Origin of the sequence: Bacteroides salyersiae WAL 10018 = DSM 18765 = JCM 12988 (genome assembly GCF_000381365.1) — a bacterium.
Lineage (GTDB): Bacteria > Bacteroidota > Bacteroidia > Bacteroidales > Bacteroidaceae > Bacteroides > Bacteroides salyersiae.
Genome location: NZ_KB905466.1, coordinates 588,442 through 646,112 on the forward strand (window position 1 = coordinate 588,442; position 57,671 = coordinate 646,112).

The 57,671-nt window shown below is 41.4% G+C and carries 51 protein-coding genes (2 of these 51 only partly in view); 21 read left to right on the forward strand and 30 right to left on the reverse strand.

Translation table 11 applies throughout. The features are described from left to right. A protein-coding gene (corA, locus tag HMPREF1532_RS02345; protein WP_005924260.1) for a magnesium/cobalt transporter CorA crosses the window boundary here: on the forward strand, window positions 1-120 show its 3' end. Its footprint begins 933 nt before the window's first position; 120 of the gene's 1,053 nt are visible here — the last part of the coding sequence; the start codon falls outside the window, past its left edge; its stop codon occupies window positions 118-120. A 64-nt stretch (window positions 121-184) separates the two neighbouring features. Then, window positions 185-1,393 (forward strand): L-serine ammonia-lyase, encoded by a 1,209-nt coding sequence (locus HMPREF1532_RS02350; protein ID WP_005924263.1) that lies wholly within the window; start codon window positions 185-187, stop codon window positions 1,391-1,393. Window positions 1,394-1,509: 116 nt separating this feature from the next. On the opposite strand, the gene HMPREF1532_RS02355 is transcribed toward HMPREF1532_RS02350, so the two are convergent. The 5 genes from HMPREF1532_RS02355 to HMPREF1532_RS02375 form a co-directional block, all read right to left on the reverse strand. Further along, window positions 1,510-2,004 carry a PepSY-like domain-containing protein gene (locus HMPREF1532_RS02355; RefSeq protein WP_025819629.1) on the reverse strand — a complete coding sequence of 165 codons (495 nt, stop codon included), beginning with the start codon at window positions 2,002-2,004 and terminating at the stop codon, window positions 1,510-1,512. Window positions 2,005-2,042: 38 nt separating this feature from the next. After that, complete coding sequence (locus HMPREF1532_RS02360; RefSeq protein WP_005924269.1) at window positions 2,043-2,483, reverse strand: PepSY-like domain-containing protein; 441 nt, start codon at window positions 2,481-2,483, stop codon at window positions 2,043-2,045. A gap of 427 nt (window positions 2,484-2,910) precedes the next feature. Beyond that, the gene (locus HMPREF1532_RS02365) at window positions 2,911-3,456 is read right to left on the reverse strand and encodes a DUF4738 domain-containing protein (protein ID WP_005924272.1); all 546 of its coding nucleotides are present in this window, start codon (window positions 3,454-3,456) and stop codon (window positions 2,911-2,913) included. A gap of 79 nt (window positions 3,457-3,535) precedes the next feature. Then, the gene (locus HMPREF1532_RS02370; protein WP_005924275.1) at window positions 3,536-3,970 is read right to left on the reverse strand and encodes a DUF4890 domain-containing protein; all 435 of its coding nucleotides are present in this window, start codon (window positions 3,968-3,970) and stop codon (window positions 3,536-3,538) included. Window positions 3,971-4,221: 251 nt separating this feature from the next. Further along, window positions 4,222-6,552 carry a beta-galactosidase gene (locus tag HMPREF1532_RS02375; RefSeq protein ID WP_005924278.1) on the reverse strand — a complete coding sequence of 777 codons (2,331 nt, stop codon included), beginning with the start codon at window positions 6,550-6,552 and terminating at the stop codon, window positions 4,222-4,224. 189 nt (window positions 6,553-6,741) lie between these two features. Between HMPREF1532_RS02375 and HMPREF1532_RS02380 the strand changes: the two genes are divergently transcribed. Next, window positions 6,742-8,208, forward strand: coding sequence for a catalase (locus HMPREF1532_RS02380; protein WP_005924281.1), 1,467 nt, complete (start codon window positions 6,742-6,744; stop codon window positions 8,206-8,208). A gap of 97 nt (window positions 8,209-8,305) precedes the next feature. Here HMPREF1532_RS02380 and HMPREF1532_RS02385 read toward each other — a convergent pair whose 3' ends face one another. Together HMPREF1532_RS02385 and HMPREF1532_RS02390 are read right to left on the reverse strand one after the other, a co-directional pair. Beyond that, complete coding sequence (locus HMPREF1532_RS02385) at window positions 8,306-8,992, reverse strand: potassium channel family protein (protein WP_005924284.1); 687 nt, start codon at window positions 8,990-8,992, stop codon at window positions 8,306-8,308. A gap of 87 nt (window positions 8,993-9,079) precedes the next feature. Then, window positions 9,080-10,915, reverse strand: a complete 1,836-nt coding sequence (locus HMPREF1532_RS02390) for a TrkH family potassium uptake protein (protein WP_005924287.1) — start codon at window positions 10,913-10,915, stop codon at window positions 9,080-9,082. Window positions 10,916-11,179: 264 nt separating this feature from the next. Here HMPREF1532_RS02390 and HMPREF1532_RS02395 point away from each other — a divergent pair, with 264 nt between their 5' ends. Both HMPREF1532_RS02395 and nfo read left to right on the forward strand, forming a co-directional pair. Beyond that, window positions 11,180-12,547, forward strand: coding sequence for a TrpB-like pyridoxal phosphate-dependent enzyme (locus HMPREF1532_RS02395; protein WP_005924290.1), 1,368 nt, complete (start codon window positions 11,180-11,182; stop codon window positions 12,545-12,547). 423 nt (window positions 12,548-12,970) lie between these two features. Continuing rightward, window positions 12,971-13,813 carry a deoxyribonuclease IV gene (nfo, locus tag HMPREF1532_RS02405; protein WP_005924293.1) on the forward strand — a complete coding sequence of 281 codons (843 nt, stop codon included), beginning with the start codon at window positions 12,971-12,973 and terminating at the stop codon, window positions 13,811-13,813. 572 nt (window positions 13,814-14,385) lie between these two features. On the opposite strand, the gene HMPREF1532_RS02410 is transcribed toward nfo, so the two are convergent. From HMPREF1532_RS02410 to HMPREF1532_RS02445, 8 genes are all read right to left on the reverse strand, one after another. Next, window positions 14,386-15,069: a hypothetical protein gene (locus tag HMPREF1532_RS02410; RefSeq protein ID WP_005924296.1), complete on the reverse strand. Its 684-nt coding sequence runs from the start codon at window positions 15,067-15,069 to the stop codon at window positions 14,386-14,388. Between the two features lie 127 nt (window positions 15,070-15,196). Next, a complete protein-coding gene (locus tag HMPREF1532_RS02415) occupies window positions 15,197-16,771 on the reverse strand; it encodes a ClC family H(+)/Cl(-) exchange transporter (protein ID WP_005924299.1) in 1,575 nt (524 codons plus the stop codon). 57 nt (window positions 16,772-16,828) lie between these two features. Continuing rightward, window positions 16,829-17,005, reverse strand: a complete 177-nt coding sequence (locus HMPREF1532_RS02420; protein ID WP_005924302.1) for a DUF4250 domain-containing protein — start codon at window positions 17,003-17,005, stop codon at window positions 16,829-16,831. A 113-nt stretch (window positions 17,006-17,118) separates the two neighbouring features. Then, a complete protein-coding gene (locus HMPREF1532_RS02425) occupies window positions 17,119-17,514 on the reverse strand; it encodes a hypothetical protein (protein ID WP_005924305.1) in 396 nt (131 codons plus the stop codon). A 175-nt stretch (window positions 17,515-17,689) separates the two neighbouring features. After that, on the reverse strand, window positions 17,690-19,252 hold the full coding sequence (locus HMPREF1532_RS02430) for a carboxypeptidase-like regulatory domain-containing protein (RefSeq protein WP_007478273.1): 1,563 nt from the start codon (window positions 19,250-19,252) through the stop codon (window positions 17,690-17,692). Window positions 19,253-19,350: 98 nt separating this feature from the next. Continuing rightward, window positions 19,351-20,205, reverse strand: a complete 855-nt coding sequence (locus tag HMPREF1532_RS02435; RefSeq protein WP_005924311.1) for a FecR family protein — start codon at window positions 20,203-20,205, stop codon at window positions 19,351-19,353. Next, complete coding sequence (locus tag HMPREF1532_RS02440) at window positions 20,202-20,753, reverse strand: RNA polymerase sigma-70 factor (RefSeq protein WP_005924314.1); 552 nt, start codon at window positions 20,751-20,753, stop codon at window positions 20,202-20,204. Before HMPREF1532_RS02440 ends, HMPREF1532_RS02435 begins: the two co-directional genes overlap by 4 nt. A gap of 50 nt (window positions 20,754-20,803) precedes the next feature. Further along, on the reverse strand, window positions 20,804-22,066 hold the full coding sequence (locus tag HMPREF1532_RS02445) for a carboxypeptidase-like regulatory domain-containing protein (RefSeq protein WP_005924317.1): 1,263 nt from the start codon (window positions 22,064-22,066) through the stop codon (window positions 20,804-20,806). 292 nt (window positions 22,067-22,358) lie between these two features. On the opposite strand from HMPREF1532_RS02445, the gene HMPREF1532_RS02450 reads away from it, so the two are divergent. Beyond that, window positions 22,359-27,239, forward strand: a complete 4,881-nt coding sequence (locus tag HMPREF1532_RS02450) for a RecQ family ATP-dependent DNA helicase (RefSeq protein ID WP_005924320.1) — start codon at window positions 22,359-22,361, stop codon at window positions 27,237-27,239. 334 nt (window positions 27,240-27,573) lie between these two features. On the opposite strand, the gene dnaK is transcribed toward HMPREF1532_RS02450, so the two are convergent. Together dnaK and HMPREF1532_RS02460 are read right to left on the reverse strand one after the other, a co-directional pair. Further along, the gene (gene dnaK / locus HMPREF1532_RS02455; RefSeq protein WP_005924323.1) at window positions 27,574-29,493 is read right to left on the reverse strand and encodes a molecular chaperone DnaK; all 1,920 of its coding nucleotides are present in this window, start codon (window positions 29,491-29,493) and stop codon (window positions 27,574-27,576) included. 556 nt (window positions 29,494-30,049) lie between these two features. Then, on the reverse strand, window positions 30,050-30,841 hold the full coding sequence (locus HMPREF1532_RS02460; protein ID WP_005924326.1) for an META domain-containing protein: 792 nt from the start codon (window positions 30,839-30,841) through the stop codon (window positions 30,050-30,052). Window positions 30,842-30,965: 124 nt separating this feature from the next. Between HMPREF1532_RS02460 and HMPREF1532_RS02465 the strand changes: the two genes are divergently transcribed. The 8 genes from HMPREF1532_RS02465 to HMPREF1532_RS02500 all read left to right on the forward strand — a co-directional run bounded on the left by HMPREF1532_RS02465 (window position 30,966) and on the right by HMPREF1532_RS02500 (window position 37,962). Further along, on the forward strand, window positions 30,966-32,249 hold the full coding sequence (locus HMPREF1532_RS02465) for a hypothetical protein (protein WP_005924328.1): 1,284 nt from the start codon (window positions 30,966-30,968) through the stop codon (window positions 32,247-32,249). 95 nt (window positions 32,250-32,344) lie between these two features. Next, window positions 32,345-33,538, forward strand: a complete 1,194-nt coding sequence (locus HMPREF1532_RS02470; RefSeq protein ID WP_005924331.1) for a saccharopine dehydrogenase family protein — start codon at window positions 32,345-32,347, stop codon at window positions 33,536-33,538. Window positions 33,539-33,540: 2 nt separating this feature from the next. Next, window positions 33,541-34,566: a radical SAM protein gene (locus HMPREF1532_RS02475; RefSeq protein ID WP_005924333.1), complete on the forward strand. Its 1,026-nt coding sequence runs from the start codon at window positions 33,541-33,543 to the stop codon at window positions 34,564-34,566. A gap of 14 nt (window positions 34,567-34,580) precedes the next feature. After that, window positions 34,581-35,036 carry a thioredoxin-dependent thiol peroxidase gene (bcp, locus tag HMPREF1532_RS02480; RefSeq protein WP_005924336.1) on the forward strand — a complete coding sequence of 152 codons (456 nt, stop codon included), beginning with the start codon at window positions 34,581-34,583 and terminating at the stop codon, window positions 35,034-35,036. A 52-nt stretch (window positions 35,037-35,088) separates the two neighbouring features. Beyond that, the gene (gene recA, locus HMPREF1532_RS02485) at window positions 35,089-36,126 is read left to right on the forward strand and encodes a recombinase RecA (protein ID WP_005924339.1); all 1,038 of its coding nucleotides are present in this window, start codon (window positions 35,089-35,091) and stop codon (window positions 36,124-36,126) included. A gap of 160 nt (window positions 36,127-36,286) precedes the next feature. Next, window positions 36,287-36,802 (forward strand): RNA polymerase sigma factor, encoded by a 516-nt coding sequence (locus tag HMPREF1532_RS02490; RefSeq protein ID WP_005924341.1) that lies wholly within the window; start codon window positions 36,287-36,289, stop codon window positions 36,800-36,802. After that, on the forward strand, window positions 36,783-37,301 hold the full coding sequence (locus tag HMPREF1532_RS02495) for a hypothetical protein (protein WP_005924344.1): 519 nt from the start codon (window positions 36,783-36,785) through the stop codon (window positions 37,299-37,301). Before HMPREF1532_RS02490 ends, HMPREF1532_RS02495 begins: the two co-directional genes overlap by 20 nt. A 16-nt stretch (window positions 37,302-37,317) precedes the next feature. Next, complete coding sequence (locus HMPREF1532_RS02500; RefSeq protein WP_025819642.1) at window positions 37,318-37,962, forward strand: DUF4252 domain-containing protein; 645 nt, start codon at window positions 37,318-37,320, stop codon at window positions 37,960-37,962. A 257-nt stretch (window positions 37,963-38,219) separates the two neighbouring features. Here HMPREF1532_RS02500 and HMPREF1532_RS02505 read toward each other — a convergent pair whose 3' ends face one another. The 3 genes from HMPREF1532_RS02505 to HMPREF1532_RS02515 all read right to left on the reverse strand — a co-directional run bounded on the left by HMPREF1532_RS02505 (window position 38,220) and on the right by HMPREF1532_RS02515 (window position 40,819). Continuing rightward, window positions 38,220-39,212 (reverse strand): YeiH family protein, encoded by a 993-nt coding sequence (locus HMPREF1532_RS02505; RefSeq protein ID WP_005924350.1) that lies wholly within the window; start codon window positions 39,210-39,212, stop codon window positions 38,220-38,222. 79 nt (window positions 39,213-39,291) lie between these two features. Then, window positions 39,292-40,188 (reverse strand): LysR family transcriptional regulator, encoded by an 897-nt coding sequence (locus tag HMPREF1532_RS02510; protein ID WP_005924353.1) that lies wholly within the window; start codon window positions 40,186-40,188, stop codon window positions 39,292-39,294. A 52-nt stretch (window positions 40,189-40,240) separates the two neighbouring features. Beyond that, window positions 40,241-40,819 carry a DUF6621 family protein gene (locus tag HMPREF1532_RS02515; protein WP_005924356.1) on the reverse strand — a complete coding sequence of 193 codons (579 nt, stop codon included), beginning with the start codon at window positions 40,817-40,819 and terminating at the stop codon, window positions 40,241-40,243. Between the two features lie 324 nt (window positions 40,820-41,143). Here HMPREF1532_RS02515 and clpB point away from each other — a divergent pair, with 324 nt between their 5' ends. Further along, window positions 41,144-43,732: an ATP-dependent chaperone ClpB gene (gene clpB / locus HMPREF1532_RS02520; protein WP_005924359.1), complete on the forward strand. Its 2,589-nt coding sequence runs from the start codon at window positions 41,144-41,146 to the stop codon at window positions 43,730-43,732. A gap of 69 nt (window positions 43,733-43,801) precedes the next feature. On the opposite strand, the gene HMPREF1532_RS02525 is transcribed toward clpB, so the two are convergent. From HMPREF1532_RS02525 to nusB, 6 genes are all read right to left on the reverse strand, one after another. Then, window positions 43,802-44,041 carry a hypothetical protein gene (locus tag HMPREF1532_RS02525; RefSeq protein ID WP_005924362.1) on the reverse strand — a complete coding sequence of 80 codons (240 nt, stop codon included), beginning with the start codon at window positions 44,039-44,041 and terminating at the stop codon, window positions 43,802-43,804. A gap of 481 nt (window positions 44,042-44,522) precedes the next feature. Continuing rightward, complete coding sequence (locus tag HMPREF1532_RS02530; RefSeq protein WP_005924366.1) at window positions 44,523-44,945, reverse strand: DUF5606 family protein; 423 nt, start codon at window positions 44,943-44,945, stop codon at window positions 44,523-44,525. 106 nt (window positions 44,946-45,051) lie between these two features. Next, window positions 45,052-45,660 carry a dephospho-CoA kinase gene (coaE, locus tag HMPREF1532_RS02535; protein WP_005924369.1) on the reverse strand — a complete coding sequence of 203 codons (609 nt, stop codon included), beginning with the start codon at window positions 45,658-45,660 and terminating at the stop codon, window positions 45,052-45,054. After that, a complete protein-coding gene (locus tag HMPREF1532_RS02540; RefSeq protein ID WP_005924371.1) occupies window positions 45,650-46,666 on the reverse strand; it encodes a CdaR family protein in 1,017 nt (338 codons plus the stop codon). Before HMPREF1532_RS02540 ends, coaE begins: the two co-directional genes overlap by 11 nt. Before the next feature lie 20 nt (window positions 46,667-46,686). Continuing rightward, complete coding sequence (yajC, locus tag HMPREF1532_RS02545) at window positions 46,687-47,010, reverse strand: preprotein translocase subunit YajC (RefSeq protein ID WP_005924373.1); 324 nt, start codon at window positions 47,008-47,010, stop codon at window positions 46,687-46,689. Between the two features lie 43 nt (window positions 47,011-47,053). Continuing rightward, window positions 47,054-47,980: a transcription antitermination factor NusB gene (gene nusB, locus HMPREF1532_RS02550; RefSeq protein ID WP_025819647.1), complete on the reverse strand. Its 927-nt coding sequence runs from the start codon at window positions 47,978-47,980 to the stop codon at window positions 47,054-47,056. Window positions 47,981-48,148: 168 nt separating this feature from the next. Here nusB and HMPREF1532_RS02555 point away from each other — a divergent pair, with 168 nt between their 5' ends. The 5 genes from HMPREF1532_RS02555 (at window position 48,149) to HMPREF1532_RS02575 (ending at window position 51,702) form a co-directional block, all read left to right on the forward strand. Then, a complete protein-coding gene (locus HMPREF1532_RS02555; protein WP_005924377.1) occupies window positions 48,149-48,511 on the forward strand; it encodes a PUR family DNA/RNA-binding protein in 363 nt (120 codons plus the stop codon). A 136-nt stretch (window positions 48,512-48,647) separates the two neighbouring features. After that, a complete protein-coding gene (locus HMPREF1532_RS02560) occupies window positions 48,648-49,238 on the forward strand; it encodes a 50S ribosomal protein L25/general stress protein Ctc (protein WP_005924380.1) in 591 nt (196 codons plus the stop codon). Window positions 49,239-49,342: 104 nt separating this feature from the next. Then, window positions 49,343-49,906: an aminoacyl-tRNA hydrolase gene (gene pth / locus HMPREF1532_RS02565; protein ID WP_005924383.1), complete on the forward strand. Its 564-nt coding sequence runs from the start codon at window positions 49,343-49,345 to the stop codon at window positions 49,904-49,906. A gap of 38 nt (window positions 49,907-49,944) precedes the next feature. Then, window positions 49,945-50,364, forward strand: coding sequence for an RNA-binding S4 domain-containing protein (locus HMPREF1532_RS02570; protein WP_005924386.1), 420 nt, complete (start codon window positions 49,945-49,947; stop codon window positions 50,362-50,364). Between the two features lie 117 nt (window positions 50,365-50,481). Beyond that, the gene (locus HMPREF1532_RS02575) at window positions 50,482-51,702 is read left to right on the forward strand and encodes an IS256 family transposase (RefSeq protein ID WP_240043655.1); all 1,221 of its coding nucleotides are present in this window, start codon (window positions 50,482-50,484) and stop codon (window positions 51,700-51,702) included. A gap of 147 nt (window positions 51,703-51,849) precedes the next feature. Here the strand turns inward: HMPREF1532_RS02575 and HMPREF1532_RS02580 are convergent, their stop codons facing one another. The 4 genes from HMPREF1532_RS02580 to pepT form a co-directional block, all read right to left on the reverse strand. Next, entirely contained in the window at window positions 51,850-52,275 is a 426-nt protein-coding gene (locus HMPREF1532_RS02580; protein WP_005924392.1) for an HIT family protein, read from the reverse strand. Between the two features lie 70 nt (window positions 52,276-52,345). Beyond that, the gene (locus HMPREF1532_RS02585; RefSeq protein WP_005924395.1) at window positions 52,346-54,598 is read right to left on the reverse strand and encodes a monovalent cation:proton antiporter family protein; all 2,253 of its coding nucleotides are present in this window, start codon (window positions 54,596-54,598) and stop codon (window positions 52,346-52,348) included. A gap of 289 nt (window positions 54,599-54,887) precedes the next feature. Further along, entirely contained in the window at window positions 54,888-55,973 is a 1,086-nt protein-coding gene (gene gcvT / locus HMPREF1532_RS02590; protein WP_005924398.1) for a glycine cleavage system aminomethyltransferase GcvT, read from the reverse strand. A gap of 31 nt (window positions 55,974-56,004) precedes the next feature. Then, the gene (pepT, locus tag HMPREF1532_RS02595) at window positions 56,005-57,231 is read right to left on the reverse strand and encodes a peptidase T (RefSeq protein ID WP_005924400.1); all 1,227 of its coding nucleotides are present in this window, start codon (window positions 57,229-57,231) and stop codon (window positions 56,005-56,007) included. A gap of 362 nt (window positions 57,232-57,593) precedes the next feature. Here pepT and HMPREF1532_RS02600 point away from each other — a divergent pair, with 362 nt between their 5' ends. Continuing rightward, window positions 57,594-57,671 carry the 5' portion of a sensor histidine kinase gene (locus HMPREF1532_RS02600; RefSeq protein ID WP_025819218.1) on the forward strand. The gene runs 2,283 nt beyond the window's last position, so the window shows 78 of its 2,361 coding nt (coding positions 1-78); it begins with the start codon at window positions 57,594-57,596; its stop codon lies off the right edge, out of view.

Genomic DNA, 57,671 nt, shown 5'->3' on the forward strand with positions numbered 1-57,671 from the left:
ATGAATTTTAAGATGATGCCGGAACTGGACTGGAGATACGGATACTGTTTCGCTTGGGCATTAATGATCATTATAGGGATCATGGTCTATGCATTTTTCCGGAAAAAGAAATGGTATTAGAGGAGGGAGAGTTGAAAGTTGAGAGTTGAAAGTTTATTAGAAAGAATAACAAGAGTACAATAATATGAAGTCAATCAAAGAGTTATACCGTATTGGCACAGGTCCTTCCAGTAGTCATACGATGGGGCCGCGAAAAGCGGCTGAAATGTTTGTAACACGCCATCCGGATGCAGCAAAATTCAAAGTAACACTTTACGGGAGTCTGGCAGCTACAGGAAAAGGCCATATGACGGATGTCGCTATTATCGATACCCTCGAACCGACAGCACCGGTAGAAATTATATGGCAACCCAAAGTCTTTCTCCCTTTTCATCCGAACGGAATGACTTTTGCAGCTTTCGACACTGATGATAAGCTCATTGAAAACTGGACGGTATATAGTATCGGAGGAGGGGCATTAGCCGAAAACAGCGATACGCCTTCCATTGAAAGCCGTGATGTATACGGAATGAACAGCATGACGGAAATTTTAGAATGGTGCGAACGTAGTGGAAAAGGCTATTGGGAGTATGTAAAAGAGTGTGAGGACTCTGATATCTGGGATTACCTGAATGAGGTATGGAAAACAATGATAGACTCTATCCGTCGGGGATTGGAAGAAGAAGGGGTCCTGCCCGGTCCGTTAAACTTAAGAAGAAAGGCTTCCACTTATTATATACGTGCTACCGGATACAAACAATCGTTACAATCGCGCGGCCTTGTATTTGCATATGCATTGGCAGTCAGCGAAGAAAATGCATCCGGCGGAAAAATTGTAACTGCGCCCACTTGCGGCTCTTGTGGTGTAATGCCCGCAGTGCTCTATCATTTATACAAAAGTCGTGATTTTAGCGATATACGTATCTTACGCGCATTAGCCACAGCCGGCCTTGTAGGAAACATTGTAAAATTCAATGCTTCTATCTCCGGAGCAGAAGTAGGCTGTCAGGGAGAAGTAGGCGTAGCCTGTGCCATGGCATCAGCAGCAGCCAACCAATTATTCGGCGGTAGCCCTGCCCAGATAGAATATGCTGCCGAAATGGGCTTGGAGCATCACTTAGGAATGACCTGCGACCCCGTTTGCGGATTAGTGCAAATCCCTTGCATTGAGCGCAACGCCTATGCCGCCGCACGTGCACTGGATGCCAACCTCTACTCTTCATTCACAGATGGCATGCACCGCGTTTCTTTCGACAAGGTGGTACAAGTAATGAAGCAAACAGGACACGATCTCCCCTCCCTCTATAAAGAAACAAGTGAAGGAGGACTGGCAAAAGATTACGAATTTAGCTAAAAGAGGATTATAAAAAAAGGGGACAACGGGAATAAGAAGAATAAAGGGAAATGGGAGAAGTACTTTGCATCATGATAGCGCAATCACTTCTCCCATCTCAACTCTCCCCTCTCCCATTATTCCACGTCCGGCCAGTGTGTGTCATCCGCATCGGTAATATCCTTTTCAAGAAGGAGACCGCCATATGCGGAGTAATACAAAGCACGTTCCTGTGCACCTCTCTGAACTTCAAAGACAAATTCTTCCGACTTATGCGGAAAGGTTAGCTTAGTAAGGTTGTCAATCACCCAATCACCGTAACCACTCTCCTCGTAAGCCGTATTGACGGCTGCGGGTAGCTGTTCACGAAAAATCTCCATCTCCGTCATGATCCAATTGGCATTTGCATCAAACCACACATCCAGTTCCGACCCATTTACCCAACAATCAGCTACATAATAAACACCCTTCTGACTCCATTCTATATCCTGTACATCAGGATAAAGTTGCTTTAACGCTGTAATGATGTCCTGATTAGGTGGCATATAATCATCATCGTTGTCACAAGCACTGAAAGAAAACAGGATTATCGCCAACATTACGGCTCCTAAATAATATTTAAATTTCATCATCTCTAAAATTATATTGGTCAAGGTTCTATATCTTACAATCAATCATCCGCTTTACGGAACTTACCATTCTTATCAAACTTAAAAGTCAAATCGGTATTCAGTTCTACTTCATACCCTTTACGGTCCCGTTCGATCTTAGTAACGAACTCAGTAGTGAAATTATTCGTCTTCAAATAGTTACTGACGAAAGAGGGGATAATCGTTACCGGTACCTTTCCCTTTTTAGCATCCACTTCCTGCCAATTCCCTTTGCCATCAAAATCAATTTCGATACCATTGGTCAATAAAACTTCGTACTTCTTAGATAAAACCTCGCTGTCTATTTTAATATGGGCCACTTGGGGCTTGGTGAAATGCTGGTTAATGAAATTGCGTGCCGACAGTGGCAACTGGTTAATATCCTTAGTAATCACATCACCGGCAAATGCAAACTGAACGGCTACGATAGCCATCACAAGAACAGATAAAATTTTCTTCATAATCGTTATTTTTTAATGTTAATAATATAGTTTCCTATGTTTTTATAATGCAAATAACGATAGTGATTCTGGAAAGATTTAGGAATAACAGAGTGAGATCACATTTTTCAGTTTCTTTAACTATCAACAGAATGAAAACAGCATAGTGTCAATACATGTCGAATCAGCCTGCATATTCACAGATTCCGTCAAAAGAACCAACTTTTCATTTTGGGCAGTAAGTATTAAAACAACTATCGCCAGCAAAGAAAAAGAAAAAATTTAGATATTATTCATAAGATGTCAGTTCAGCATCCTCATTCCTCTTATAAATCATAACATTTATTGACTCCGCTAAAATACGAAAGGCAACCTGACGGTTGCCTTTCAATTGTTTTAAAAAGTATTACATTTGTGTAAATCCATTGTCACGAATGCATTAGAAAGCTTAAACACCCTCTTCATCATAAATTTCTTCCAATAACTCTTCCCGTGCCATCGTCATTTTACCATCAGCAGTAATCGTTATGGAAATAGGAACATACAAGTCCGTCTGCGGATAACACACACTGGCAGCATATACAATTCCTTGCGGGGTAGTCTTGTTGTATACCATTCCTTCCAAAATAGACTTTGCCAAAAAGTCCTCTCCTACTATTGAAACAAAATTTCTCTTTGTAAAAGTCATATTGAAGATTTGCTCATTGCCACGCGTTAAACGAAGCTGAATCTTATTATCAACAAACTGATTCCCCCTATCATCTTTTACCAACGGCAAATCCTCATCCGGAGTGCGTGATATAAAAGAGTGATAATCCTTACCTTTAAACTTGATATCAACATCCGCCTTCGATACCTGCATACGTTGTAAGCCACGTGCATCAACGCTATCCTGCATAATCAGCAATGATTTTTCTTCTGCTTTCTTATTTCCACCACAAGCGGTAATAACAATGAAAAAGCAATAGGCAAGCAGGTATATGAGTTTCTTCATAATTTATCCGTTCTTTAATTACAATGACAAAGGAACAAAAAGAGACGGAAATACACAAATGTTCGGAGTTGAAAGTTGATTACTTCCTCTCTCTCCGCCCCTCCTTCATCCGTTGTTCACGTTCGGACTGTTTCTTCGTATAAGAAGCATATTGCTCTTCCGTCATAATCTTTTGTAACTGTGCATTATACTCGTCATTGGCGTTTTTCATTTCCGCACGCATCTTTTCCCGCTCTTCCTTTGTCATCTGGGGAGCTTTTTTCCCGTCTTTCTTTCCATTTACATCCGGACGCATAGACATACGGGCATCCATTTTTTCACACCGTGCCAGATTCACCTCCAACAATTGTTTCTTCTGCGCATCATTCAAGGAATACTCTTTTACCATACGTTCCGTCATCTTTTCCGCCCGTTCTGCCGGAGTCATCTTTTTATGTTCTCCACGCTGACCTTGAGCCATAACCACCCCACCTATCATAAACAAGGCGATCATTAAAAATGCTATTCTTTTCATACTAACTTTTTCTTTTTGTTAAAACTACTAAATCTATTTTTCTGTTGCAACTTTATATATGACCCAATAAAAAACGGGAAGTTTAATTCAACTTCCCATTTTAATAATAAATAACCTTATAATCCTCTTAATCTATGCTTTAAGAGCATAATTAAATAATGTACCAATTGGCTGTGCTACCATTCCGCGCAGCTAATTGACACATTGGCACATTGGCATATTGGCATATTGGCAAATTATCTAATTATTTATCAATACTTAAAGTCTGTCGGCTTCACATAGATGCGATATTCCTTAATCATTCCCGGATACCCTTTTTCGGCACGGGGCAGATAACGGAAACCTGTGAGCGTTTGCTCTTTATCCAAATCGATAACCAGTTGATGAGGATAGGCCACATTATCCACTGTCATCCAGAAAGTAGATTCCTGAAGATCGAAAATTTTATCGGCCGTACGATTTCCACTGCGGGTTTCTTCACTGTCGGCATACCGGATTTTCCAATGCTCGCGGGAAACCGGTTTACCATCATCACCCAAGACATCGAACTCTGCAATAGCGGCTATATTATCCTCGGCCTGTGGAGAAAGAGCTTCCAGACAGAAATAACGTCCTTTCACCGGATTGGCAAAACGTACCTCCTGCCAGCCGTTACCCGGAATGAAAGCACCTTTATGAGCGGGAGTTTCGGCTGAAAGATTCAAATGTTCACCCTCTTTGCGGTGAGTTTCGGGAGCTTTTTCGCGCAGTACATCGAGAATTGGCTTCTTCAATCCCTTTACCATAGCTTTCTCAGGACCTTTCAAGTCGAGAACGATAATCTCATTCACTCCCTTTTTCAGCCAGCAACCCGGCATAAAGAGCGTCTGCTGCGGACCGATTTCCCAAAAACGCCCCATCGCATGGCCGTTCACCCACACCATACCTTTGCCCCAGGTACTCATATCGAGGAACGTATCATCCGTTTTCGAAAGTTTGAAAGTCGCTTTATAGTAAGCGGGCATCGCCTGCTTGCCACCCGAAACGTACTGCTTATTGCTCGCAAAAGCATAATCGACCGGCAGATTATACACCTGCCAATTCTTTACTATTTGCTTATTACCGTCCGTAGCCGCCAGCACCACACTCTCCGTGATACCTTTACGGTCGTGAATGGACTTATCGAAATTAACACGTCCCATAGCTTCTACCAGAATATCGAGCTGGGTACCCTTTTTCAAAGCAGGCAATGTAACGGTAAATTCTCCTTTCCGGCGATCCAGACGCGCCAACAGGGTATTGTTGGCAAAGACTTGCGCCCAATCGTGCACTTCGGTGATTTCGAGCACTGTTCCGGCTTTTACATCCTGTGGCAAAACAGTGCGGTAGAGGATACTTCCCCAACCCTGATCGAATTGTTCCATCGGCTGAATATCTATTGCCTGTTTTGCTACGGGCAGATTGCTGAATAAAGGAGCCACCTGCGTGAATTTGATCTCTGGAATTTCCATTACCGGCAGAGCTTCGGGAATAGTCGGCAAAGACTGTCCGGCAGGCAGATAACCCTTCAATAAATCACGAAGCAGGAAATATTTCTCAGTAGCCCATCCGGCTTCACTAATCGGGGCATCATAATCATAAGAGCTGCACATGGCAGAATAGGCAGGATTATTGGCTCCTCCCCAGTGTCCGAACGTGGTACCTCCATGAGTCATATACAGGCTGAACGAAATATTACGGTCGAGCATATCTTTCAATCCCTGCACCATATCCTTGGCCGGACGTGTTTCGTGTTTACGCCCCCAATGATCGAACCATCCGCTCCAAAACTCGCTGCACATCAACGGCGTTTCCGGACGCAGTTCCTTTAGTTTCTTAAATTGCTGGTCTATGTTGGCTCCTGTTCCGAAGTTGACCGTCCACAGCAAATCATCCAAAGCATTGTTGGTGAAATTACTGCTCCAATCGCACTGAAACAAAGGTACTTCCGTGAAACCGGCACCACGCACCATATCGCGAATGGCAGAAACGTAAGGCTTATCCGTGCCATACGAACCGTATTCATTCTCTACCTGCACCATGATAATATTACCGCCACGAGTAATCTGCAAAGGGACAAGCTGTTCACCCACCTTTTTCATAAAGATTCCCACGCGCTCCATATAATAAGGGTCGAGCGTACGCAAAGCAATGTCTTTTTTCTTCAACAACCACCACGGCAGTCCACCCATCTCCCACTCCGCACACACATAGGGGCCGGGACGCACTATGACATACATTCCATGTTTCTGTGCCAGACGACAGAAAGCAGCTATATCGTTCTGACCGGTAAAATCGAATTGTCCCTCTTCCTGTTCATGAATATTCCAAAATACATACAAGCAAATAGTATTCATCCCTAATGCTTTACACATTTTGATCCTATGCTCCCAATAAGGTTGTGGAATACGTGTATAATGCAGCTCGGCCGCTTTTACAATGAAAGGTTCTCCATTCAGTAAAAAAGTCTTTTTTCCGACTTCAAAAGTTTTAAATTGCTGAGCCTGTCCCGGAAGTGCCAGGCATGTACAAAACAGTAACAGATAAATAATTTTGTTCTTCATGTTTATTTCATTCTTTATTCTGCTACAAAATTAAAGCAATATGATAAAACCAAGGGTATAATTATAAGTCAAAAAAGATACAATTATCAGTCATTTTATCTTTTTCCCATAGAATTGTTTATAAAACAACCAACAAAATCTTCGTTCTCTTTGTTATATTAAAAGTAATCCATTAAAATATCTAAAATTATGGAAGAGAAAAAACTAACATCTGCCAACGGTCGTCCCATTGCCGACAACCAGAATTCACAGACAGCAGGCCCTCGTGGCCCGATCACCTTGCAAGATCCGTGGTTAATTGAAAAACTGGCTCATTTCGATCGGGAAGTAATCCCCGAAAGACGTATGCATGCCAAAGGTTCCGGTGCTTACGGAACATTTACCGTCACACATGACATTACAAAGTATACTCGTGCAGCCATTTTCAGTGAAGTCGGAAAAAAGACAGAATGTTTTGTACGTTTCTCTACCGTAGCCGGAGAACGCGGAGCGGCCGATGCAGAAAGAGATATCCGAGGTTTTGCCATGAAATTTTATACAGAAGAAGGAAATTGGGACCTGGTAGGAAACAACACCCCCGTATTCTTTCTTCGTGACCCGCTAAAATTTCCCGACCTAAACCATGCCATTAAACGCGATCCGAAAACAAATATGCGTAGCCCTAACAGTAATTGGGATTTCTGGACACTGCTTCCCGAAGCATTGCATCAAGTCACCATCACCATGAGCCCGCGCGGTATTCCTTATTCTTACCGTCATATGCACGGATTCGGCAGCCACACTTACAGTTTCTATAATGCAGAGAACAAACGCACCTGGGTAAAATTCCACCTTCGTACCTTGCAAGGTATTAAAAATCTGACAGATCAGGAAGCAGAGGCGATCGTAGCTAAAGACCGTGAATCTCACCAACGAGACCTTTTCGAAAGTATCGAGAAAGGTGATTTCCCGAAATGGCTGTTCCAAATCCAAATAATGACGGAGGAGGAAGCTGATAATTATCGTATCAATCCATTCGACTTGACAAAAGTATGGCCGCATAAAGACTTTCCTTTGCAAGACGTAGGTATACTCGAACTGAACCGCAATCCAGAGAACTACTTTGCCGAAGTGGAACAATCCGCATTCAACCCGATGAATATCGTAGAAGGAATAGGCTTCTCTCCGGACAAAATGTTACAAGGACGTCTCTTCTCCTATGGAGATGCCCAGCGTTATCGTCTCGGCGTGAATTCCGAACAGATACCGGTGAACAAACCACGCTGTCCGTTCCACGCTTACCATCGTGATGGATCGATGCGGGTAGATGGCAATTATGGCGCAACCAAAGGTTATGAACCCAATAGTTACGGTGAATGGAAAGATTCTCCGGAAAAGAAAGAACCGCCCTTGAAAGTTCACGGTGACATCTATAACTATAACGAACGGGAATATGACGATGATTACTACAGTCAACCGGGCGACCTTTTCCGATTGATGCCGGCAGACGAACAGCAATTACTCTTCGAAAACACGGCTCGTGCCATGGGTGATTCCGAACTATTCATCAAGCAACGCCATGTACGCAACTGCTATAAGGCCGATCCTGCTTATGGCACAGGTGTTGCCAAAGCATTAGGCATCAACTTGGAAGAAGCTTTGAAAGCCGACAGATAAAGTCAAAATTAAAGTGTATACTCTTGTCATACAAAAGTATACACTTTTGTATAGTAAAACTATATACTCTTACCATATAAGAGTATATAGTTTTAAATTATAAAGCTTTCCACAATTTCTGGAAGTCTTTGTATTTACCGTAACACACCAGTTCATCCCCTTCCTGTATCTTATCATTCTCCGGTAATTCATTTACAATCTTACTATCAGTCAACGATATACCAAGACAATTTTCTATTTTTTCCGCACGCTTCAAGCCTATGATCTTCAAATGAAACTCTTCGTTCAGCTTCAACTCATTCACAAAATAGCCGATAAATTTTTCCGGAACACGGAACTTGACGATATAATACTCTGCATCTATCCGGAAAACTTCCATGGAAGTACCAAAATCAAACAGACGAACCAAGCTACGGGCCGCATCTTCTTCCGGTGTCAGAATCTTATCCAAACTGAAAGCTTCCAGAACTGCTTTATGTACATTATCAATGGCGCGCGCATAGATATGCTGCACTTTTTTTTGCTTCAACAAAGCCACCACGCGGATAGAAGCACCAAAATTTTCACCAATCGCCACAATCACCACATCCACACTGTTCAATGGAAGTACACTCAATGACTGCTCGTCCGTAGCATCGATCACAAAAGCCGTAGCCACTTTATCCTTAATGCTGTCTACACGACTCTCACTAATATCCGCCCCTATCACTTCATGCCCCAAAGCAGAAAATTCTTCTGCCAACACATGCCCATAATTTCCTAAGCCAATAATAATGTATTTCATATCCTCCTATTTTTTCAATTAACCACTGCCTTCGTCTGCACATGACGTTTTTCCCATTATTGCGCAGCCAGTCGGCACATTGGCATATTAGTTAATTATTATATCATCACTCGGATAACGATATTTCGTATTCTTTTTCTGTTTCACAATTCCTAACATCAAGGTTATCAACCCTACACGCCCCACAAACATCAACAAAGCCACCAACAATTTGCTTTCATCGCGAAGCAGAGGAGTAGCGTTCAAACTCGAACCAACCGTGCTTAGCGCAGACACACACTCAAACGTAAGTGTCATGACCGACATTTTCGGTTCTAATATACTCAATACGAAAATAAACAAGAACAATACCCCGAGAGACATCACCACCGTTGCATTGGAACGCCGGATAGAATCGTGGGAAAGTTCGCGCCCGAACACCTCGACACGTTCCGTTCCGCGTAGAACAGCTATTAAATTGAGAACCACAACTGCAAAAGCGTTCACCTTGACACCGCCGGCAGTGGATTGAGCCGCACCGCCAATCCACATTAGAAATATATAAATCAATATAGTCTGCACACTCAAGCTCGTTAAGTCCACACTACTGAATCCTGCTGTTCGCGGACAAGTGGCATTGAAAAAAGCCTGTGTCCATTTGTCGGCTACGGACATTCCGGCAAAAGAACCGTTCCATTCGAAAGCAGCAACCGCCAATGTGCCCAATACTAACAATAATAAAGTCACAATCAGCACAATCTTCGTATTCAGGTTGTACAAATGTTGTTTTTTATGCCTGTCAAGCTTCAGAGTACGCACAAATTTCCAGAAACGACGTAAATGATAGAGTACTATATCTTTGAAATTCACCAGAATAGGAAATCCGATTCCTCCTAAAATAATCAATAAAGAAACTGAAATATAAAGAGAATTGTGCCCGGTCATCACCATCGGATTGCCTAAATTTCCGGGAAGCGTAGAAAAGCCCGCATTACAAAAAGCGGAAATGGAATGAAAAGCCGAGAATGCCAGTTCTTCCTCCAGACTCATCCCCAACGTGCCGTGTATACCCAGCCAGATAGATACCATTCCTGCACCTTCTATCACCATGGTAAAACCTAAAATATAAAGTAAAGTAGACAGTAAAGATCCCAGAGAATTGGAACTTACCATATCACGCACTACCAATTGATTATACAACGAGGTATTTCCCATGAAGAACATCGCAAAGAAACTGGTCAATGTCATGACTCCCAAACCTCCGACCTGAATCAAGAGAATAATGACCGTCAGCCCCATCGGCGTAAACGTTGCCGATACATCCACGGGCACTAAGCCTGTTACACATACGGCGCTTGTCGAAGTAAACAAGGCATCCACCCACGACAATACGACCCCTTCTACTGTGCAACGAGGCAATAACAACAATCCCGTACCAATCAGAATTATTACGAAGAAACTCACTGCAAGAATCAATGACGGATTGGTTCTCCGCCCCAGCAAACGTACCAGTCCGTTTGATAAATTAAGAAAAGAAAAAAGAAGCAAAAGAGGAATATGATAAAGTTTGCTACCCAAAAAATCCCATACATACAAAATGGCTCCCTCTTCATCGGGACGATGGAATATAACGGGAACTAACGTCAGATAAAGTAGCCAACTCAATATCCACGCCAACTTCCGGAAGTTTTTCTTTGTTCCTTTATATTCAAGAAAAATATGTAATGTAACATCTATCAGGAAGATGATCCATACCGCTTTATACAAAATTTTCAGATGCGAAATATCGGTTGCAGAAAGAGGAAAACCATGTTCATAAACCACACCCACAATCAAAAGTAAAGAAGCCATGTAAGTAAGAACCGCCATCATCCTAAGCAAAATACGTACATAGGGTTGTAGTAGTTTATTTTGATACAGTAGTATTTTATGATAAATCTTCATAATCAATAATGTGTTAATGTGCCAACATACCCATATACCAACCGGCTATACAAAATAATGTACCCATGCATTCACTTTCCAATTCGTGCACAATTAAGTTATCCCATGGAATCCGGGTCATTAACAGATTGCCGCATTGACACATTATTTCAGTTGCAAACTTAAACAAAATAACAATTAATTCTATTCTTTGTTGCGTATTTAATCACCGTATTAAAAATTATGTTTATTTTTGGCAACTAAAATATCAAAAACCACAATATTATGAGTAATAAAACTAAAAGGTATATACTACCCGAAGATGAAATTCCACGCTATTGGTACAACATTCAGGCTGACATGGTAACCAAACCGATGCCTCCCTTACATCCCGGTACCAAACAACCTCTGAAAGCCGAAGATCTTTACCCGATATTTGCAGAAGAACTCTGCCGCCAGGAATTAAACCAAACAGATAAATGGATCGAGATTCCCGAGGAAGTGCGCGAAATGTACAAATATTATCGCAGTACCCCTTTGGTGCGCGCTTACGGACTGGAGAAAGCACTGGGTACTCCGGCACATATTTATTTCAAGAACGAAAGTGTAAGCCCGATGGGATCACACAAACTGAACTCTGCCATTCCGCAAGCTTATTATTGCAAAAAAGAGGGTGTAACAAACGTTACAACAGAAACCGGAGCCGGACAATGGGGGGCGTCACTGGCATATGCCGCTAAACTTTTCGGACTGGAAGCGGCCGTATATCAAGTAAAGATCAGCTATGAGCAAAAGCCATACCGCCGCAGTATTATGCAGACATTCGGCGCACAGGTTACCCCTTCCCCCTCCATGTCTACCCGCGCAGGAAAAGATATACTGACTGCCCATCCGAATTATCAAGGTTCATTAGGTACCGCCATTTCCGAAGCGATCGAGCTGGCACAAACAACTCCGAACTGCAAGTATACCCTCGGTTCGGTGCTCAGTCATGTGGCTTTACATCAAACCGTCATCGGACTGGAAGCTGAAAAGCAGATGGAGATGGCCGGAGAATACCCCAACATGGTGATTGCCTGTTTTGGAGGCGGTTCCAACTTCGGCGGAATTTCTTTCCCCTTTATACGTCACAACATCCTTGAAGGAAAAAAGACACGTTTTATCGCAGCAGAGCCGGCTTCTTGTCCGAAACTGACACGCGGAAAATTCCAATACGACTTTGGAGATGAAGCAGGGTATACCCCCTTATTGCCCATGTTCACTTTAGGCCACAATTTTGCTCCGGCAAATATTCATGCAGGCGGCCTTCGCTATCATGGTGCAGGTGTCATCGTTTCTCAGTTGTTGAAAGACGGACTAATGGAAGCGGTAGATATCAAGCAGCTCGAATCCTTCGAAGCCGGTTGCCTTTTCGCACAGGCCGAAGGTATCATTCCCGCTCCCGAATCCTGCCATGCCATTGCCGCCACCATCCGTGAAGCCAATAAATGTAAGGAGGCCGGAGAAGAGAAAGTGATCTTATTCAATCTTTCCGGTCACGGCCTCATCGATATGGCATCGTATGATAAATACCTGGCAGGAGACTTGATGAACTACTCGCTCAGTGACGAGGATATTCAAAAGAATCTGGATGAAATAGGTAATCTGGCGTAAAGTTTTCAATTATCACTCTGTTTATAATCCCCTCTCTTGCCATCGACAAAGCGAGAAAGGGGATTCATATTTTCACATGAATATCCGTACACCCCAGTGGAGTACCTGTATCTTTCCCACATATCACAGGTTTCAAATTCCTTGCCGATCCGTGGCATAACCAAAATTTCTTCTTGGTCTGCATGAAAGAAACATTTATGGGTTACTCCTTGTTGTATCAACGGGAATTTATCTATCTTTGTAAACCAAACCAAGTGCTTGAAAAAGCTATGATAAACCCCATTAAAGAAGGAACGGATCAATGAAAAAGGATACCTTATCCCATACATCGCCGATGGAAGGACACTCGTTAAAGTCGGAGTCAACTTCTCACAAAAAGAACGTAATATAGAACATTGGATTATAGAATAAAAAAGAAACTTCATGAAATATATCGGAGCACATGTCAGTGCATCGGGTGGTGTAGAAAGCGCTCCCGTCAATGCACACAAAATAGGCGCAAATGCCTTTGCACTTTTCACTAAGAACCAACGCCAATGGGTAAGTAAGCCATTGACGGAAGAGAGTATACGACTTTTTAAAGAGAACTGCGCCAAGTATGATTTCCAACCGGAATACATCCTTCCGCACGACAGTTACCTGATCAACCTCGGACATCCGGAACCGGAGGGATTGGAGAAAAGCCGCGCTGCCTTTTTGGACGAAATGCAGCGTTGCGAACAGTTAGGACTGAAATTGTTAAATTTCCATCCCGGCAGTCATCTGAACAAAATTTCTGTAGAAGATTGCCTTAGCCTCATCGCGGAAAGTATCAACATCACTTTAGAAAAAACGAAAGAGGTGACGGCAGTCATCGAGAACACCGCCGGGCAAGGCAGTAACCTCGGTAATGAGTTCTGGCATTTAAAGTACATCATCGACCGTGTGGAAGATAAAACCCGCGTAGGGGTCTGCTTGGATACCTGCCATACTTTTACCGCCGGCTATGACCTGTTGGAAGATTATGAAAGGGTTTTCAATGAGTTTGAAGAGGTGGTCGGCTTTCAATATCTTCGCGCCATGCACCTCAATGACTCGAAGAAAGCATTGGGTAGCCGCGTGGACCGCCACGACAGCATCGGAAAAGGTTTTATCGGATTCCCTTTCTTTGAGAAATTGATGCGTGACCCACGTTTCGACAATATGCCGCTTATACTTGAGACGATAGACGAAACACTATGGCCGCAGGAAATCGCATGGTTAAGAAAGCAGTCGGAATCCAAATAGAGTTTCATTCGGCAAATGTACAATTGCAAAAGGAATAACTCGAAAACCCAATGCGATGTAACCGGCAGTGGAATGAAATGCAATTGATAGTAGAAACGCAATCGGATTAAGAAAAAGACGTAGCAGATTCTCGCAAAAGACTTCCGTCTTTCCCTAAAAGATGTAGCAAGTTAAGAAAAAGAATGTAGCATCTTTTTTTAAAATCTGCTACATCTTTTCTTTTATAGTTTAAAATTCCCTTTATAACAGTCGGTATCCAACATATTCTTCCCGTCTTCACCACCTTCACCTTTTTTGCTCAATCCCTTTATTCATCGGGCAGACAAGGTGAAACCCCGCTAAAAAGGAACGACGCGGCATGTCAACAACCGTAAGCAGGATGCTTACTTCCTCCGAGCACTATCCATACAGTGTGAATGCACCGTTCTTAGAAGAACTTTGCACGGTGCACAAAAGACCGAGTGCCCCTTCACCCTGTATATCCGATGAATAAGGGGATTGAGCAAAAAAGGTGAAGGCGGTGAAAGGGGTAAATTCTCAGTGGTATTTTAATAAAAAACACACTATTCCATCTATTTACGTGCAGCCACAGCCAAGAATATACCAAGCACTACCCCTAACAGAGCAGCAAACAACACACGAGCATCACCGGGCAATAAAAACGTAATCGTATGGGCAGGAAACCAGAAAAAAGGAATGGTTTTCTTAAACACGAATCCCCATTGCACTTTCCAATTCAACCCCTGCAATATTTTTCCCATAGGGATGGGAGTAAAGAAACCTTTCAACGTCCCTCCGGTAGCCAGAATATGGGTATCGGTAACCTTGTGCAACGTCATAAATACCGGCCCGAAAATAGTATTCATAGTCACAGAAATGGCCAATGCAAGTAATACCTTATCCAATGAAAAAGGACCGGACATAATACCGGAAGCATCCTGCACTCCCAAATAGGAAGCAAATGCAGGAACTCCCGCCGAGAAAACCACAAAAGCCATGTTTATCCCCAACCCAAGCAAGCCCCAGACAAAGGCACGCGGCAGAATGCCAAAACCGGAACGATGATAAACACCGGTGCTGATACGCAGACCGATAACTTCGCCCAAAGTGGAGAGAATGGCAAACTTGATAAAACTCATCACCATGCCGTGGGAGGCATTGAACTGCTTATAAGCATCATATACTGCATCACTCAAGAAAAAAGGGAGGAAACAGACAAGCACGCAGAGAAAGAAAAGAGAATCGTGTTTTTTCATCTCAGTAGGTGTTATTTTTAAGTATGGCTGCAAATATAGACAAAAGAAATAGAAAACAAAGAATTATTAGTAAAAAGCATCGAAATAGCCTATAACTATTACAGTTTTGCTCACCATTCAAGCCTTTTCAATAAATATTTGCCATACTAACCAATGGTTCGTATAACTTTTCAATATCCTGTGCATCCATTTCTATCTGCACCTGATCACCCGGAATCAACCGTATTCCATCCGGTTTCAGATCCTTTCGGTCACGGTGTACATTGATGATGATACAGCGTTCGGGTAACCGTAATTCATCAACCTCTTTACCATCCAGATAGGAACCGGTCATGATTTCAACGGAAAGAGTATAGCGTTTCTGCTTCTGAAAATCCGGAGTATGAATCATATCATCGTAAAGAGTGACGTTGAAAGGCTGTATCTGAAGCAATTCCGTAAAATAGTAAGTCAATCCGCCCACCACCACAGAGGGATAAAACACTTCGAAATGCCCGGTGATTTCAGTGATTAAGACAATAGCCGTCAATGGCGTCCGGATAACAGCCACCAAAAAAGCGGACATACAAATCAGCATCACATAACTCACATTCTCCTGTGCGATGAAACCTCTCTGCACCAATATCAAAGCGATCACTTGCCCGAACAATCCTCCGGTAACCAAAGTAGGAATGAAATTTCCTCCCGGCAATCCGGAAGAAACGGAAAGCGCTGTAAACACAAAATGAAGCATCATCATAGCTACCACCCACATTATTTGGATGCTGCCATTACCGGAAGCCTGTTCCAGCAAAAACTGCTCTCCTCCCCCCGTCAGATTTACCTGTACCAGCGAGATAGAGTAAGCTACTACCAGCAAATAGAGCATCTTCATATATGCCGGATGCTTTACACCGGTATAAACTTGCTTAAAATACAAGGTCACTTCAGAATAGAACTTCCCAAAAAGAGAAATCACCACCGCCAGCAATAAAAACAGTTTCAATTGGGAAAGAAAAGGGAGCAACGGCTCAATGGCATCTATCAGATGGTAGGGATTGACAGGAAACAGCCAACTGGCCACCCCTCCTGCCACAACACCCGCAAGCAATGTAGTGATGGCAGTTTTTGGCGCATCAAAACGCTCAATAGACTCGATAACCAATAATGATGAGGCCAACGGAGCTGCAAAAGCGGCTGCCAGCCCGGCTCCTGCCCCGGCAGCAAGAAGCTGTTTACGCTCTCCCGAAAGTACCCTTGTCCATTTGGAAACAAGACACCCCACATAAGAACCGATCTGCACCGATGGTCCTTCACGCCCCAAGGACAAACCGGCTGTAAGTGCAAGTACACCGCCCGCAAATTTGGAGACCATCTCGATGAAAGGATGTTTATAGGAAATACGGCCGTTAATCACTCCGCGTGTCTGCGGAATACCTCCCCCGGTAATAAGCGGCATTTTGCCGACCAGCCAAGCGACAAAAATAAGAATACCCCACAATGCCAAAAACAACGGAATATGCCAATACCAACGAGGGTGAGCATCGAAAAAAGTACGCCGGGTATCAAAAAAGAACTGTAACAGATAATGATAGGGTACGGCAACAAGTCCCGTCAGTAATCCCACAAAGATACTGACGAAATACAATCTGGCATCAATCAGTTTTAATTTCCAAACATGCCATCCTCTGACTCCTTTCAAGCTTTTCCAACGTGCGAACATACCCCGATATATGTTTTGGGGGTATAACAACCAAACAGCCGGAGATGTTTGTGAGGATTACCAAAACTTATTATGTTCGGGGCTGTATTCAAAACCGACAGCTTTCAGCCGGCCGATAATATCGTCTTTATCAATGTGCAGATCATCACACAGTTCATCCAATGAAGAATAATGATCACGAAGTTTCATATTGACAACGCTGAACAGCATCATCGGGTCTTTAGGTAATTCCATATCAAAACGCTATTTTACAATCGGGCACAAAGATACAGTTTTTCAGAATAAATGGATATGTATACCATGAAGTTTTAACAGCGCATTTCTCACTGCCATCCGCAGCACTCTGCTTATCCGTTCATCTCTAACAAATGAATCAATGCCACACGCTGAATGGAAAAGGTGTTCCCCGCTTTCTGAACATATTTCAACAACTCCATCCCCTCCTGCCGGAGCTTGGATTTCTGTAAAAGATGATCGGCATCCGTTTCATCGGACATTTTCAACAAAGTCATGGCAGCCAGCTCTATCTTCCCCATTCTATCAGGATCGCCTTCGTATTGCTCAATCAGTTCCTGCATATCCATACCTATCAGTTGTTCCGCAGGAAAGCCCAATATCTGTCCGGTCAGACAATCATACTCCACCCACTCCTGCTGACGGATTTTCTTTTTATTCAGTATCGCATTGGCTATCAGCGAAATAATCTCCTGAATCATACGTAACAGATAATCTTGTTTAATCATAACTTATTGTTTTCAAAAGTATTGCGTCCGGATTATAGCTCCCCGAATCTCCTCCGTTCTTTCCATGTCACCTCAAAATATATAAACCGAAAATACTGGAAAAGATGACTACAAAACTAATGAATATTTTCGGAATATCTCTGATAATAAGATGAGTTATGATTCTCCTACAAGCTCATCTGGATTCTTCCGGATGATCGATTTGCTCGATCTTTAATGCCACTTTTTCGATAATCCTGCTCAGTTCCTCTTCCAATGGAATAACATTGAAATCTTCCCAAAAACGTTCATCGTATTTGAAATTCATGTCCGAAAAAACCGCATGAGTAGGTATCCGCTCGGTACGGGAAAAACGAACGACATGCTCTGTATCCACTCTGCAAGTCACCATCTCAAACCAAGTATGCAGTGTAGGGTTACTGAATAATACACGCTTCTTCTTCATTTTGAAATACAGATCGCCGCGAATATGATGGATATAATACGTTCCGTTCCATGGCTTATAAGAGATGGTATATACTACCTTCTGGGTAGTCAAGTTTACATTCTGCGCTTGCCGGACAACAAAAATCCGCGTAGCCCTCTTTATATATCGAGGTTGTACTTCAATACGGGCCTTCAGCAATGCACCATTTTCCGAATCGATATACAACTCGCCACAATAGAGCGGTTCTTTGACTCCCGGCTTTTGCCCGAAGCAGACTACATTGACACAACGATCGTCCAAAAACGTAATACCGCCGGAAGTATATACATATGGGTTATCCTCCGAATCGACCGACAGAAAATCGGGTAAATCCTTCATCACATCAAGTTGCAGGCAAGCCTGGATACCTGCCCGTATTTTAGCTATCAAACTGTCGGTATTTTCCCGGTTATTCATCCGGTTCATCTTCAACAATTTCACTTGGTCCGGCATCTCGGAGTCCAGCAAAGAACTTTTATATACTTTGAAAACTGCTTCCGTCAAGCTTTGAAATTTACCTTTCAATTGAACTCCTTCCCGATAGAACGTTGTCAGATAGACAGGATTCAACGAATAATTTTCTTTCCGGCACTCGATCATTTCCCGTAACAGCTTTCCGGGTTCTACCAACCGAATCAGAAGTTCCTGTAAAGGAACAACCTTCGGTTCCAGACTTAGTATGTTATCACGGTCAACCAAAACAGCCGCTTCAACATCCTGTGCTACATATCCCAGATGAGAAAAGGAAAGAGTGCAATGTCTTAAAGAATCCGGCAGATGAAGCCGGAACCCGCCATCTTTATTCGTAACATTTCCCATTGAAGTTCCCTGAATAGCGACAGATGCATTTACGATAGACTCTCCCGTCTCTTTGTCTCGCAATCTACCGGAAACCGTAAAATAGGCTGGATAAGACAGTCCGGTTTCTTTCTCTATTTCAGTTCTTCTGCCATCGGCATGTAAAATAAGGATATGCTGCCCTATCACCTTAAGTTCCAACGTTTTATTGCCTATTATCCCGTAAATGGCCTGTCGAACCGTACACTCTTTACTCTTTATCCTTACCACGGCATCATTGTTCACAATTTTACTATCGTAAACAAAAAGGTATCCGGAACATTCCGAAACCTTGCCTAATAAAGCATATACCGTACCTTTCATCTTAGGCAACCTGATGAGGCGATCAAGCACATCGTCTCCGTCTGCTCTCAGCGTACCGGCAGCAATGAGAAACAATCCCAAGAAGAACATAAAGAGACGGCAGTATTTCATAATTCTATATTTAAGAAACCGTTATTTGCCTATTATTTAGAGAGATCATCATCCAGCCTTATTAAAGATATTATTATCCGAAATGATTTAAAGAATTCTCATTCGGACAGTATCAATTTGCCGTCCTCGCGCGAACACTTCAAGCCCAATGCATAGCAGATCAATTCAGCAACCACTTCAGGAGAACTGTCCGAAAATTCAATAGTCAGTCTCCGTCGGTTTAAAGCTGGAGAGCCGACCTGTAACCGTAATGCGGAATTTTCATCATTCACCACCCGCAAAATATCTTCCAGACATTCATCCTTAAAACGTATATTTCTTGTATAACGTCCGGACTCGCCAGACTCCCGGGTATCACTCAGTTGCAACCGCTCTTCCTGCAATGTAACTGTCTTCCCGGCATCTACCAGTACACTGTGTCCTCCCTGCTTCATCGAAACCCTTACCCTGCCCCGTCGTACAGACAGGCAGAAAAGACCTTTTTCGTTACTGCGGACATTAAAAGCCGTACCCAACACTTCGATCCGCACTTTCTCTGTTTCGATCAGGAAAGTCTGTTCATGTTTTCTGGTCACATCAAAAAAAGCTTCTCCACGGAGATTTACTTCCCGCTTATCCGCAGCAAAGTGTTCGGGATATTTCAGAGTACTTTGTTGTCCTAAATAGACAATAGAACCGTCTTCAAGAGTTGTAACCAAAGTAGATGCTTCGCGATTTTCCTGTATCACCAAATTCAAGCCGGTATGCCTGTTTCCCGGTGCAATCCACAGAACCGATGCCAAGCAGACAGCTCCTATAAACACAGCCGCAGCCACCCTTCCCCATTTCAAGAAAAGCCTACGATGTATCGTCTCTTCTCCGGTGGCCGGAAGCAGATTATCTTGGTTCAAGCGGCTATATAAACGTTTCCACGCTACATCCGTCCTTGTACTATTTTTGTTCACTTCAATCATTTCGCTAAAATATAATCATCGATTTCTTTTCGTAAAGTACAGAGTGCTTTCGTCATCTCCGCCTCCACTGTCTTCACTGAAAGGGAGAGAGCCAGGGCAATCTCGGCATACTTTTTACCTTCCATACGATGCATCTCAAATATACGAAGCCGGCGTCCGGGGAGTTTGTCAAGCGTATGCCGAATCAGTGCCTGCAATTCTTCATACTCCAAATCCCGTTGGGGATCCGTTCCCTGCCCGAAAGTATCGGTAGCCAGTACATATTCGCGATGCCGCTCTTCAACTTCTTTATGGCGGCAATACTGAAGCGCTTCATTGCACGCTGCTTTGTACAGATAACTTTTAATTGACCGGAATATCTGTAATTTTTCCCGATCCTTCCAAAATAGATAGAATAGTTCTCCTACTATCTCCTCTGCCGTCTCCATTTCACCCGTAATGCCTGCTGCATACCAGCAAAGAGGAGAATAATAACGTCTGAAAACATTCTCAAACGCTTTTATATCACCCTCTTTTATCTTAGCCAGTATGAACAGTTCATTCAGCATATACCGGAATTATTGTGTTGGTATCAAATATAAGAAAAACTATCTGAAATCTAATGAGATTGCTTCTTCAATTTATCTACGGCATGTTCTAAAGACTCGGTAGGTTCAATAATATTATACTCTTTCCAGAAGTCTTCATTCCAATATTCGTTTACCAGGTCATAAAACACCTGTTTCTCTTTAAAAGCATTCTTATTGGAAATAGCCGTAAAGCCATCCTCTTGCCGGTCCGTCACCACCATTTCGGAAAATACCGTATAGCCGGAAGAGAACAGGCGTTTTTTCCAGTCGCACTTGAAGCGAATCGTATTCCAAATATAATTCAAATAGGTCTTTCCGTTCTGTTCCTTATAAGTCACCAGATAAGAAACCTCTTGTGGTTTGAACCGTAGCCCAAGAGGTTTCCGATGGAGAATAGCTTCTACGGCTTTCGTCTTATTCCGCATATCCAATGAAAACTCCGCACGAGTGAACGACAGCTTTTCAAAGTCAATATAAAATTTCCCGTAAAACAAAGCATACATTAAATTGACTCTTGGATGGAAGCTGACCACATAGTGCATACGGTTATCGAAATTCACCGGCTCTTCAAAGTAAAAATCGTAGAAATCTAAATCTCCTGTACTCAATAGTGCATTCTGGTTCTTCACTACATCAAGATAGATTGACAAACTGGGACCACCCACCACTTTTACAGCAAGCGTATCACTCGTCTTTTGACTCAACAGGCGTCGTCCTTTTTGGAGTTGTACCCGGTCATTAGCCGCTTCCCGGGTGGCATAGCTCGTTTTGTATACATCGATCACGGCTTCCGACACACTGATATAGCGACGCCTTTTTTGTACCGTCTCCCTATAAAATGCCGTGAGCATATTCGGACCCGATGAATAATTCACCGGTATTTTTCTGATAGCCTCTTCTACAATGGCACGCCCGTTATTGCCAAAAATCACAATTTCACTCAACAGATTAGGAGCCGGTATCATCCAGATAGTCAGATCGGATAAATCTTTGTTCCCCTTCAGAGAAATCTGGGTATTCAAATATCCGATGTGAGATACTTCCAACCCCCAGGCGCTTTCTGCATCCTTTATCTTCAAGGCAAACACTCCATCCGAATTCGTAACAGTACCTATATTCGTACCGGGAACAGATACATTTACATTTTCCAACTTTTTCTTATTTTCCTTATCTTTCACAACTCCTGTAACGGTGAAGTAATTTTCCACTTCTTCCTGTGCTTGCAAGGGAGTAATACCCAGTATCCCCCAAAGCATCAACCAACCGATTGCTATTCCAACTCGCTTTTTCATCTCCGTATAGTTTAAAAGGTGAATAATTCTTGTTTCTACCTATAAGATGGTTTGGAATTGGAAAACCCTATCAATATTTGGTAAAAAAGAAAATAAATAAAGGAAAGATTTTTATTCATAAGCAAGTTAATGTAAACACATAAAAATCATAAGAAAACAGTAATTTTAACAGAATATATGATTTTATCCTTACCTTTGTGTACATTGAGTTATCATACTCGAACAACAATCAAGAAAACCATACAGATACATAACAAGTTCAAATTATAAAACAACTTATTATATTGAATATATGTCAATATGGAGCAGACTCATAGGAATCAAGAAAACTGAGGACACAAACAATGTCATCGGTAATAAAACCACATCTGTACCATACGATACCTCACACTATAACTATACTATAATAGATATTGAGGTTAGTTTGAAGGAACATAAGATCCATGACATTGGAGCACTTCGCTACGATGGCGCCGCCTATCATAAAGCTTCGAAAGAAGAATTATTTGAATTTATTAATGAGACAGACTATATCTGCGGCCACAACATTATTCATCATGATGCTAAGTATCTGTTCGCAAACAAAACATGCCGTTGGATTTTAGTCGATACACTTTATGTATCACCTTTATTATTTCCGGAACGTCCTTACCATAGGCTTGTGAAAGATGACAAACTGACAAGCGAACAAATAAACAATCCGGTGAACGACTGCGAAAAAGCGAAAGCACTACTATTAGACGAAATAGCGCGCTGGCACTCATTGCCGAACGAAAAGCGCAGGCTATTTGCATCGCTGCTGAAGGATAAGAAAGAATTTAAGGGGTTCCTGAGTATGGTGGATGCGGAATATACTAATGAAGGAATACCTGAACTTATAAAAAAACTTTATGCAGGAAAGATTTGCCAACATGCCGACCTTGACATGCTTATCGAACAATATCCATGCGGATTGGCATATGCTTTGGCTTTGATTGATACTACCGATTATCGTTCCATCACTCCCGGATGGGTACTTCACAATTATCCGGAAGTGGAATTTATTGTAAAACTCCTACGTCACACCAGTTGCCAGAAAGGCTGTAACTATTGCAATACGCAATTAGATGTGCACCATAACTTAAAAGCATTTTTCGGATATGAACAATTCCGGACCTATGAAGGTGAACCACTACAGGAACAAGCAACTCAAGCTGCGGTAAAAGGCAAATCACTGCTGGCGATATTTCCTACCGGTGGAGGTAAATCGCTTACCTTCCAATTACCGGCACTAATGGCAAGACGTTCTGTACACGGACTTACGGTCGTCATCTCTCCCTTACAGTCACTAATGAAAGACCAAGTAGACAACCTTGCCGACAGAGGCATTACAGACGCTGTAACCATAAATGGAATGTTAGACCCCATCACAAGAGCACTGTCAATACAAAGAGTACAGGACGGAGAAGCCTCACTTTTGTATATATCTCCCGAAATGCTTCGCTCAAAAACTATTGAAAAGATATTGACAGCACGCCACGTTGTAAGGTTTGTGATAGACGAAGCACATTGCTTTTCTTCATGGGGGCAGGATTTCAGAGTTGACTATCTCTACATAGGCAAATTCATCCGAGAATACCAGCAAAAGAAAAAATGTAAAAATCCAATACCCATATCCTGCTTTACAGCTACAGCAAAACAGAAGGTAATACAAGACATCTGCGACTATTTCAAACAAACATTGAATTTAGAGTTAGAATTATTCGCATCAACGGCCTCAAGAACAAATCTGCGTTATTCTGTCATACATGCCGATAGTGACAATGACAAATATTTGAAACTAAGAGAGCTTGTGGCTGAATCCAATTGTCCGACAATTGTTTACGTATCACGTACCAAACGAACGAAAGAACTGGCAGCCAAATTGACCCGCGACGGTTATAAGGCACTACCTTTCAATGGTAAAATGGAAGCTGAGGAAAAAATTGCCAACCAAGACGCATTCATGAATGACCAAGTACACATTATCGTGGCTACGTCTGCATTCGGTATGGGAGTCGATAAAAAAGATGTTGGTCTTGTAGTACATTATGATATTTCCGATTCGTTGGAAAACTATGTTCAAGAAGCAGGCAGAGCCGGTCGTGATCCTAATCTCAGCGCACGTTGTTATGTGCTTTATAGTGACAATGATTTGGACAAGCATTTTATACTACTGAACCAGACAAAACTAAGTATCAGTGAAATACAACAAATATGGAAAGCGATAAAAGATCTTACCAGACAACGTATGAAAGTCAGTTGTTCTGCATTGGAAATTGCCCGGAAAGCCGGATGGGATGATTCGGTATCTGATATTGAAACCCGTGTACGAACAGCATTAGCAGCTTTGGAACAAAATGGATATTTGGTAAGAGGAAACAATGTACCTCATGTATATGCTACAGGTATCACTGTAAAGAATATGGATGAAGCAAGAAAACGCATATCAGCATCGCTGCTCTTTGACAGTGACGAAATAGAAAAGGCAGTCCGAATCATCAAATCATTGATATCTCAAAAACACATTGCCAAAGCCCAAAATCCAGAAGCAGAATCACGAATTGATTATCTGGCAGATATATTGGGGCTAAGTAAAAAAGAAGTAATATCCGTAGTAGAACGAATGCGACAAGAAGGTATATTGGCAGACAGTAAAGATATATCTGCCTACTTGCTGGATGCAGGTGACTCAGAACGAAAATCACAAACACTTCTCGAACGTTTTGCCAAACTTGAGCAATACATCCTCAACCATATTCCTGACGAATCTTTACGAATATCATGCAAGCAACTGAATGACAATGCAGTAAATGACGGAATCAATACATCCAAAGAAAAAGATATTCGGACACTACTCTATTTCCTCACCATCAAAGGCTATACTCGTAAAAAAGAGGATGCTGCCCGCAATATAGAAATAAGTCGTCAGGCAAACTTGGAATCAACCATCAAACGTTTTGAAAAACGATTGGAAATAAGTCGTTTCACCATAGAATGGTTGTACAGAATCGCCTCTGATACGGTAAAGGAGAATTCATCAAACAAGGCCATCCAATTCTCCGTAGTAGAACTTCTGAATCAAATAAAATCAAGCCCCCAATCCCTTTTCGGCACACTTGATGACATTCAGTTAGAAGATGTGGAAGAAGCACTTCTGTACTTATCAAAAATCGGTGCACTAAAACTTGAAGGTGGATTTCTGGTTCTTTATAACGCCATGAATATCCAGAGAATAAAAGACAATAAATCGAGATACAAGCAAGACGATTACCGGATGCTCAATGAATTCTACAAGCAGAAGATTCAACAAGTACATATTGTAGGCGAATATGCCAATCTGATGGTGAAGAATTACGACGCAGCCTTACGATACGTTCAAGACTATTTCCAGATGGATTACAGGAAGTTTGTCACAAAATATTTCAAAGGGGACAGAGTTAGTGAGATACAACGTAACCTGACACCACGGAAATACGAGCAATTGTTCGGGCAACTGTCCAAACGTCAAATGGAGATTATTTCCGATAAGGATTCGCGTTGCATTGTGGTTGCAGCCGGGCCGGGCAGCGGGAAAACACGAGTATTGGTCCACAAACTTGCCTCACTTCTGCTACTTGAAGACGTAAAACACGAACAGCTCCTGATGCTGACATTCTCAAGGGCAGCCGCTACGGAATTCAAACAAAGACTCATGGAGTTAATAGGCAATGCTGCCCATTTTGTTGAAATAAAAACCTTCCACTCCTATTGCTTCGACCTTCTGGGACGGATAGGAAATCTTGAAGATGCAAAAAATGTCGTTTCAAAAGCAGCCGAGATGATTGCCCAAGGGGAAGTAGAGCCAAACAAAATTGGCAAGACGGTGCTGGTCATAGACGAAGCTCAAGATATGGGAGTTGAAGAACATGCGCTTGTTAAGGCTCTGATGACCAACAATGAAGAAATGCGTGTGATAGCAGTGGGAGACGATGACCAAAACATCTATGAATTCCGTGGTTCCGATTCAAGCTATATGTACCGACTGACACAAGAAAGTGGAAGCACATTTGTCGAGATGACCGAGAATTACCGCAGTGCGCGCCATCCGGTGGATTTTGCCAACGGGTTCTTGAAAGCTATCGATAAAAGAATAAAAAGTGCGCCAATCATCTCCATGAGAAAAGAAGAAGGTTGGGTAGAAGTGACACGCCATCAATCAAAGTATATGTATCAGCCACTCGTCGAAAACTTGCTTCAACATAGGGATAAAGGCACTTCGTGTGTACTGACCCAAACAAACGAAGAAGCTGTCATCCTGGTGGCTCTTTTGCGAGAACATGGCATAAACTGTAAATTAATACAGTCAATGGACGGTTTACGCTTCTGGAATATGGCCGAGATAAGGTATTTCTTAAGATATATAGACAAACGAGTAAAAACGCCACTAATTACAGAAGAACTATGGGAGGAAACCAAGCATGTAACCTTTTCCACTTATGACAGGAGTCTAAGTTTGATGTATGTGAAGCGTTGTATAGAACAGTTTGAACAAACCAATAAGGTGAAATACCTGAGTGACTTCAAAGAATTTATATTTGAATCGTCAGTGGAAGACTTCTGCGATGTTTCAGGAGCCGATGTTGTAGTGTCGACCATTCATAAAGCCAAGGGCAGAGAATTTGACGATGTGTATATGCTCATATCCGATAATTATTCAAAAGACGCCCATCTGATGCGCCGGTATTATGTAGGAATAACTCGTACGAAAAACCGGCTGTTTGTACATACGAACGGAGATTGTTTTAATCGTTTAAATACAGACCGATATTTTGTCGACCAACGACAGTATGACATGCCCAAAGATGTTGTTCTGCAACTTTCTCACAAAGATGTCTATTTGGGATTTTTCAAAGAACGGAAGCAAGAAGTCTTAGCATTGAGAGGAGGGGATTCTTTGACTTACAATAATTTCTTTTTGTATAGTTCGCTAACCAATAAGCCTGTAGCAAAGTTATCATTAAAAATGCAGGATACATTATCAGAATGGGAAGAAAGAGGTTATAAAGTAAAATCCGCATCTGTACGATTTGTTGTGGCATGGAAACCCAAAGATGCACAAAAAGACGAATCAGAAACAGCTGTTCTTTTAGCAGATTTGATTCTTTCTTCATAAGTTAAGATACATGAAATTGCTACAATCACTACCTTTTAATGATATGAAATAATTAGTTATCAACGATGGCATTGATGATACGTACAAGATCATTTCCCGTAATATTTTCATTAATTCTTTGAGGAAATGGTACTGCTTGGTTAGGGTATGTAAGGACGAAAATGTAACTTTGCCATAAAGAACAACTTATATACCTAAAGCTACATCTTTAGGCAATGACAAAGCCTTGGCTTGAGAAAGTCTGGTCTTGGTGCATAAAAAAGGAGATGTGCCGTTATCGGCACACCTCCTTTTATTTTTATATCTGTTCTTAATCTATCGATAATTATCGACCTTACTTCACTTCCTCAAAATCCGCATCCTGAATATGTTCGTCCTGTCCACCGTTGGACTGACCACCACCGGATTGTCCGGCGTTCATATCAGGACCGGCTTGTGCACCACCTTGGGCACCGCCCTGAGCGTACATCTCTGCACTTGCAGCTTGGAATGCAGTATTCAATTCGGCCATAGCACTGTCAATAGTTGCCAAATCCTGAGCCTTGTGAGCATCCTTCAGTTTCTGCAAAGCAGCTTCGATCGGAGCTTTCTTATCAGCAGGCAACTTGTCACCTAATTCTTTCAGTTGATTTTCAGTTGAGAAAATCATACTGTCAGCTTGATTTAACTTGTCGATCTTTTCACGTTCTTTCTTATCAGCTTCAGCGTTTGCTTCGGCTTCAGCTTTCATCTTTTCAATTTCTTCTTTGCTCAAACCACTGGAAGCTTCGATACGGATAGCTTGTTCTTTACCTGTAGCCTTATCTTTAGCAGATACCTTCAGAATACCGTTGGCATCGATATCGAATGTAACTTCAATCTGAGGAACACCACGACGAGCCGGAGCAATACCTGTCAAGTTAAACTGACCGATAGATTTATTCTGCGCAGCCATCGGACGTTCGCCTTGCAATACATGAATGGTCACTTCAGTCTGGTTATCGGCAGCCGTAGAGAAAGTTTCGCTCTTACGTGCAGGAATCGTTGTATTAGCGTCAATCAATTTAGTCATTACACCACCTAAGGTTTCGATACCCATTGACAACGGAGTAACGTCCAACAACACCACACCCTTAATCTCATCTGTTAAAACAGCACCTTGCACAGCAGCACCTACCGCTACTACTTCATCCGGGTTAACACCCTTAGAAGGAGCTTTGCCGAAGAAGTCTTCAACTAACTTCTGAACAGCCGGTATACGTGAAGAACCACCAACAAGGATTACTTCGTCAATATCAGCATTATTCAAACCGGCATCCTGCATAGCTTTCTTGCAAGGTTCAAGACAAGCCTGAATCAAGCTATGAGCCAAAGATTCGAATTTTGCACGAGTCAAAGTCTTAACCAAATGCTTAGGCACACCTCCTACCGGCATAATGTACGGTAAGTTGATTTCTGTACTTGTAGAAGAAGACAATTCGATCTTTGCCTTTTCTGCAGCTTCTTTCAGACGTTGCAAAGCCATCGGATCTTGAGTAAGATCGGCACCTTCGTCTTTCTTGAATTCTTCAACCAACCAATTAATGATTACTTGGTCGAAATCATCACCACCCAAGTGAGTGTCACCGTTTGTAGAAAGTACTTCGAACACACCGCCACCGAACTCAAGGATAGAAATATCAAATGTACCTCCACCAAGGTCGAATACGGCAATCTTCATATCTTTGTGAGCCTTGTCAAGACCATAGGCCAACGCAGCAGCCGTCGGTTCGTTTACGATACGTTTTACTTCCAATCCGGCAATCTGACCAGCTTCTTTAGTAGCCTGACGTTGTGAATCCGAGAAATAGGCAGGAACTGTGATAACGGCTTCCGTTACTTCCTGTCCCAGATAATCTTCAGCAGTCTTTTTCATTTTCTGCAAAATCATTGCAGATATTTCTTGAGGAGTGTAAAGACGACCGTCGATGTCGACACGCGGCGTGTTATTATCGCCTTTTACCACTTTATATGGAACGCGAGCTACCTCTTTCTGTACTTGATCCCAATTTTCACCCATGAAACGTTTGATAGAAAAAATCGTACGTTTCGGGTTTGTGATAGCCTGACGTTTAGCAGGATCACCTACTTTACGTTCGCCACCGTCCACGAATGCAACGATAGAAGGAGTCGTACGTTTACCTTCACTATTTGCTATTACTACCGGTTCGTTTCCTTCAAATACGGAAACACATGAGTTTGTAGTTCCTAAGTCAATACCAATAATTTTTCCCATAATCTTTATACTTTTATATTATTATTATTCAAATTTCCTTTTGTCCGGCTGTTGTCTTATTCCTTATTTCTAAGGGTATCTTCCAAACGGACGACAATCTAAAAACAAACCGTATGCCAAAAGGAAATTACATTAGTCAGTGACATATTTTCTGCCAAAAAGACAGTTTTTAACTACATAGCTTGTGCAATAGATGCAAACATAACCCGCAGTTGACTCATACAACAAATGTAACTGACTCTGGTTCGATACGGAAAAATAAAATTATGTTTCTTCACGGGAAGATATAACAAACAGCCTTTCTCTCCCAACTGCCATACTGGCGGACCGTACATTTTTTAATGGGAATTATAGAGCCTGTTTAAATTTTGCCCAGCATTATTTTGAGAGGAAAATTCAAACAAGCCCTACATTTTATAATTAAGGATAGAGCCATAAGTACATAATACATCCAAGTCTGTAAATCAACAGACCCGGATACACATGCATTGCATATCCGGGTCTATCTCTTCCCCCTACTTATGTAGAGCAAGATTATTTCTATATATAGTATTGACTACTTCTTGACAAGTACCAATACCAATGTTCCATTTGCATCATACAGTCCGATACCGCCACCGGCAAGCTTACCAAAAGATTTCACTTCATTCAGTGCACCCATGATTTTTCCTTCTGTTTCCATATCGGGACAGGCCATCATGGTAGACGCCATACCCGGAAAAGAGATCGAAAGAGCATTTCCTTCTTCTGTTTTAAAACCGCCGTTTATCAGGTTACATCCTGCATTACCATGCACTCTCTGCTCTTTTACGTCAAAAGCAATAAAAGGCTGTTTTTCCATTCCTGTAGGAACGGCTTCACCATTCACATCCGTAATTTTCCACTCTCCCTGCAAATCCGCAACCTTCACATCGGCAGCTTTCTTTGCAAGGATAACAACCGGACGATTGGAAGCATTACAAAGAGCCATATTCTCTTTTCCCATTTTTTTATATCCTTTCACCTGTGCCAAGGCACCCAATACATTCTGTTCCAAAGTCATATCCGGACAGGCCATACGAGTACTCCCCAATGCCCCCAAATCAATGGTACCAGGTTTGGCATTCACATCAACCGAACCGATAATACGATTACAGCCACTATATCCGTACACTTTTCCAGTAGTGGTATCAAAGCCTATAAAAGGAAGTTGCTGACCCTGACCCGGCACGACAGCCGAACCGTTTATTTCAATAATATTCCATTCACCGTTCATAGAAGACAAAGAGAGGGCCTCTTTTGAAGAACGGCAAGAAAACATTACAAGTGCTGCACTTGCAATAAAAATAGAAACAATTACTTTTCTCATTATTCAATAACGTTTAAGTTAAATATCGGTGCAAATATATTGAAAATAACATAAAGTTCATACATTTGTCTAACAAATATCAACAGTCCGAGCCATTCAATAGTTCATTAACGCCTAATTAAAGATGAAAGAAACCATATTTATCTTACTTTTTATCATTCCGGGAATGATAACCATTACTGCTCAAAATGATTACATTGTGAAAACCTTTCAACAGACAGACAGTAATATGAGCGAAGAAGATCGGTTTGTTGAAAGTAACTTTCCGTTAATAACCTTATGCAAATGGACACCGGGATTGAAATTCATGTTTATCCCCGATGGCAACGACCTGTTTGTACCTGTCTTCAATTCTTATGAAACCGGAAAAGAGGCAGACAGCAGCAAACTTAAACACAGATTCTTTGAGTTTCAAGGTATCGAAGAAAAAGCAAAAGAGATTCATGTAGGCACCAATTATTCCACCCGTTTTATCTTTAACTGTGAAGGGAATAAATACTATTATGAATTTAAGGGGCAGAGACTTGATGACATTTGTGAACGGAATCCTCGTGCCAGTATTAACGGACTGGTATATCTACCTGACGTAGACACTGCACGAAATTTACTTATCGGAAAAGTTGTTTACACAAACTTTACTACTGCACGGGTAGATGACAGTAACAGTTATGCCGGTTATAAAACAATAACCATCCCCAAAGATGAGAAAGTAACCATTACAAATATCGGAGTCGGAAGTAAATCATATCCCGTAAAAGTGATTTTCGAAGATACGGCAGGCAATTCATACTATACTGAAGTAGCCCTGTCGAGAACAAACTCCGGAATGGATAAATCCGACTTTCAGGCAGAGAAAAAAATGAAATATTTTCCGAATGCATTTTCTTTCAATAACCGACAAACACTAACGGCAGAGAACTTAAAAAACAAATACACGGGTATGGCTGTTTATCCCAAACAGACAATGAGTGTGAAATGTTTTATAAATGTAGACGGAAGGAAAACAGAAAATCAAGTACGCTTATTACGTTACACTTCACTGCATATAAAAGATATTGAGATAAAACTCCCTGAGACAAAAGCAAAATTAACTCTTGAAGATGTAAACGGAAGTATTTTTGAACTTGAAGTTGATTTGAAATATGACATTATTACCAAAAATGAAAACTATATAGAAGATCTACTGGCTTTTGGAGATATCCGTAAACAGTATCCACATACCACAGAGGAGAACTGGAAGCTCATTTCTCAAGGCGAAGTGCAAGAGGGAATGACAACCGATGAATGCCGTCTGGCACTCGGCAATCCCATCCAGATAGAATTCAAACAAGACACCCGGTTCGAGACTTGGCTGTATGCACGGAAAATGCTGGAATTCGAAAGCGGACGGTTACTTCGTTATAAATAAATAAGGAAAGTAGGAACGGTTTTCTGAAAATAATGCCGTATATTTGTTCCATAAACAATTCTTAAATTCTTAATTTTAAATTCTTAATTAAAGAAATGGGTAGAGTTCTTATTATCGGTGCGGGCGGTGTAGGTACCGTTGTTGCACACAAAGTGGCACAAAATGCCGATGTATTTACTGACATCATGATTGCCAGCCGTACTAAATCCAAATGTGACGATATAGTAAAAGCAATTGGCAATCCCGATATAAAAACGGCTAAAGTAGACGCAGATAACGTAGATGAACTGGTAGCTTTGTTCAATGACTTCAAACCGGAAATGGTAATCAATGTTGCCCTCCCCTATCAAGATCTCACCATCATGGAGGCCTGCCTTAAAGCCGGAGTAAACTATCTGGACACAGCCAATTATGAGCCTAAAGACGAGGCTCATTTTGAATACAGTTGGCAATGGGCTTATCACGAACGTTTTAAGGAAGCCGGATTGACAGCTATTCTCGGTTGCGGTTTCGATCCGGGGGTAAGTGGTATTTATACAGCCTATGCGGCAAAACACTACTTTGATGAAATACAATATCTGGATATCGTTGACTGTAATGCCGGTAATCACCACAAGGCATTCGCTACCAATTTCAATCCGGAAATCAATATTCGCGAAATTACTCAGAATGGCCGTTATTATGAAAACGGCAAATGGGTAACCACCGGCCCGTTGGAAATTCACAAAGACCTGACTTATCCGAACATCGGTCCGCGTGATTCATATTTGCTCTATCACGAAGAGCTCGAATCATTGGTAAAACATTTCCCCAGTATCAAACGCGCCCGATTCTGGATGACTTTCGGACAGGAATATCTGACGCACCTGCGTGTAATCCAAAACATAGGTATGGCCCGTATCGATCCGATTAATTACAATGGCGTAGAAATCATTCCGCTACAATTCCTCAAAGCCGTTTTGCCTAACCCACAAGATTTAGGTGAGAACTACGAAGGAGAAACTTCCATCGGTTGTCGTATCCGTGGTTTAAAGGATGGAAAAGAACGAACTTACTACGTATATAATAACTGCAGTCATCAAGAAGCCTACAAAGAGACGGGAATGCAGGGAGTAAGTTATACTACCGGTGTGCCGGCCATGATCGGTGCCATGATGTTCTTCAAAGGTGAATGGAAACGTCCGGGCGTAAACAATGTGGAAGAGTTTAATCCGGATCCGTTTATGGAACAACTAAACAAACAGGGACTGCCTTGGCATGAAGTGTTTGATGGTGACTTAGAACTATAAGAATGGATTTCTATCGATTATTAAAACTATTCGGTAAACTGAAAAGTCCCAAAGCAAGACTCCTCGGGTTGTATGTAATGCATACGGCCCGAAGAAGATATATAGGAATATATCTGGATCCGGTATTAAGTTGTAACTTCCGTTGTAAAATGTGTTATTTCAGCGATGAGGAAAAAAGAAAAGAAATGCATGGCATACTCTCCGAACAGGACATGGAGACCATTGCCAAAGCTCTTTTTCACCGCGCGTTAAAGTTGCAGATAGGATGTGGCGCCGAACCCAGTCTTTACAAAAATCTGACTGGTATCGTTCGTTTAGGCAAACAATACAATGTGCCATACATATCGCTCACAACCAACGGTAATCTGTTGACAAAGGAACAATTATTCAGCATGGCAGAAGCCGGTCTGGACGAAATTACGCTTTCTACACACGGTATCCGTAAAGAAACGTACGAACATTTAATGACGAACGGCAAATATGATCTTTTTCTGCAACTGCTGGATAATTTGAAAGAGGTTAAAAAACAATACCCGGACTTCAGAATTCGCATTAACTATACGATGAATGAGGATAACACCGAAGAGTTGAAAGATTTTTGGAAAGTATTCGGAGACATCCCTCTGAACATCCTACAACTGCGTCCTGTACAGGAAATAGGCAATAGCGAGTATCAGAACTTCAGCCTTCAGAAAATATCCGAATTGCTCGACAGTGTAGTCAATCCGTTAGTAGAAGAATGTAAACGAAAAGGAATCATCTGCATGGCTCCTGAGCATAAGAACCTACAAATACTAGAACAGGAAACACCGGATAAAGATAAAACGTTTGAAGAACTGACTTACTGTTATGTATCGGCTCGCTCGTGTTGGAATGAAGATTTCGATTATCATACAGAGACTTTCGAATCTTACTGCCGGCGAAAACGAATGGGGAAGTATATATTGCAAAAGTTATTTTCCAGAACAGAGAATAAACTGGATAAACCCAAACATGTGACGAGAAAGATGAACTATTCAGTAAAATAAACCTTATTATAATTATGGGATTAAAGGTAGGAGATAAAGCTCCCGAATTATTAGGAGTAAACGAAAATGGCGAAGAAATACGCCTGAGCAGCTATAAAGGAAAGAAAGTCGTGTTGTATTTCTATCCTAAAGATAATACCTCCGGATGTACCGCACAAGCTTGTAGCTTACGTGATAACTATTCGGAACTGCGTAAGGCCGGTTATGAAGTTATCGGCGTAAGTGTAGATGACGAGAAGTCACATCAAAAGTTTATTGCGAAAAATAATCTCCCTTTTACACTGATTGCCGATACGGACAAGAAATTAGTAGAACAATTTGGAGTATGGGGAGAAAAGAAACTGTACGGACGTGCATACATGGGGACATTCCGTACTACTTTCCTTATTAACGAAGAAGGAATCATAGAACGGATCATTACCCCGAAAGAGGTTAAAACCAAAGAACATGCTGCACAAATTCTACAATAAATAAAAAAAGCATTAACCATACATCGTAAACAAGTAAATTGTAAATAGAAAAATGGCAAAAAAAGATGAACTTAATTTTGAAACAGATAATAATATGGCATCAAGCGAAAAATTAAAAGCCTTACAGGCTGCCATGGACAAGATAGAAAAGAGCTTCGGTAAAGGTTCTATCATGAAAATGGGTGACGAAGTTGTTGAACAGGTAGATGTGATCCCCACCGGCTCTATCGGGCTGAATGCGGCATTAGGCGTAGGTGGCTTCCCCCGTGGAAGAATAATTGAAATCTACGGTCCGGAATCTTCCGGTAAAACGACTCTGGCTATCCACGCCATTGCTGAAGCACAGAAAGCAGGAGGTATCGCAGCATTTATCGATGCAGAACACGCTTTCGACCGTTTTTATGCAGCCAAGTTAGGCGTAGATGTAGACAATCTTTTCATTTCTCAGCCGGACAATGGAGAACAAGCATTGGAAATAGCCGAACAACTAATCCGCTCTTCTGCAATCGACATTATCGTAGTAGACTCGGTAGCTGCTCTGACTCCTAAAGCAGAAATTGAAGGTGATATGGGTGATAACAAAGTCGGTTTACAAGCCCGCCTTATGTCGCAAGCATTACGCAAACTGACTTCTGCCGTAAGTAAAACCCGCACAACTTGTATCTTTATCAACCAGTTACGTGAGAAAATCGGTGTAATGTTCGGTAATCCGGAAACAACAACCGGTGGTAATGCACTGAAATTCTATGCTTCCGTACGTCTGGATATTCGTGGTTCACAACAAATTAAAGATGGAGAAGAAGTTATCGGTAAGCAAACTAAAGTAAAGGTTGTAAAAAACAAAGTAGCACCTCCTTTCCGTAAAGCAGAATTTGATATCATGTTCGGTGAAGGCATCTCTCATTCCGGCGAGATCATTGATCTGGGAGCAGAGATGGGTATCATCAAAAAAAGCGGTTCATGGTACAGCTATAATGATACCAAACTCGGACAAGGACGTGATGCAGCCAAACAATGCATTGCTGATAATCCGGAACTGGCTGAAGAACTGGAAGCATTGATATTTGAAAAGCTGAAAGAACACAAGTAAATTATAGAAATTAAAAGAGTTAAGGCTGTGCTGTATACCGGTTTATATTCCGTTATCAGCGCAGCTTTATTTTTTATTTATAGAATATTTTTCTTTTCTTTGTAACAACATCTACCGGATTACGTCTTACTGGTATAAACACATTGCTACTAAAAAGCCCATGGACGCTGAGAGTTTTAAAAAAGAATTTCTACCTCTTCACCGCAAACTTTACCACATAGCCTACCGGCTATTGGAAAATGAAGCCGATGCCGAAGATCTGGTACAGGAAGCTTACTTAAAGCTATGGGATAAACGGGAAGGATTGGCAATCATCAGTAATCCGGAAGCATTCAGCGTGACACTCGTTAAAAATATGTGTTTTGATCTTTTACGCTCAGGAAAATATACTGCCAATAAACAAACAGTAGAGTTAAACGGTATCCATTATACCTGTCCGGCAGATGATATGGAAACCCGGGATGAAGTCCGGCAAGTAAAAAACATCATAGCGCAACTGCCCGAGCAACAACAAAAAGTGGTCATACTCAGAGATGTAAAAGAATGCTCGTATGAAGAAATAGAACATATTACCGGGCTAAATTCCATAAATATACGTGTGCTACTATCAAGAGCAAGAAAAAGAATTCGTGAACAATTTAATAAACTGAACAACTATGAGAGTCGAAGAAATTGAAAGGTTACTGGCCGAATTTTACGAAGGAAATACCAGCGAGAACCAAGAAGAAAAGTTGAAGAAATACTTCGAAACACAGAATGTCCCTGAACATCTGGAAAAAGATAAGAGATTATTTCTTTGCTTTCATAAAGATGTACCCGTGGAAGTACCCGCAGCGCTGGAAGACAAATTAAGCCGGATGATCGACACGAAAGAACAAGAGGAAATACACTTTTTCCGTAAAAATAAATCAAAGCGCAATTGGCGCTGGGTTGGTGGAATAGCTGCCAGCATAGTATTGTTGTTCGGACTCGGGTACAGTATCAGTAACATAAGCGACACAATGGAGAAACCTAAAGAAACCTTTACGGATCCGGAAGTGGCTTACGAAGTACTACAGGCCACCTTAATGGAAGTTTCTATGGGATTGAACAATGGAGTAGATGAAATGATAGACACTCAAAAAGATATCAGAAGAACAAACAGAGAGATAAAAAAGGATCTACAATTACAATAGAACAGCATTAATGATTATGAAAACGAACAGATTATTCCTTGCAGGCGTATTATTACTACTGCCACTGCTTTGTCAGGCACAAGGCCTGTTTGCCAAATACAGTGACATGAACAACGTGTCATCGGTTTACATCTCCAAAGCGATGATAGAGATGAATCCGGAACTATATACCAAAGACGTCAATGTCGGGAAACTTGCCAAACAATTAGAGTTGGTACAAATACTCTCCACAATGGATAATGGTATAAAAAGAGAAATGCGGCGGGATATTGAAAGCGTAGTGCGTGCACAAAAATATGAATTGCTGATGAAACAAAAAGGCATCGTTTCGCGTATGGCTTTTTATGTAAAGCGTAAGGGGGAAACCGTACAGGATCTCATTATGGTAGTCGATGGTGCCGCTACGTTAAAATACGTCCGGTTAGTAGGCGACATGACCATAAAAGATATTCAGAATATCATGAAATCGCAAAAGACAAGTGACAATACCTACTTCAGCATTCCCACCCATGAAATCAATAATGCATTCAAAGAAATCAGCATAGCCCTCGGCGAACTAAAAAAGATAGAAGGCATCACTGAGCTGAAAGATTTAAAGAAGGAAATGAAAAAACTTCAAAAAGAGACAGAAGAGATGGGATTATCGTACATTATCTTCTAAGAATATTGATTTTTCAGTATACTGAAACGATTTGATTCTTCTTATTGGAACTGCTTGATTCTTCTAACTGGAACTACTGGTTTCAAGCGTTTGAAACTCTTCGTCCCAATTCATCGGAACAAAATAAGACTTATTCTCCCCAAACATATAAAACCGAATAAGGTTTCGCATGTCTGTAGAACATACAAAACCTTATTCGGTTTTTAATTATTCCTATCGGAATCTATGCTATATAAATGAATACAACTGTATGATTTTTAGAACCAATAAATGTAGGCTAATGTACTACAGCTGATAACCACCCACAGCAATACTCCCTGGACCAAAGGTTTAAGGCCAACTGATTTCACAACATCAATAGACAAGGAAGCACCAATAAAAAACATGGTTATAGTCAGAGTTTTGCGTGCCAAGCCATTAATAGCGGCACCTACCTCCGGAACACTTCCCAATAGATAAGTATTCACAATCATAGCCAATACAAAAAAGAAAATAAACCAAGGAATGCTAATCTTCTGCCCTTTACTTTTGAAAATAAACGAAGTGGCAAATGCCATTGGAATAATCCAAAGGGCACGTGTCAACTTAATGGTAGTCGCCACTTTCAAGGCTTCCTCTCCATATGCCGCACCGGCTCCTACCACCGAACTCGTATCATGAATGGCAATGGCAGCCCATGTCCCGAATTCATGTTGACTCATACCCAAAGCATGGCCTATTACCGGGAAAATGAACAATGCAATAGCATTCAAAATAAAAATAGTGGCTAAAGCAACAGACATTTCGCTATCATTAGCTTTCACTACCGGCCCTACCGCAGCAATAGCGCTACCACCGCAAATAGCAGTACCCGAACTGATTAAATAAGAAGTATTACGATCTACCTTCAATAATTTACGTCCGATAAACCAGCCAATCACCAAAGTTCCTATTACTGAGATAACGGTAAATTCCATACCTTCTTTACCGGAGGCAAGTGCCGAATGGAGATTCATACCAAACCCCAAACCTACTACGGAATATTGCAACAAATATTTAGAAGTCTTCTTATTAAATTTCGGATGTGCCTGCCCGCAAACCAATGCAAAAGCCAATCCTAAAAACAAAGCCAAAGGAGGAGTAACCCATGCCGAAAAAGCTTGCATGCCCGGAATATAATCCAATAATAAGAAAAAAGTTAAAATCGAAAGTAAGGATACATAGACAATTTTATTATTCGTCTTTAATGTTCTTGTAATAGCTGACACCATATCTTTATTGTTTAATTATTTTTTCGAGTGCAAAGATACGGTTACTTTATGGCATGCACCAATTGTTTCTATTTATGCACTATAACCTTTGGTTATAGTGCATAGCAAACTGCATAAACACCTGTGGTAATCCTCCCTCCTGCCCTTGCTGATGAACAAAACAAAACTCACGTAACATCTGCATCTCTTTTATCTCAACGACACGGAAATTACCGGAAGCCAATTCTTTATAAATAGAACGTATAGATACAATACCCATACAATCCGTGTTTTCCAGAAATAATTTTATACTCTCTGTACTGCCGAGATACATCAACACATTGAGGGAAGAGAGTTTAATGCTATGTTGGAGCAGTGCACGTTCAAACACGTCGAGAGTACCCGAACCACGTTCACGAAGGACAAGAGGAATATGCTGCAAGTCTTCGGGAGTTATTTCATCCGGCAAGGAAAGTTTGCTTTGAGCATGTACGATGGCTACTAACTCATCATCAAGGAAGGTAGTATATTTCAAATTGGGCAAGCGAAAAATCCCTTCCACCAATCCCAAATCAATCCGGTGTTCCTGCAATGCAGTCTCTATTTCACGGGAATTACCGTTCAAGAGAGACAGATTCACCTGTGGAAATTTACGGATAAAATTTCCTAATAAAGGTGGCAGCACGTATTGGGCTATCGTGGTACTGGCACCAAGTTTCAACTCACCGATATAATCGCCGTGCAAAAGATGCATTTCATATTCCAGACGTTTGTAAGCATCAAGAATACGTTCACTATGTTCCAATAACAATTTTCCGGCTTCTGTGAGAGATATTTTATTTCCCTGACGGTCAAAAAGTCTCGCCTGATAACAGGCTTCCAATTCTTGAATATGTTTGGTTATGGCCGGTTGGCTGACAAAAAGCTCTTGCGAGGCTTTTGTAAAACTGAGATTTTTTGCTACGCTTTGAAATACTTTTAAACGGAAATCGGACATATGAATAATGATTAACGATTAATAACAGGACGAACCACAAGAAGCGATTCTCTTACAATTCATCCCCTTTGATACCCAAAGCCTGCATTAACGGGAATGCCAGCATTTCCCAATGATACTCCACCACTCCGTCAGGTTCACTCATACGGAACTGAATAACCTCTTTTTCCTTCACGGCATTCAAGGCGATTCTCACCTTATCTCCATATTCTTCATTAAAAGAAATCACAATAAGCTTCTTCACATCTGCCGAATCCGATACTATTCCCAACAAATCAAGAAACAGTTCTTCGCGGATCACCATTTCTTCACAAGGAACCCCGGCGAAAGAAAATTCACCGAACTGGCTTGAAAAAGCAACCCCGTTCAGTTCTTCTTTCAGATCTGCCGGTTTGCAAAACAGCAACTTAGAAGAATCTTTATCATACACAAACAGCAACTGTGCCTTGTTATCCCCCTCACTAATGCCGGCATCCAACGCCAGATAAGTAGTCAACAATGATAAATCAATTTCCCGTAAAGGCCGATTCAGCATTTTCTCAAAATAGCTTTTTAAATCCGAAATTACATAATTCAAGAATGCGGCATCAATCAGCATAACAATCTCAGGCAATTTTATCTTTTTATCCATAAAAATTATTCCATTATAAAATCCGTATATTGAGGGATAAAGATACAATAAAGCTTTTATACACGCATCATCAATCTTCTAAAAGTTTAGGCAGTATGCCCCGACTGTATAAATAATCATATCTCCATGTCCCAATCATAAAGATAGTACAGAGACAATTATCCCCCTCAAAAGCTCTATATACCCTATGGATATAAAGCAGACATTTTGTCAACTAATTATATAATTTTACTGAAAAAATGGCATATTATATGTATTGGCAAATCTTTTGCGCCCCCTTTAGTGTTATTGAAAACGTGAAAATAAGAAAGGAGATTATAAGATATGAACTTTAACAACTTTACCATTAAATCCCAGGAAGCGGTGCAAGAAGCCGTAAACTTGGTAAAAGCCCGGGGGCAGCAGGCCATTGAACCGGCTCACTTACTGGCAGGGGTAATGAAAGTCGGTGAAAACGTAACCAACTTCATTTTCCAGAAGTTAGGAGTGAACGGACAACAAATTGCGCTGGTTGTCGACAAACAGATAGATTCATTACCGAAAGTATCCGGTGGAGAACCTTATTTGAGCAGAGAATCGAATGATGTGCTTCAGAAAGCAACACAATATTCAAAAGAAATGGGCGATGAATTCGTTTCACTCGAACATTTATTATTGGCGTTACTGACTGTAAAAAGTACCGTTGCCACCATTCTGAAAGATGCAGGAATGACAGAAAAAGAGTTACGCAGTGCCATCAACGAATTGCGTAAAGGCGAAAAGGTGACCTCACAATCAAGTGAAGATACTTATCAATCACTTGAAAAATATGCCATTAACCTGAACGAAGCAGCCCGTAGCGGTAAGCTCGATCCCGTTATCGGACGTGATGAAGAGATACGGCGTGTGCTTCAGATATTAAGTCGCCGTACCAAAAACAACCCCATACTTATAGGTGAACCGGGTACCGGTAAGACAGCTATTGTAGAAGGGTTGGCCCATCGTATATTAAGAGGTGACGTACCCGAAAACCTGCGTGACAAGCAAGTGTACTCACTGGATATGGGTGCATTGGTAGCAGGTGCAAAATATAAAGGTGAATTCGAAGAACGGCTGAAGTCGGTAGTCAATGAAGTGATGAAATCCGATGGAAATATCATCCTGTTTATTGATGAAATTCACACGTTAGTCGGAGCAGGTAAAGGAGAAGGGGCAATGGATGCCGCCAATATTCTTAAACCGGCTTTAGCACGCGGTGAATTACGGGCAATCGGTGCCACCACCCTCGATGAGTATCAAAAATATTTTGAAAAGGATAAGGCATTGGAACGTCGTTTCCAGATCGTACAAGTGGATGAACCGGACACACTCAGTACCATTTCCATCCTACGTGGATTGAAGGAGCGTTATGAAAACCACCACCATGTACGTATCAAAGACGATGCCATCATTGCTGCCGTGGAATTAAGCAACCGGTATATCACCGATCGTTTCTTACCCGATAAAGCGATCGACCTGATGGATGAAGCTGCCGCCAAACTCCGTATGGAAGTAGATTCCGTCCCGGAAGATCTGGATGAGATATCACGCAAAATCAAACAATTAGAGATCGAGCGTGAAGCTATCAAACGTGAAAAAGATCAACCGAAACTGGATACGATAGGCAAAGAAATCGCCGAATTGAAGGAACAGGAGAAATCTTACAAGGCCAAATGGCAAAATGAAAAATCACTGATGGATAAAATCCAGCAGAATAAAGTAGAAATAGAAAACTTGAAGTTCGAGGCAGAAAAGGCAGAACGTGAAGGAGATTATGGAAAAGTAGCGGAAATCCGTTATGGAAAGCTACAAGCATTGGACAAGGAAATCACAGAGATACAGGAAGAATTGAAGCTGATGCAAGGCGATTCGGCTATGATCAAGGAAGAGGTGGATGCCGAAGACATCGCCGATGTAGTATCCCGCTGGACCGGTATTCCGGTAAGCAAAATGCTCCAAAGCGAAAAAGACAAGTTGCTCCATCTCGAGGATGAACTTCACGAACGTGTGATTGGTCAGGATGAAGCTATTGCTGCCGTTGCTGATGCCGTACGTCGTAGCCGTGCAGGATTACAAGACCCGAAACGTCCGATAGGTTCATTCATATTTCTCGGTACCACCGGTGTAGGTAAAACAGAATTGGCAAAAGCACTCGCAGAATTCCTGTTTGACGACGAGACGATGATGACCCGTATCGACATGAGCGAGTATCAGGAGAAACATAGCGTTTCCCGTTTGGTCGGAGCCCCTCCGGGATACGTAGGATATGATGAAGGCGGACAATTGACGGAAGCGATCCGACGTAAACCATACTCCGTGGTATTGTTCGACGAAATCGAGAAAGCCCACCCGGATGTATTCAACATTCTGCTGCAAGTGCTGGATGACGGGCGACTGACGGATAATAAAGGACGCGTGGTCAACTTCAAAAATACCATTATCATCATGACTTCCAATATGGGTAGTTCCTATATACAAAGCCAGATGGAAAAACTAAATGGTTCCAATAAGGAAGAGGTAGTTGAAGAGACTAAAAAGGAGGTAATGAACATGTTGAAAAAGACAATCCGTCCGGAATTCCTGAACCGTATTGACGAAACCATAATGTTCCTGCCTTTGACAGAAAAAGAGATTAAACAAATCGTTCTGTTACAGATTAAAGGTGTCCAGAAGATGCTTGCAGAAAACGGGGTAGAACTGCAACTTACAGACAATGCCATCAATTTCATAGCACAAGCCGGTTATGATCCCGAATTTGGTGCACGACCTGTAAAAAGAGCCATCCAACGCTATCTGCTAAACGACCTGTCCAAAAAGTTACTTGCGCAGGAAGTGGACCGCAGCAAAGCGATCATAGTCGATGTGGCCGGAGACGGATTATCTTTCCGTAACTAAACAAGAAGTAAATTCACTATCAAATGCCGATATGCCACCGAGCATACCGGCATTTTCCGTATAAAACACTCAATATATAAATCTTCGTACAGCCACCTCGTAGACAGGATGAAGCAGTACAAGTACATATGCACCATGTTTCGGAAGTTGCATCATCAAAGATTGCTGTGGGCATTGTTCTTTCGCTTGCAAATTTCCATGATCGTCATACAAATAAACCATTGTATCTACAAACAGACCATTTAGTTGCAAAACTCCTTTTTCGGTGTCCAGCAGGAGTTCGAATGTTTTATTAAACCGTTTATTCATACTTTATTTGTCCACCTCTCAGCCCCTTAAGAGATCTTTATGTATAAAAAAGCGTGGGAACTGTTGCCATTATCGTACTTGAGGCTCTGGACTGCCACTATTCAAATAATGTACAACAACCCACGCCCAGTACTATATATTTTCATATACAGCAGAGCATGAGCGCTTGTTAGCATTATTCCTGAATAGTGAAATTGTCCAGATTTCAAGTACAGAATAATATCGTAAACGCCTTTGTTCTAATTTGTTATTTTATCCTATCGCCTGACACTTCAGATGCCGAAGGATTGCAACAAAGATAAGTAAAAAAGCATTGAATCTTACAAAAGAAAGCCCAAAATATTCCTGCAAATACATAGTACAGAGAGAACAGAGAGTATTTTCTTTTGTTTTGAACTTACCAATAAAAAAACAAAAAGCGTGATAAACATCCTCAATGACATTTATCACGCTCCTATATTTCAACACTTTACAATCCGGCTTATTCTTCCGTCTCTTCTTTTGCTTCTGTTTCTTTAAATTCTGTAATTCCGTTGGTAACAAGAATATTATACCATAAAATCAACTTCTTGATATCGTTCACGTAAACTCTGTCCCGATCAAAATCCGGCAATACTTCTGCCAGATAAGAACGCAGTTCTTCAGCAGTTGCTTTCTTCGGATCGATAGAAGCAACTGCTGCGTTCTCTTTCTCCTTGATTGATTCAAGCACATCACGCAAAGGCACCTCAGCATCATTCGTATACATTGCAATATCTGCCAATGAAATAATCTTCTCGTTGCCATAAGCCGGAAAACGTTTCTTTTCAGCACTGATAGATTCTACAATCAGCATATTCTTTCCCTGTGAAATGAGTTTATATAATCCCGGCTTGCCGGAAATTGACAAAATAGTCTTCAACATAATATATTCAGTTTTTTATTATTGATTATTTTTTCGGTTGGCAAAGATAGTGTAAGCCGAAGACAATACAAAATAAGCTCGCTTATTTTTATTGCTGAGACAGTAGCTATTTTTCTGAAAGGTAATCCGTTTTTTTAGATAGCAAAGAGATTAATTCCAAAACCTGCGGGATGAGCGGCATGTCATCATCATTCACAATTACAAAATCAGCCTGCTTACGCTTTTCCTCATCGCTCATCTGACTCTCAATACGTTTCACTATAAGTTCACGCGAAGAGTTATCCCGGCATATCGCCCTCTGTATCCGTATCTCTAATGGAGCATAAACCATTACTATCACATCTACCTCACCTGCAAATCCCGATTCTATCAAAATCGCCGACTCCATTCCCACTATAGGAAACAGTGCCCGTTTCTCCACCCACTTACGGAAATCCTCTTTCACCCGCGGATGAATAATTCCATTAATTTGCCTGGCATGATCCGGATGTCCGAAAAGATAGGAAGCCAAAAGCGGTTTATTTAAAGCACCGCCTGCAAATACCTTTTCTCCCAGTAAAGAAGAGAGTTCTTTCTTTATATACGGATCAGTATTTGTCAAACGTTTAGACTCGACATCAGCTATATAAACAGGAATCCCCATCACTTCCAGCAATTGCGAAACGACACTCTTTCCGCTGCCAATTCCACCTGTTATACCGATTTTAATACTCATTGGGAGATACTTGTTCAATCAGAAAATCTACTTTTTCGGGTACAATACGAATAATGTGACTTACGTCCCGTGGAACAGACTTGAGCTTCACGGTATATTTATTCGATCCTAACTTCAGTAATTCTTCATAAGATACATTTATCATGAAATTACCGGCATCGACTTTATCAAACCTCCCCAAACCGATCTTAAAGGTAATCTGCACCTTCGACGGGAAAGTACGCAAAACTTTATCTGCCGGGAAATTGACTCCATGCAAAGGCACTTCAACCGTTTTTTCCGTATAAATATCTACCGGTAAAGTTAAATCTACCGCACCTGGCACAAACTTGGCCCCCTTTACTCCTACGAGAGAAACATGATAAGTCAGCGTATCTGCGATATCATTCAATTCGACCTTTTGCGTGTATGCAGTCGTTATCGTATCGAGAATATTGGCAGGTGCATAAACCAGCACAGAATCAGGAGAATAAATCGTATCGGAAATATAATATTGACGGCTTGCAGTTACCGTTCCCCGCATCTTCACCGGCACCTGTTTAGACTTTCCGGTAGAATAAATATACTCCAACGTATCCGGTTTCACCGACAGCAAACGAGTAGACACATTAAGCTGGCTCATGATCTTTTTCTCAAACTCTGAAGCATATATCCTCACATGATTATCCCGTCCGCTATAATCAGCAAAGTCAAGATTCACCGGAAAGAAACTCTTCCCGAGCATATAATTCAGCAAGACAGTTCCTCTATCCTTTACTTTAACACGCAGTTCCGAAGACGGTTCCGAGGTTATAACTACATTATTGGGAACCCCTTTCAAGCGGACAGGAATAGAAAACTCGGCTTCATAATCGCTATTTAATGTTTGCAAAAGCCAGAATCCTCCGGCAATAAAGAAAAAAAACAAAAAGATTAAGAATTCTCTGCTCTTATCACTAAGCAGAAAATTCTTAATCTTTTCAGATAGTTCTAAATAAATAGACTTTATGTCCCTACGTTCGAACATAGGCTTATTTATATTATAACTTATTTAGCAGGTTGCTGGCTTGCAGCAGATGCATCTGCAAAAATAGAATTCTTATCTATCTTAATCTTTACGTTAGATGCAATTTCAAGTACGATATGATCGTCGTTAATTTCTTTGATCACTCCATGTATTCCCCCAGCAGTAATAACCTTCTGGTTTACTTGAAGAGATTTACGAAAGTTAGCAATTTCCTTTTGTTTTTTATTCTGCGGACGAATCATAAAGAAATACATGATAACAAACATTGCTATCAGCATAATCCACATCAGGCTTCCGTCGGGACCTGCAGCAGGAGCTTGCAGTAATACAGTCAATAAATTCATAAATAATTTCGTTTTAGTTTTTTAATCTATAAGAGCAAAGGTATCAGTTTTTTGTCAACTTACCTTCTTTTTTCAATTGATTAACAATTCCATCCAATGTTCCATTGATGAAACTACCACTCTTAGCCGTACTGTAAAGCTTAGCTATTTCTACATATTCATTTAACGAAACACTGACCGGAATGTTCGGAAAACTTAGAATTTCTGCCAAAGCCGTCTGCATAATAATTACATCCATAAATGCTACACGGTCCAAATCCCAGTTTTTGGTGTTTTCACTGATAAGGTGGCGATAATAGTCGGCATTCAATATCGTACGACGGAAAAGACGACGTGCAAACTCCTGATCTTCATCATCTTTAAATTCGGGAAGCAACGGTTGGTTGGCCCCTTGTTTTTCCTCAAAGCGTTTGATTGTTTTCAACACAAATGTATCTACAATCTCTTTATCGTCGTTCCAATACAAACTTTGATCTTCCAATACCTGATCCAAAGAATCATTGTTGAATACAAACATCTTATAAAGTTTCCGCCACAACTCACGGTCTGCCTCGTAAGAGTTGTCAGTTGAAGCCATATATTCCTTATAAATATCCGACTCCACTATTTTATCATAAAGCTCTTTGACAAAATCCTGATCATTCGCCCATGTCCTTTTCTGATTGGCAACGAATTCCGTCAATTGTTTATTCACTTCAAGTTGTGCAATAAATTTGTTTTCCACAAACTTCATGTTCGGATACAACTCTTCTTTTGTAGGTTTCAGTTTGGCTTTAGCTGTGTCAATGCGTTTTTGTGCGTAGTCCGTCAATGCAATCATAAGCATCAACAAATAGTTATAGAGGTCATAAGCCTTTGACAGGCTAAAGAACAACTCTTTCTCCGCTGAGTCTAAATTTTTGCTGCCGTTCTGATAGTAAGCATACACTATTTGTATGATTTTTAGACGAATAAGAACTCTGTTAATCATAATCTTTAATAATACTGTTATTAACGAATTGCAAAAGTAGATATTTTTAATGAGTTTCTGCAAATAAATCACATTTTTTAATGCAGTATTTCATTCTCTGCCCTTTTTCTTTTGACAGTTAAAAAAAAAGTTCCAATTTTGAAGCCGATTATAAACGGACCTAATGATATGGAAGATTTAAAAAAGAAAATGAACGCAGATATGAATGACAAAGAGATTGTATTCTCAAAATCCATCAAAGCCGGTAAACGTATTTATTATCTTGACGTAAAGAAAAACCGGAAAGATGAAATGTTCCTTGCCATCACTGAGAGCAAGAAAGTGGTTATGGGTGAAGGTGACGATTCACAAGTCAGTTTCGAAAAACATAAAATCTTCTTATATAAGGAAGATTTCAATAAATTCATGACCGGACTCACTCAAGCAATAGAATATATCAATGACCAGCAAGGACATGCAGCCAGAGAAGAAGTAACCATAGAAGAGGCGCAGCCGGCCGGTGAAATAAAGATAGATATTGATTTTGAATAAGTATTTTTTTGATATTTCAGAAAGAAAGCGTACTTTTGCACCGCTTTTTTGCAACATCGTGTGGAATACCACATCGTGTGATGGTGAATTAAGCACTCAAATCACTTAATTTAGAGTAACACAAAAAATTAAAAAAATGAGATCAATTGAAGTAAAAGGAACTGCAAGAACTATTGCAGAACGCTCTTCTGAACAAGCAAGAGCTTTGAAAGCTATTCGTAAAGACAACGGTGTACCTTGCGTACTTTACGGAGGTGGTGAAAATATCCATTTCACAGTACCTGTTGAAGGTCTGCGTAACCTGGTTTATACTCCGCATATTTATGTAGTAGACTTGGTTATCGATGGCAAAAAAGTAAATGCTATCTTGAAAGATATCCAATTCCATCCGGTAAAAGATACTATCCTGCACGTTGACTTCTATCAAATTGATGAAGCTAAACCTATCGTTATGGAAGTTCCGGTACAATTGGAAGGCTTGGCAGAAGGTGTTAAAGCCGGTGGTAAACTGGTTCTGCAGATGCGTAAACTGAAAGTGAAAGCTCTCTATAATATTATTCCGGAAAAACTGACAGTAAATGTCTCTCACTTGGGTCTTGGTAAGACAGTAAAAGTAGGTGAGCTTAACTATGAAGGTCTTGAATTGCTGAATGCAAAAGACGCCGTTGTATGTGCAGTTAAACTGACTCGTGCAGCAAGAGGTGCAGCTGCTACAGCAGGAAAATAATCACAGGAATACTTCTATCAGAATATTTCGGAACGCAGATTATCACAGATTTTGGTCTGTGTTAGTCTGCGTTTCTTTTTCATCTCAATACATATTAATTACTTATGAAATATCTCATCGTAGGATTGGGCAACATCGGCCCCGAATATCGTGATACACGCCATAATATAGGTTTTATGGTAGTAGACGCTTTGGCAAAGTTGAATAACACTCCTTTTACAAGCGGACGTTACGGTTCTACAGCATCTTTCTCAATAAAAGGGCAACAATTATTGCTCCTTAAGCCATCTACATTCATGAATCTGAGTGGATTGGCAGTTCGATACTGGATGCAGGAAGAGAAAATTCCATTAGAAAATGTATTGATTGTAGTAGATGACCTGGCGTTACCTTTCGGTACTCTTCGCCTGAAAGGAAAAGGCAGCGATGCCGGCCATAACGGACTGAAACATATTGCCGCCACACTGGGAACTCAAAACTATGCACGTCTCCGCTTCGGAATAGGGAATGATTTTCCTCGTGGCGGACAGATAGACTATGTGCTCGGCCACTTCACAGACGAAGATTGGAAAACAATGGATGAACGTCTGGAAACAGCCGGTGAAATTATAAAAAGCTTCTGTCTGGCGGGAATCAATATAACCATGAACCAATTCAACAAAAAGTAAATAAATCTGTAACTAATCATTTAATTACAAATAACCTCATGCCTGAAGCAAGAATAGATAAATGGATGTGGGCCGTACGTATTTTCAAAACCCGTACAATTGCCGCCGAAGCATGTAAAAAAGGCCGTATCAGTATAAACGGTTCTTATGTAAAAGCCGCGCGCATGATTAAACCCGGTGACGTGATTCAAGTGAAGAAACCACCCATCACTTACTCATTCAAAGTATTACAGGCCATAGAAAAACGAGTGGGTGCCAAACTTGTTCCGGAAGTTATGGAAAACGTAACGACTCCCGACCAATACGAACTATTGGAAATGAGCAAGATAAGCGGGTTCGTAGACCGTGCACGCGGTACAGGACGTCCGACTAAAAAAGACCGCCGAAGCATAGAAGAATTTACCACTCCGGAATTCTTGGATGATTTCGAATTTGACTTCGATTTCGAAGAAGAGTAGTTAGTGATGAGGGTATGTCAAAACGGCACTATAAAATATTTTGTGTAAATGTAAAATACGGGCTTCAGTATGGGTTCCGTATTTTTTATTTAATAGCTTTGCAAAATGAAGAAAATTATGAAAGAGAAGAATCATGTAGTGCCTGATGAGGTATTAAGTAAGGAGTTCCTTAGCCAGTTCAAAACAGAAGCTGATGTCAGCAAGTTTCTGAAGCAGTTACACGCGCAGGTATTGGAGAAAATGCTTGAAGGTGAGATGGATGCCCATCTGGGTTATGAGAAGAATTCGGTTTCCGGTCATAACAGCGGCAATTCCCGTAACGGCAGCTACCCCAAGAAAATCCAAACCGAACACGGTGAAGCGGTCATACCTATTCCCCGTGACCGTAACGGTGAATTCGAGCCCATAGTTGTTCCCAAACACGAGAGTCGTGGGCTTTCCATAGAAAAACTTGTTATCTCCCTATATGCCAAAGGAATGAGCGTGTCCGACATAGAAGAGGAGATGCGTGAAATCTATGAGATAGAACTGTCCACATCAGCCATTTCCATCATCACGAACAAAGTCAATCAAGCTGCTCAGGAATGGCAGAACCGCCCTTTGGACCCGGTCTATCTTATCGTTTGGATGGACGGTATTGTCTTCAAGGTTCGTGACAACGGCAAAATCATCAACAAGACTGTCTATCTCTGTATCGGTCTGAAACAGAACGGCTTGAAGGAAGTCCTTGGCATGTGGGTTGGAAAATCAGAAAGTTCTTCATTCTGGATGGGTGTCCTGACAGATTTGAAGGCCCGCGGAGTGCAGGACATACTGATTACCTGCACTGACAACCTGAACGGATTTACCGACACCATACGTGCCGTATTTCCTCAATCTTCCACGCAAATATGTGTCGTACATCAGATTAGGAACTCCTGCAAATATGTCGTTTACAAGGACAAGAAAGAGTTTACAGCCGATATGAAGAACATCTATAACGCGCCCAACAAGGAGGCTGCTGCCGTGGAACTGGATAATTTGGAAAAGAAATGGGGAGGGAAGTACCCTTATGCCATCCTCTCATGGAGGAATAACTGGGATGACCTGACTGTTTTCTTCCAGTTCCCATTGGAAATCAGGAAAATAATCTACACAACAAACCTCATAGAAAATCTGAATGGAAAAATCAGAAAGTACACTAAATCAAAACTTTCATTCCCTTCGGATGATGCTGTGAAGAAAATGGTATACCTTTCTCTGATGGAGATTGAGAAGAAATGGACAATGCCGATTACTAACTGGGGATTGATTATGAATCAATTTATGCTTATTTTTGAAAACAGAATTCAGATATAAGAGAACTTATAACTGAATCCCGTTTCTATTTACACAAAATTATGGATACTGCCGTCAAAACTCTCATAAACTAAAAATCACTCTCGCCACAGTTATAGCGAGGGTGATTTCGATAAAAGGGGAGTTTTGACACATTCACTCCACTACTTACAGTTTCTCCTTTATCGCCTCAATCAGTTCCTGATATTCTGTATCCGTCAGATATACTTTCCCCGGATTCATCTGGAATGTACCTCCATAGTCAGGGCCATCCACATATTTAGGAGCCAAATGAAAGTGCAGATGGGAAAGCTTATCGGAGTAAGCGCCATAGTTTATTTTTTCCGGATGGAAAGCTTTATCCATCGCACGGGTAACACGGGCCACATCGGCCATAAATGCATTACGGTCTTCATCACTCAGTTCGTTCAAGTCATTCACATGATCTTTGTATGCTACAAGACAACGACCACGATAGGTCTGTTCTTTAAAAAGAAACACACGTGATACACTAAGCTGTGCAATCTCGATCATCAGATTGTTCAGCGTTTCATTGTTCTGGCAATACAAGCATTCTTTAGGATCGCTTTTCATGATATAAATTCTTTTTTAGATTGATATGCCGGCAAAGATAAGCATCTTACCCACATGTAATGTCGATTTTTTAATTCTTTTGACCGACTAATTGGTATACATCCTCCTTTTCACCGACTACCCATAGCACATCCCCCTCTTCAAACGGTGCATTAACGTCCGGTGTCATCAACATCTCTTCTCCACGTTCCACACCGGCTATCAGGCAATGATATTTATCACGTATGCCCGATTCGCGCAACGTTTTACCTAAAAAAGCGGAATCGGCATCGATCATAAACTGCTTTAAAGTCATCTCGCTCTTTTCAAAAACATCACTGTCTACGTAAGCCTCTTTTGACATCTCCTCGCTGAATAGGTTAAGTTGCTCATCGGTACCGATTACCTGTATTTTATCCATCGGAAACAAACGGGTACCGCCTCCGGGTATATTGATCCGCCGTCGTCCCCTAAGGATAGAGACTACATGTATTCCATACTTCTTACCAAGATTTAATTCAAGCAACGTCTTGCCCGCCCAAAGAGATTCCCCCGGAAGTTCGAAATCGGCCAGATGCAAATCACGGGAAAGCAAACGTCCCGCATATTCCGGTTTCTTCTCACCCATATATTCAGCCCGCATATCACGAGAGCGAAGATTCTGAAAAAATTTCCGTTCAATCAATATGGATTGTTTCTTTAAACGACGCGAAAGTACCATCAATATTACAATCAAGATAGCAACACCAATCAATAAGCCGATAGAAGATTTAAACAACCGGGCAATCACAAACATCACAAATAACACGGCAATCAGCATACGGAGCACAATCGTTGAAACCAATGGTGCACGGTTGGCACGATGGGCATTCCATAATGTAATAAACTCCGCCGAATGATTCTTTTTGACCATGATGGCACGGAGAAAAGGCGATATACAAAGAATGGTAAATACAGCTCCTAACAACGAGGCCCAGAAATGCGGCAGATTCTCACGGAAAACCGGAACGACCAACCGGAATGAAATAGCCACAATAGAGATGCTTACAATGGAATAAACCACTACGATACGGGCCATGGCGAAAAGAAGTTTCCGCCACAGGTTTTCATGGTTTACCGTCTGCGGACCGGAAGAATAACGGGCAAGAAAACTCTTCCAGGATTCGGGCAAATGACGATCGGCAAAATCAGATGCCGGCTCTGCCAGACGAATCATATACGGAGTAAGAAAGGTCGTGATAACCGAAACCGCCACTACGATAGGATAAAGAAAATCACTCGTCACATGAAGAGATACTCCCAAAGACGCAATAATAAAAGCAAATTCACCTATTTGTGTCAAACTGAACCCGCATTGCATCGCTGTCTTTAACGGCTGCCCTGCCAATATCACTCCAAATGTACCAAACAATGCCTGTCCGGCAATGACGGCAAGCGTTATCACCAGAATAGGTAATGCATATTCTCCAATCATCGCAGGATCCACCATCATACCTACAGAAACAAAAAAGATAGCACCAAACAAATCCTTGACCGGCTTGACCAATCGGTCGATAGATTCGGCTTCTATCGTTTCAGCAAGAATAGAACCCATGATAAAAGCACCGAAAGCTGCCGAAAATCCGGTATTGGCAGCTATCACCACCATCCCGAAACAAAGCGCAAGAGATACAATCAGTAATGTTTCTTCACTCATCAACTTGCGGCAACGCTTTAAAAATTCGGGAATGAGATAAATACCGACCACGAACCAAAGAATCAAAAAGAACAGCAGTTTTCCGATGCTTTCGAGCATCTCGGTTCCTTCAAAGTTATTACTCACCGCCATTGTAGAAAGCATCACCATAAGCACGATAGCAAGGATATCTTCCAATATAAGAATACTCAGCACCAATCCGGTAAATTGTTTTTTACGCAGTCCGAGATCATCAAATGCCTTATATATAATAGTCGTAGAAGACATGGCTATCATACCTCCCAAAAAGATGCAGTCCATCCGTTGCCATCCGAAACTCATCCCCACGCCCATTCCCAAAAGAATCATACAAAATATAATGGTACAGGCGGCGATGACTGCCGTACCTCCGACTTTCACTATTTTCTTGAAACTAAACTCGAGTCCTAATGCGAACAGAAGAAAGATCACACCTATATCGGCCCAAGTTTTAATATTGGCAGAATCCATTACCGAGGGGGTATAAGGCATATGCGGACTGGCCAGAAACCCGGCAACAACATATCCCAACACCAAAGGCTGTTTTAATTTTTTAAATAACAGTGTCATTACGCCGGCACAAAGCAGGATCAACGCCAAGTCGGCTATCAATGTAGGTAAGTTTGACATCTCCGTTAATGTTTTATTGCATGCAAAATTACACGAAAATCAAAAGAGAAACCGGCTTAAGGACAAAAAAAATTATGCCTCAGGCTAAACTTTGTTAACCTAAGGCATACACTTAGTCTGAGTGATTCATAATCAGTAGTCAAGTAGTTCAGTAGTCAAGTAGTAAGTAGTAGATAGTAGGTAGTTAAGGGAAATATATTAGACAAAACATTTCTACTTGACTACTTAACTACTTACTACTTGACTACTGAACTACTGAACTACTGAATTAACAGTTTTGATGATCGTTTTACTTCCTGAACGGAGGTCTTACCACCACCGCTTTCAATTTACGTCCCCGCATATCGATAAAAATTTCTGTTCCCAACTTGCTGTATTCCGGTTTTACATATCCCATGCCGATACCGATTTTCCTCATAGGAGACATGGTTCCCGAAGTTACAATCCCTATCTTACCACCATCCTCATCTACCAATTCATATCCATGACGAGGAATGCCACGATCGATCATCTCAAAGCCAACCAATTTACGTACGGTTCCTTCGGCCTTTTGTTTCTCAAGCATCGCACGGTTAGTAAAATTCTTCCCATCCACAAATTTCGTAATCCACCCCAACCCCGCTTCAATAGGAGATGTGGTATCATCCAAATCATTGCCGTACAAGCAAAATCCCATTTCAAGCCGAAGCGTATCACGGGCACCCAGCCCGACAGGCTTGATCCCGAATTCCTCGCCAGCTTCAAAAACTGCGTTCCATATCTTATCAGCAGCGTCCGGATAGAAATACAACTCGAAACCTCCTGCACCTGTATAACCGGTATTTGAAATAATCACGTTTTTCTCCCCGGCAAACTCACCGACTTTGAACGTATAATAGGGAATATCCGAAAGATCGATATCCGTCAGTTTCTGCAAAGCAAGAATTGCTTTCGGCCCCTGAACTGCCAACTGCGCAGTACGATCCGAAGAATTTTCAAGTTCGGCTCCTTCGGTATTATGTGCAACGCACCAATTCCAATCTTTCTCAATATTAGAAGCATTGACCACTAACAGGTATTTCTGCGGATCATACTGATACACTAACAAATCATCCACAATCCCGCCTTCTTCATTCGGAAAGCAGGTATATTGCACCTTACCGGGTGCAAGTGCAGCTACGTTGTTAGAAGTAATCTTCTGCAGAAAGGGCAACGCACCGGGACCTTTCACCCAGAACTCTCCCATATGGGATACATCGAATACACCTACGGCATTGCACACCGTGAGATGTTCGTCAATAATGCCGGAATACTCGATAGGCATATTATAGCCGGCAAATTCGTGCATCTTGGCACCCAATGCAATATGTTTGTCGGTAAACGGAGTGGTTTTCATGATTTATGAATTATGATTTATGGTTGATGAATCAAGCTTTTTGAGCAACAAGTTCCGCTATCTTCACGATCACTTTCATCGCCTTTTCCATATTCTGAACAGGCACGAATTCATAGCGACCGTGGAAATTCAATCCGCCGGCAAAGATATTGGGACAAGGCAAGCCCTTGAATGATAGCTGAGCCCCATCCGTACCACCACGAATAGGTTTCACATTCGGTTTCACTCCTACCGCTTCCATCGCTGCAAAAGCAGTATCGATAATATGCATCACAGGTTCTATCTTTTCACGCATATTATAATATTGGTCACGAAGTTCGAGCACCGCAATGTCTTCTCCGAATTCCGCATTTATTTTTCTCACCAGATGAGCCATTTCACGTTTGCGGCTTTCAAACCTCGAACGATCATGATCGCGGATTATATAAGAAAGAGTTGTCTGTTCCACATCTCCCTGAATGCCGATCAGATGATAGAACCCTTCATACCCTTCGGTATGCTCGGGCGTTTCATGACGTGGCAACATACTGATAAACTGATTGGCTATACGAATGGAATTTATCATTTTATGTCTGGCATAGCCCGGATGCACGTTACGCCCTTTGAATATGATTTTGGCCGCCGCCGCATTGAAATTCTCAAATTCCAGCTCCCCTACTTCACCGCCGTCCATCGTATAGGCCCATTCACAACCGAATTTCTCCACATCGAATTTATGTGCACCTTCACCGATTTCCTCATCAGGATTGAAACCGATACGAATTTTACCATGTTTAATTTCCGGGTGCTCTTTGAGATAAGCCATTGCAGAAACAATTTCTGCGATACCGGCCTTATCATCGGCTCCCAACAACGTTTTTCCATTGGTAACTATCAAATCTTCCCCCTTGTGGTCAAGCAATTCCGGAAATTGTGCCGGACTCAGTACTACCCGCTCTTCAGCATCAAGCACGATCTCCGAACCGTTATAATTTTCCACGATGCGCGGTGTCACATCCTTGCCACTCATATCAGGACTCGTATCCATATGGGCAATAAAACCGATAGTGGGAATTTCCTTATCCGTATTCGCCGGAAGGGTGGCGAAAAGATAACCGTGTTCGTCCAATGTAATCTCTTCCAGGCCTAAAGACTCCAGTTCCGATTTCAAATACTTGGCAAAAACCATTTGTCCCGGAGTACTGGGAGTAATCCGTGTCTCTTCACTTGATTGAGTATCAAAGCTTACATACTTCAAAAAACGTTCTACTAAAGCCATATTATTTACAATTAAAAGATTCACTATTTACAATTGACAATACATTTGCCGTAAAGGTAGAAAAAGAGCCGTGAATTGACAAGCAAATCCCGGCTCTTTTTCTATAAAATGCATTTCCACCCTATCAATGGTTTCTTTTTGATAGTACAGAATATTTTTTTATGATCATGTACATTCGTCATATTCTGACTGTTTGTTGAAATTTTCAGAAGATACCCAACCTTCTTAGTTCAGAGAAGACCATCTATATCTCACTCTATCCCTCGATTTTTAATAAATAATGCATTTTAATAAAAGTATCTTTATCTTATATGCTTTTTTTACCGAAATTATGTTATTTTTGCTCGCAATTAAACAACACCATGAACAAAAACAACCTGAAGCATAAATACATATCAGTTTCCATTATTTTGTTATTTGCCTTTATATGCGGACTAAAT

Bases quoted from the DNA above. Each gene is read 5' to 3' on its own strand.
- HMPREF1532_RS02350 (WP_005924263.1), top strand. From the start codon at position 185: ATGAAGTCAATCAAAGAGTTATACCGTATTGGCACAGGTCCTTCCAGT.
- HMPREF1532_RS02355 (WP_025819629.1), bottom strand. From the start codon at position 2,004: ATGATGAAATTTAAATATTATTTAGGAGCCGTAATGTTGGCGATAATC.
- HMPREF1532_RS02360 (WP_005924269.1), bottom strand. From the start codon at position 2,483: ATGAAGAAAATTTTATCTGTTCTTGTGATGGCTATCGTAGCCGTTCAG.
- HMPREF1532_RS02365 (WP_005924272.1), bottom strand. From the start codon at position 3,456: ATGAAGAAACTCATATACCTGCTTGCCTATTGCTTTTTCATTGTTATT.
- HMPREF1532_RS02370 (WP_005924275.1), bottom strand. From the start codon at position 3,970: ATGAAAAGAATAGCATTTTTAATGATCGCCTTGTTTATGATAGGTGGG.
- HMPREF1532_RS02375 (WP_005924278.1), bottom strand. From the start codon at position 6,552: ATGAAGAACAAAATTATTTATCTGTTACTGTTTTGTACATGCCTGGCA.
- HMPREF1532_RS02380 (WP_005924281.1), top strand. From the start codon at position 6,742: ATGGAAGAGAAAAAACTAACATCTGCCAACGGTCGTCCCATTGCCGAC.
- HMPREF1532_RS02385 (WP_005924284.1), bottom strand. From the start codon at position 8,992: ATGAAATACATTATTATTGGCTTAGGAAATTATGGGCATGTGTTGGCA.
- HMPREF1532_RS02390 (WP_005924287.1), bottom strand. From the start codon at position 10,915: ATGAAGATTTATCATAAAATACTACTGTATCAAAATAAACTACTACAA.
- HMPREF1532_RS02395 (WP_005924290.1), top strand. From the start codon at position 11,180: ATGAGTAATAAAACTAAAAGGTATATACTACCCGAAGATGAAATTCCA.
- nfo (WP_005924293.1), top strand. From the start codon at position 12,971: ATGAAATATATCGGAGCACATGTCAGTGCATCGGGTGGTGTAGAAAGC.
- HMPREF1532_RS02410 (WP_005924296.1), bottom strand. From the start codon at position 15,069: ATGAAAAAACACGATTCTCTTTTCTTTCTCTGCGTGCTTGTCTGTTTC.
- HMPREF1532_RS02415 (WP_005924299.1), bottom strand. From the start codon at position 16,771: ATGTTCGCACGTTGGAAAAGCTTGAAAGGAGTCAGAGGATGGCATGTT.
- HMPREF1532_RS02420 (WP_005924302.1), bottom strand. From the start codon at position 17,005: ATGGAATTACCTAAAGACCCGATGATGCTGTTCAGCGTTGTCAATATG.
- HMPREF1532_RS02425 (WP_005924305.1), bottom strand. From the start codon at position 17,514: ATGATTAAACAAGATTATCTGTTACGTATGATTCAGGAGATTATTTCG.
- HMPREF1532_RS02430 (WP_007478273.1), bottom strand. From the start codon at position 19,252: ATGAAATACTGCCGTCTCTTTATGTTCTTCTTGGGATTGTTTCTCATT.
- HMPREF1532_RS02435 (WP_005924311.1), bottom strand. From the start codon at position 20,205: ATGATTGAAGTGAACAAAAATAGTACAAGGACGGATGTAGCGTGGAAA.
- HMPREF1532_RS02440 (WP_005924314.1), bottom strand. From the start codon at position 20,753: ATGCTGAATGAACTGTTCATACTGGCTAAGATAAAAGAGGGTGATATA.
- HMPREF1532_RS02445 (WP_005924317.1), bottom strand. From the start codon at position 22,066: ATGAAAAAGCGAGTTGGAATAGCAATCGGTTGGTTGATGCTTTGGGGG.
- HMPREF1532_RS02450 (WP_005924320.1), top strand. From the start codon at position 22,359: ATGTCAATATGGAGCAGACTCATAGGAATCAAGAAAACTGAGGACACA.
- dnaK (WP_005924323.1), bottom strand. From the start codon at position 29,493: ATGGGAAAAATTATTGGTATTGACTTAGGAACTACAAACTCATGTGTT.
- HMPREF1532_RS02460 (WP_005924326.1), bottom strand. From the start codon at position 30,841: ATGAGAAAAGTAATTGTTTCTATTTTTATTGCAAGTGCAGCACTTGTA.
- HMPREF1532_RS02465 (WP_005924328.1), top strand. From the start codon at position 30,966: ATGAAAGAAACCATATTTATCTTACTTTTTATCATTCCGGGAATGATA.
- HMPREF1532_RS02470 (WP_005924331.1), top strand. From the start codon at position 32,345: ATGGGTAGAGTTCTTATTATCGGTGCGGGCGGTGTAGGTACCGTTGTT.
- HMPREF1532_RS02475 (WP_005924333.1), top strand. From the start codon at position 33,541: ATGGATTTCTATCGATTATTAAAACTATTCGGTAAACTGAAAAGTCCC.
- bcp (WP_005924336.1), top strand. From the start codon at position 34,581: ATGGGATTAAAGGTAGGAGATAAAGCTCCCGAATTATTAGGAGTAAAC.
- recA (WP_005924339.1), top strand. From the start codon at position 35,089: ATGGCAAAAAAAGATGAACTTAATTTTGAAACAGATAATAATATGGCA.
- HMPREF1532_RS02490 (WP_005924341.1), top strand. From the start codon at position 36,287: ATGGACGCTGAGAGTTTTAAAAAAGAATTTCTACCTCTTCACCGCAAA.
- HMPREF1532_RS02495 (WP_005924344.1), top strand. From the start codon at position 36,783: ATGAGAGTCGAAGAAATTGAAAGGTTACTGGCCGAATTTTACGAAGGA.
- HMPREF1532_RS02500 (WP_025819642.1), top strand. From the start codon at position 37,318: ATGAAAACGAACAGATTATTCCTTGCAGGCGTATTATTACTACTGCCA.
- HMPREF1532_RS02505 (WP_005924350.1), bottom strand. From the start codon at position 39,212: ATGGTGTCAGCTATTACAAGAACATTAAAGACGAATAATAAAATTGTC.
- HMPREF1532_RS02510 (WP_005924353.1), bottom strand. From the start codon at position 40,188: ATGTCCGATTTCCGTTTAAAAGTATTTCAAAGCGTAGCAAAAAATCTC.
- HMPREF1532_RS02515 (WP_005924356.1), bottom strand. From the start codon at position 40,819: ATGGATAAAAAGATAAAATTGCCTGAGATTGTTATGCTGATTGATGCC.
- clpB (WP_005924359.1), top strand. From the start codon at position 41,144: ATGAACTTTAACAACTTTACCATTAAATCCCAGGAAGCGGTGCAAGAA.
- HMPREF1532_RS02525 (WP_005924362.1), bottom strand. From the start codon at position 44,041: ATGAATAAACGGTTTAATAAAACATTCGAACTCCTGCTGGACACCGAA.
- HMPREF1532_RS02530 (WP_005924366.1), bottom strand. From the start codon at position 44,945: ATGTTGAAGACTATTTTGTCAATTTCCGGCAAGCCGGGATTATATAAA.
- coaE (WP_005924369.1), bottom strand. From the start codon at position 45,660: ATGAGTATTAAAATCGGTATAACAGGTGGAATTGGCAGCGGAAAGAGT.
- HMPREF1532_RS02540 (WP_005924371.1), bottom strand. From the start codon at position 46,666: ATGTTCGAACGTAGGGACATAAAGTCTATTTATTTAGAACTATCTGAA.
- yajC (WP_005924373.1), bottom strand. From the start codon at position 47,010: ATGAATTTATTGACTGTATTACTGCAAGCTCCTGCTGCAGGTCCCGAC.
- nusB (WP_025819647.1), bottom strand. From the start codon at position 47,980: ATGATTAACAGAGTTCTTATTCGTCTAAAAATCATACAAATAGTGTAT.
- HMPREF1532_RS02555 (WP_005924377.1), top strand. From the start codon at position 48,149: ATGGAAGATTTAAAAAAGAAAATGAACGCAGATATGAATGACAAAGAG.
- HMPREF1532_RS02560 (WP_005924380.1), top strand. From the start codon at position 48,648: ATGAGATCAATTGAAGTAAAAGGAACTGCAAGAACTATTGCAGAACGC.
- pth (WP_005924383.1), top strand. From the start codon at position 49,343: ATGAAATATCTCATCGTAGGATTGGGCAACATCGGCCCCGAATATCGT.
- HMPREF1532_RS02570 (WP_005924386.1), top strand. From the start codon at position 49,945: ATGCCTGAAGCAAGAATAGATAAATGGATGTGGGCCGTACGTATTTTC.
- HMPREF1532_RS02575 (WP_240043655.1), top strand. From the start codon at position 50,482: ATGAAAGAGAAGAATCATGTAGTGCCTGATGAGGTATTAAGTAAGGAG.
- HMPREF1532_RS02580 (WP_005924392.1), bottom strand. From the start codon at position 52,275: ATGAAAAGCGATCCTAAAGAATGCTTGTATTGCCAGAACAATGAAACG.
- HMPREF1532_RS02585 (WP_005924395.1), bottom strand. From the start codon at position 54,598: ATGTCAAACTTACCTACATTGATAGCCGACTTGGCGTTGATCCTGCTT.
- gcvT (WP_005924398.1), bottom strand. From the start codon at position 55,973: ATGAAAACCACTCCGTTTACCGACAAACATATTGCATTGGGTGCCAAG.
- pepT (WP_005924400.1), bottom strand. From the start codon at position 57,231: ATGGCTTTAGTAGAACGTTTTTTGAAGTATGTAAGCTTTGATACTCAA.